Origin of the sequence: Streptosporangium oxazolinicum (assembly GCF_039537505.1) — a bacterium.
Taxonomy (GTDB): Bacteria; Actinomycetota; Actinomycetes; order Streptosporangiales; family Streptosporangiaceae; genus Streptosporangium; species Streptosporangium oxazolinicum.
In genome coordinates, this window is the sequence record NZ_BAABAQ010000001.1 from 850,259 (window position 1) to 906,786 (window position 56,528).

General features: G+C 67.8%; 51 protein-coding genes, 1 tRNA gene and 1 pseudogene. 33 read left to right on the plus strand and 20 right to left on the minus strand.

Annotation, left to right across the window (positions count from 1 at the left end):
* Nucleotides 1-128 precede the first annotated feature (128 nt).
* Nucleotides 129-764, plus strand: a complete 636-nt coding sequence (locus tag ABD817_RS03975; RefSeq protein ID WP_344915033.1) for a response regulator — start codon at nucleotides 129-131, stop codon at nucleotides 762-764.
* A gap of 10 nt (nucleotides 765-774) precedes the next feature.
* Here the strand turns inward: ABD817_RS03975 and ABD817_RS03980 are convergent, their stop codons facing one another.
* The gene (locus ABD817_RS03980) at nucleotides 775-1,239 is read right to left on the minus strand and encodes a MaoC family dehydratase (RefSeq protein ID WP_344915035.1); all 465 of its coding nucleotides are present in this window, start codon (nucleotides 1,237-1,239) and stop codon (nucleotides 775-777) included.
* Nucleotides 1,240-1,561: 322 nt separating this feature from the next.
* On the opposite strand from ABD817_RS03980, the gene ABD817_RS03985 reads away from it, so the two are divergent.
* The 3 genes from ABD817_RS03985 (at nucleotide 1,562) to ABD817_RS03995 (ending at nucleotide 6,404) form a co-directional block, all read left to right on the plus strand.
* On the plus strand, nucleotides 1,562-2,854 hold the full coding sequence (locus ABD817_RS03985; protein WP_344915037.1) for an esterase-like activity of phytase family protein: 1,293 nt from the start codon (nucleotides 1,562-1,564) through the stop codon (nucleotides 2,852-2,854).
* A gap of 374 nt (nucleotides 2,855-3,228) precedes the next feature.
* Nucleotides 3,229-3,654: a hypothetical protein gene (locus ABD817_RS03990; RefSeq protein ID WP_344915039.1), complete on the plus strand. Its 426-nt coding sequence runs from the start codon at nucleotides 3,229-3,231 to the stop codon at nucleotides 3,652-3,654.
* Between the two features lie 2,120 nt (nucleotides 3,655-5,774).
* On the plus strand, nucleotides 5,775-6,404 hold the full coding sequence (locus ABD817_RS03995; RefSeq protein ID WP_344915040.1) for a hemerythrin domain-containing protein: 630 nt from the start codon (nucleotides 5,775-5,777) through the stop codon (nucleotides 6,402-6,404).
* Nucleotides 6,405-6,425: 21 nt separating this feature from the next.
* Here ABD817_RS03995 and ABD817_RS04000 read toward each other — a convergent pair whose 3' ends face one another.
* Nucleotides 6,426-7,631: a sensor histidine kinase gene (locus ABD817_RS04000; protein ID WP_344915042.1), complete on the minus strand. Its 1,206-nt coding sequence runs from the start codon at nucleotides 7,629-7,631 to the stop codon at nucleotides 6,426-6,428.
* Nucleotides 7,628-8,284, minus strand: coding sequence for a response regulator transcription factor (locus tag ABD817_RS04005; protein WP_344915044.1), 657 nt, complete (start codon nucleotides 8,282-8,284; stop codon nucleotides 7,628-7,630). The genes ABD817_RS04000 and ABD817_RS04005 overlap by 4 nt, the downstream gene beginning before the upstream one ends.
* 218 nt (nucleotides 8,285-8,502) lie before the next feature.
* On the opposite strand from ABD817_RS04005, the gene ABD817_RS04010 reads away from it, so the two are divergent.
* From ABD817_RS04010 to ABD817_RS04030, 5 genes are all read left to right on the plus strand, one after another.
* Nucleotides 8,503-9,018: a hypothetical protein gene (locus tag ABD817_RS04010; protein WP_344915046.1), complete on the plus strand. Its 516-nt coding sequence runs from the start codon at nucleotides 8,503-8,505 to the stop codon at nucleotides 9,016-9,018.
* 124 nt (nucleotides 9,019-9,142) lie between these two features.
* Nucleotides 9,143-10,279, plus strand: coding sequence for an efflux RND transporter periplasmic adaptor subunit (locus ABD817_RS04015; protein ID WP_344915048.1), 1,137 nt, complete (start codon nucleotides 9,143-9,145; stop codon nucleotides 10,277-10,279).
* Entirely contained in the window at nucleotides 10,276-11,199 is a 924-nt protein-coding gene (locus ABD817_RS04020; protein WP_344915050.1) for an ABC transporter ATP-binding protein, read from the plus strand. The genes ABD817_RS04015 and ABD817_RS04020 overlap by 4 nt, the downstream gene beginning before the upstream one ends.
* On the plus strand, nucleotides 11,199-12,422 hold the full coding sequence (locus tag ABD817_RS04025) for an ABC transporter permease (protein ID WP_344915051.1): 1,224 nt from the start codon (nucleotides 11,199-11,201) through the stop codon (nucleotides 12,420-12,422). Before ABD817_RS04020 ends, ABD817_RS04025 begins: the two co-directional genes overlap by 1 nt.
* A 266-nt stretch (nucleotides 12,423-12,688) precedes the next feature.
* A complete protein-coding gene (locus ABD817_RS04030) occupies nucleotides 12,689-15,610 on the plus strand; it encodes an AfsR/SARP family transcriptional regulator (protein ID WP_344915053.1) in 2,922 nt (973 codons plus the stop codon).
* A gap of 532 nt (nucleotides 15,611-16,142) precedes the next feature.
* Here ABD817_RS04030 and ABD817_RS04035 read toward each other — a convergent pair.
* Nucleotides 16,143-16,712: a hypothetical protein gene (locus ABD817_RS04035; protein ID WP_344915055.1), complete on the minus strand. Its 570-nt coding sequence runs from the start codon at nucleotides 16,710-16,712 to the stop codon at nucleotides 16,143-16,145.
* Between the two features lie 534 nt (nucleotides 16,713-17,246).
* Here ABD817_RS04035 and ABD817_RS04040 point away from each other — a divergent pair.
* Nucleotides 17,247-17,555 carry a MiAMP1 family antimicrobial peptide gene (locus tag ABD817_RS04040; protein WP_344915057.1) on the plus strand — a complete coding sequence of 103 codons (309 nt, stop codon included), beginning with the start codon at nucleotides 17,247-17,249 and terminating at the stop codon, nucleotides 17,553-17,555.
* A gap of 138 nt (nucleotides 17,556-17,693) precedes the next feature.
* Here ABD817_RS04040 and ABD817_RS04045 read toward each other — a convergent pair whose 3' ends face one another.
* Together ABD817_RS04045 and ABD817_RS04050 are read right to left on the minus strand one after the other, a co-directional pair.
* On the minus strand, nucleotides 17,694-18,890 hold the full coding sequence (locus ABD817_RS04045; protein WP_344915059.1) for a hypothetical protein: 1,197 nt from the start codon (nucleotides 18,888-18,890) through the stop codon (nucleotides 17,694-17,696).
* A complete protein-coding gene (locus ABD817_RS04050; protein ID WP_344915061.1) occupies nucleotides 18,887-19,408 on the minus strand; it encodes a SigE family RNA polymerase sigma factor in 522 nt (173 codons plus the stop codon). The genes ABD817_RS04045 and ABD817_RS04050 overlap by 4 nt, the downstream gene beginning before the upstream one ends.
* A 707-nt stretch (nucleotides 19,409-20,115) precedes the next feature.
* Here ABD817_RS04050 and ABD817_RS04055 point away from each other — a divergent pair.
* The 3 genes and pseudogenes from ABD817_RS04055 to ABD817_RS39540 all read left to right on the plus strand — a co-directional run.
* A complete protein-coding gene (locus ABD817_RS04055; protein ID WP_344915063.1) occupies nucleotides 20,116-20,679 on the plus strand; it encodes a GNAT family N-acetyltransferase in 564 nt (187 codons plus the stop codon).
* 1,417 nt (nucleotides 20,680-22,096) lie between these two features.
* Nucleotides 22,097-22,618, plus strand: a complete 522-nt coding sequence (locus ABD817_RS04060) for a hypothetical protein (RefSeq protein ID WP_344915065.1) — start codon at nucleotides 22,097-22,099, stop codon at nucleotides 22,616-22,618.
* 36 nt (nucleotides 22,619-22,654) lie between these two features.
* Nucleotides 22,655-23,008, plus strand: a pseudogene (locus tag ABD817_RS39540) (tyrosine-type recombinase/integrase); the annotation flags it as partial.
* A 279-nt stretch (nucleotides 23,009-23,287) separates the two neighbouring features.
* Here ABD817_RS39540 and ABD817_RS04065 read toward each other — a convergent pair.
* Together ABD817_RS04065 and ABD817_RS04070 are read right to left on the minus strand one after the other, a co-directional pair.
* The gene (locus ABD817_RS04065; protein WP_344915067.1) at nucleotides 23,288-23,905 is read right to left on the minus strand and encodes a hypothetical protein; all 618 of its coding nucleotides are present in this window, start codon (nucleotides 23,903-23,905) and stop codon (nucleotides 23,288-23,290) included.
* A 545-nt stretch (nucleotides 23,906-24,450) separates the two neighbouring features.
* Nucleotides 24,451-25,146: a DUF6461 domain-containing protein gene (locus tag ABD817_RS04070; protein WP_344915069.1), complete on the minus strand. Its 696-nt coding sequence runs from the start codon at nucleotides 25,144-25,146 to the stop codon at nucleotides 24,451-24,453.
* A gap of 648 nt (nucleotides 25,147-25,794) precedes the next feature.
* Between ABD817_RS04070 and ABD817_RS04075 the strand changes: the two genes are divergently transcribed.
* The 3 genes from ABD817_RS04075 to ABD817_RS04085 all read left to right on the plus strand — a co-directional run bounded on the left by ABD817_RS04075 (nucleotide 25,795) and on the right by ABD817_RS04085 (nucleotide 32,134).
* Nucleotides 25,795-26,082 (plus strand): hypothetical protein, encoded by a 288-nt coding sequence (locus tag ABD817_RS04075; protein ID WP_344915070.1) that lies wholly within the window; start codon nucleotides 25,795-25,797, stop codon nucleotides 26,080-26,082.
* A gap of 984 nt (nucleotides 26,083-27,066) precedes the next feature.
* A complete protein-coding gene (locus ABD817_RS04080) occupies nucleotides 27,067-28,644 on the plus strand; it encodes a hypothetical protein (protein WP_344915072.1) in 1,578 nt (525 codons plus the stop codon).
* Between the two features lie 1,315 nt (nucleotides 28,645-29,959).
* Nucleotides 29,960-32,134 carry a tetratricopeptide repeat protein gene (locus ABD817_RS04085; protein ID WP_344915074.1) on the plus strand — a complete coding sequence of 725 codons (2,175 nt, stop codon included), beginning with the start codon at nucleotides 29,960-29,962 and terminating at the stop codon, nucleotides 32,132-32,134.
* A 293-nt stretch (nucleotides 32,135-32,427) separates the two neighbouring features.
* Here ABD817_RS04085 and ABD817_RS04090 read toward each other — a convergent pair whose 3' ends face one another.
* A complete protein-coding gene (locus tag ABD817_RS04090) occupies nucleotides 32,428-33,141 on the minus strand; it encodes a creatininase family protein (RefSeq protein ID WP_344915076.1) in 714 nt (237 codons plus the stop codon).
* On the minus strand, nucleotides 33,138-34,472 hold the full coding sequence (locus ABD817_RS04095) for a helix-turn-helix domain-containing protein (RefSeq protein ID WP_344915078.1): 1,335 nt from the start codon (nucleotides 34,470-34,472) through the stop codon (nucleotides 33,138-33,140). The genes ABD817_RS04090 and ABD817_RS04095 overlap by 4 nt, the downstream gene beginning before the upstream one ends.
* 167 nt (nucleotides 34,473-34,639) lie before the next feature.
* On the opposite strand from ABD817_RS04095, the gene ABD817_RS04100 reads away from it, so the two are divergent.
* A complete protein-coding gene (locus tag ABD817_RS04100; protein ID WP_344915080.1) occupies nucleotides 34,640-35,071 on the plus strand; it encodes a hypothetical protein in 432 nt (143 codons plus the stop codon).
* A gap of 429 nt (nucleotides 35,072-35,500) precedes the next feature.
* On the opposite strand, the gene ABD817_RS04105 is transcribed toward ABD817_RS04100, so the two are convergent.
* Together ABD817_RS04105 and ABD817_RS04110 are read right to left on the minus strand one after the other, a co-directional pair.
* Nucleotides 35,501-35,590 (minus strand) — tRNA-Ser (locus ABD817_RS04105).
* 272 nt (nucleotides 35,591-35,862) lie between these two features.
* Nucleotides 35,863-36,426, minus strand: coding sequence for a YceI family protein (locus ABD817_RS04110; protein ID WP_344915082.1), 564 nt, complete (start codon nucleotides 36,424-36,426; stop codon nucleotides 35,863-35,865).
* A gap of 102 nt (nucleotides 36,427-36,528) precedes the next feature.
* Here ABD817_RS04110 and ABD817_RS04115 point away from each other — a divergent pair, with 102 nt between their 5' ends.
* Nucleotides 36,529-37,032: a MarR family winged helix-turn-helix transcriptional regulator gene (locus ABD817_RS04115; RefSeq protein WP_344915084.1), complete on the plus strand. Its 504-nt coding sequence runs from the start codon at nucleotides 36,529-36,531 to the stop codon at nucleotides 37,030-37,032.
* A gap of 164 nt (nucleotides 37,033-37,196) precedes the next feature.
* Here ABD817_RS04115 and ABD817_RS04120 read toward each other — a convergent pair whose 3' ends face one another.
* Nucleotides 37,197-37,712, minus strand: a complete 516-nt coding sequence (locus ABD817_RS04120) for a SigE family RNA polymerase sigma factor (RefSeq protein ID WP_425583246.1) — start codon at nucleotides 37,710-37,712, stop codon at nucleotides 37,197-37,199.
* A 296-nt stretch (nucleotides 37,713-38,008) separates the two neighbouring features.
* Between ABD817_RS04120 and ABD817_RS04125 the strand changes: the two genes are divergently transcribed.
* Together ABD817_RS04125 and ABD817_RS04130 are read left to right on the plus strand one after the other, a co-directional pair.
* Nucleotides 38,009-38,959 (plus strand): hypothetical protein, encoded by a 951-nt coding sequence (locus tag ABD817_RS04125; protein WP_344915086.1) that lies wholly within the window; start codon nucleotides 38,009-38,011, stop codon nucleotides 38,957-38,959.
* A 5-nt stretch (nucleotides 38,960-38,964) separates the two neighbouring features.
* On the plus strand, nucleotides 38,965-39,810 hold the full coding sequence (locus ABD817_RS04130; protein WP_344915088.1) for a MauE/DoxX family redox-associated membrane protein: 846 nt from the start codon (nucleotides 38,965-38,967) through the stop codon (nucleotides 39,808-39,810).
* 119 nt (nucleotides 39,811-39,929) lie between these two features.
* Here the strand turns inward: ABD817_RS04130 and ABD817_RS04135 are convergent, their stop codons facing one another.
* Together ABD817_RS04135 and rplK are read right to left on the minus strand one after the other, a co-directional pair.
* On the minus strand, nucleotides 39,930-41,102 hold the full coding sequence (locus ABD817_RS04135) for an AAA family ATPase (protein ID WP_425581868.1): 1,173 nt from the start codon (nucleotides 41,100-41,102) through the stop codon (nucleotides 39,930-39,932).
* Nucleotides 41,103-41,482: 380 nt separating this feature from the next.
* Nucleotides 41,483-41,917: a 50S ribosomal protein L11 gene (gene rplK / locus ABD817_RS04140; protein WP_344915090.1), complete on the minus strand. Its 435-nt coding sequence runs from the start codon at nucleotides 41,915-41,917 to the stop codon at nucleotides 41,483-41,485.
* A 55-nt stretch (nucleotides 41,918-41,972) separates the two neighbouring features.
* On the opposite strand from rplK, the gene ABD817_RS04145 reads away from it, so the two are divergent.
* A complete protein-coding gene (locus tag ABD817_RS04145; protein ID WP_344915092.1) occupies nucleotides 41,973-42,875 on the plus strand; it encodes a helix-turn-helix domain-containing protein in 903 nt (300 codons plus the stop codon).
* Between the two features lie 76 nt (nucleotides 42,876-42,951).
* Nucleotides 42,952-43,737 carry a M15 family metallopeptidase gene (locus ABD817_RS04150; RefSeq protein WP_344915094.1) on the plus strand — a complete coding sequence of 262 codons (786 nt, stop codon included), beginning with the start codon at nucleotides 42,952-42,954 and terminating at the stop codon, nucleotides 43,735-43,737.
* Between the two features lie 200 nt (nucleotides 43,738-43,937).
* Here the strand turns inward: ABD817_RS04150 and ABD817_RS39545 are convergent, their stop codons facing one another.
* The gene (locus ABD817_RS39545; RefSeq protein ID WP_425583247.1) at nucleotides 43,938-45,044 is read right to left on the minus strand and encodes a DUF4328 domain-containing protein; all 1,107 of its coding nucleotides are present in this window, start codon (nucleotides 45,042-45,044) and stop codon (nucleotides 43,938-43,940) included.
* Between the two features lie 159 nt (nucleotides 45,045-45,203).
* Here ABD817_RS39545 and ABD817_RS04165 point away from each other — a divergent pair, with 159 nt between their 5' ends.
* From ABD817_RS04165 to ABD817_RS04175, 3 genes are all read left to right on the plus strand, one after another.
* A complete protein-coding gene (locus ABD817_RS04165; protein WP_344915096.1) occupies nucleotides 45,204-46,067 on the plus strand; it encodes an NUDIX hydrolase in 864 nt (287 codons plus the stop codon).
* Between the two features lie 34 nt (nucleotides 46,068-46,101).
* Complete coding sequence (locus ABD817_RS04170; protein ID WP_344915098.1) at nucleotides 46,102-47,166, plus strand: permease; 1,065 nt, start codon at nucleotides 46,102-46,104, stop codon at nucleotides 47,164-47,166.
* Between the two features lie 100 nt (nucleotides 47,167-47,266).
* Complete coding sequence (locus tag ABD817_RS04175; protein ID WP_344915100.1) at nucleotides 47,267-48,166, plus strand: TIGR03943 family putative permease subunit; 900 nt, start codon at nucleotides 47,267-47,269, stop codon at nucleotides 48,164-48,166.
* Between the two features lie 53 nt (nucleotides 48,167-48,219).
* Here the strand turns inward: ABD817_RS04175 and ABD817_RS04180 are convergent, their stop codons facing one another.
* Together ABD817_RS04180 and ABD817_RS04185 are read right to left on the minus strand one after the other, a co-directional pair.
* Nucleotides 48,220-49,020 carry a PrsW family glutamic-type intramembrane protease gene (locus ABD817_RS04180; protein ID WP_344915102.1) on the minus strand — a complete coding sequence of 267 codons (801 nt, stop codon included), beginning with the start codon at nucleotides 49,018-49,020 and terminating at the stop codon, nucleotides 48,220-48,222.
* 64 nt (nucleotides 49,021-49,084) lie between these two features.
* Entirely contained in the window at nucleotides 49,085-49,669 is a 585-nt protein-coding gene (locus ABD817_RS04185; protein WP_344915104.1) for a cadmium resistance transporter, read from the minus strand.
* 111 nt (nucleotides 49,670-49,780) lie between these two features.
* Between ABD817_RS04185 and ABD817_RS04190 the strand changes: the two genes are divergently transcribed.
* From ABD817_RS04190 to ABD817_RS04210, 5 genes are all read left to right on the plus strand, one after another.
* Entirely contained in the window at nucleotides 49,781-50,569 is a 789-nt protein-coding gene (locus ABD817_RS04190; RefSeq protein ID WP_344915106.1) for a hypothetical protein, read from the plus strand.
* 57 nt (nucleotides 50,570-50,626) lie between these two features.
* Nucleotides 50,627-51,049: a hypothetical protein gene (locus ABD817_RS04195; protein ID WP_344915108.1), complete on the plus strand. Its 423-nt coding sequence runs from the start codon at nucleotides 50,627-50,629 to the stop codon at nucleotides 51,047-51,049.
* 3 nt (nucleotides 51,050-51,052) lie between these two features.
* Nucleotides 51,053-51,439, plus strand: a complete 387-nt coding sequence (locus ABD817_RS04200) for a hypothetical protein (protein WP_329088464.1) — start codon at nucleotides 51,053-51,055, stop codon at nucleotides 51,437-51,439.
* 315 nt (nucleotides 51,440-51,754) lie between these two features.
* A complete protein-coding gene (locus ABD817_RS04205; RefSeq protein ID WP_344915111.1) occupies nucleotides 51,755-51,991 on the plus strand; it encodes a hypothetical protein in 237 nt (78 codons plus the stop codon).
* A gap of 264 nt (nucleotides 51,992-52,255) precedes the next feature.
* Entirely contained in the window at nucleotides 52,256-53,185 is a 930-nt protein-coding gene (locus ABD817_RS04210) for a protein phosphatase 2C domain-containing protein (protein ID WP_344915113.1), read from the plus strand.
* Between the two features lie 22 nt (nucleotides 53,186-53,207).
* Here ABD817_RS04210 and ABD817_RS04215 read toward each other — a convergent pair whose 3' ends face one another.
* Nucleotides 53,208-53,789, minus strand: a complete 582-nt coding sequence (locus ABD817_RS04215) for a flavoprotein (protein ID WP_344915115.1) — start codon at nucleotides 53,787-53,789, stop codon at nucleotides 53,208-53,210.
* Nucleotides 53,790-53,870: 81 nt separating this feature from the next.
* Between ABD817_RS04215 and ABD817_RS04220 the strand changes: the two genes are divergently transcribed.
* The 3 genes from ABD817_RS04220 (at nucleotide 53,871) to ABD817_RS04230 (ending at nucleotide 55,985) form a co-directional block, all read left to right on the plus strand.
* Nucleotides 53,871-54,119 carry a cell division protein SepF gene (locus ABD817_RS04220; RefSeq protein ID WP_344915117.1) on the plus strand — a complete coding sequence of 83 codons (249 nt, stop codon included), beginning with the start codon at nucleotides 53,871-53,873 and terminating at the stop codon, nucleotides 54,117-54,119.
* A gap of 673 nt (nucleotides 54,120-54,792) precedes the next feature.
* Nucleotides 54,793-55,365 carry an RNA polymerase sigma factor gene (locus ABD817_RS04225; protein WP_344915119.1) on the plus strand — a complete coding sequence of 191 codons (573 nt, stop codon included), beginning with the start codon at nucleotides 54,793-54,795 and terminating at the stop codon, nucleotides 55,363-55,365.
* Between the two features lie 2 nt (nucleotides 55,366-55,367).
* The gene (locus ABD817_RS04230) at nucleotides 55,368-55,985 is read left to right on the plus strand and encodes a hypothetical protein (protein WP_344915121.1); all 618 of its coding nucleotides are present in this window, start codon (nucleotides 55,368-55,370) and stop codon (nucleotides 55,983-55,985) included.
* Between the two features lie 137 nt (nucleotides 55,986-56,122).
* On the opposite strand, the gene ABD817_RS04235 is transcribed toward ABD817_RS04230, so the two are convergent.
* Nucleotides 56,123-56,392 (minus strand): hypothetical protein, encoded by a 270-nt coding sequence (locus tag ABD817_RS04235; RefSeq protein ID WP_344915123.1) that lies wholly within the window; start codon nucleotides 56,390-56,392, stop codon nucleotides 56,123-56,125.
* Nucleotides 56,393-56,528: the final 136 nt, after the last annotated feature.

The following is a 56,528-nucleotide window of genomic DNA, read 5'->3' on the forward strand; positions in this document are numbered from 1 at the left end:
ACGTCCGGTTCAGGGGACCGCACGACAGGCCGCACGACGCGGACGCCCAACCCCGGGAGGCCGGGTGACGACCTGCACGCCCGGCCCGGAGATCATATGACCGCCCGACCCCCCGCCCGGGAGATCGCATGACCATCCGAGTTCTCGTCGCCGACGACCACGCGGCGGTCCGTACCGGCATCGTCCTCATTCTCGACGGCCACGAGGACATCGAGGTCGTCGGCCAGGCCGCCAACGGGGAACAGGCCGTCGCGATGGCCCTCGACCTCCGTCCCGACGTGGTGCTGATGGACATCCGGATGCCGAAACTCGACGGGATCTCCGCGACGCGCGAGCTGAGCGGGATCGCCGACGTGCTGATCCTGACCACGTTCGACATCGACGAGTACGTCTTCGGGGCGCTGCGGGCCGGGGCCGCCGGGTTCCTGCTGAAGAACACCGACGCCGACGCCCTGGTGGACGCGGTGCGGGTGGTGGCCAGGGGGGAGGGACTCATCGCGCCCGCGGTCACCCGGCGGCTGATATCCGCCTTCGGCGCGTCGGTGCCCGAGCGCAGGTCGTACGAGGTCGGCGTCCTCACCCCGCGCGAGCGCGAGGTGCTGGCCTGCATCGGGCGGGGCCTGTCGAACGCGGAGATCTCCGCCGAGCTGGACATGGCGGAGGCGACGACGAAGACCCATGTCAGCCGGTTGCTGAACAAGCTGGGTCTCCGCAGTCGCGTCCAGGCCGCGATCCTGGCCCAGGAGCTCTCCACGGAGAGGTGACCGGGAAAAGTCAGAGGCCCTCCGCCGGGACGTACAGGGAGAGGGTCTCCGCGACGCAGGCGGGCCTCTTCTCGCCCTCGATCTCCACGGTCATGCGCACGTTCGACAGGTAGCCCGAGGGGGTGCCCTTGAGGTCGACGAGCTCGGCCCCCGCGCGGATCCGCGCGCCGACCGGGACCGGCGCGGGGAAGCGGACCTTGTTGAGCCCGTAGTTGATGCCCATGGCCAGGCCGCCCACCTGGAGCAGTTCCGATGTCAGGGAGGGCAGCAGTGACAGGCTCAGGTATCCGTGGGCGATGGTGGCGCCGAACGGCCCTCGCTTCGCCCGCTCCACGTCCACGTGGATCCACTGGTGGTCGCCGGTCGCGTCGGCGAACAGGTTGACCTGCTCCTGGGTGATCTCGCGCCACTCGGTGTGGCCGAGGTGTTCCCCGACGGTGGCCTTGAGCTCGGTGATGTTGGCGAAAATCCTCATGTCCGGAACTTTATTTCGCTGGGGGCGCGGCGAGAAGGTTCACGGCCCCGCGCTCCCCGTTGTCGCGCGCCCACCCCGGCACGCCGCACCCCAGCACGGCCCACCCCGGCACAGCGCGCCCCGCCCCGCGCGGCGACGAGATCGGGGGACGTCGCAGGGGCGCGTTCCGGTGCGTCCTCTTTCAGGTATCCCCGGCGTACCGATTTCCGGCTGGCTTCTGGCGGCTTTTCGTACGGTCCGCATCTTGTTTTCGCTGTACGGCCCGCGACGCAACACCGCCCGTTCACGCGGGTTCCCTAGCGTGCCCGCCATGAGACGACGCATGACGATCACCATTGGCGCGGCTGTGCTGGCACTGGCGGTGTCCGCACCGGCGGTGGCCGACCCCGGGCAGCCCGGCTCCGGCCTTCCCGCCGCCGACAACGCCGGGACCCAGCAGGCGGATTCGCAGCGGACGGAATCCGGTCACCCCGGGTCCGGTCACCCGGGTTCCGGTCACTCCGGTTCGGGTCACTCCGGATTCGGGCGCGCCACGCTGACCGGGTTCGCATCCCTGCCCGCGCTGACCTTCGTCCCCGGCAGCGAGCCGTCGGGGTCCAAGCTCGGCACGGCTCCCATCAACGGGGTGACCCCGCCGTTCGCCGGGCAGCCGGTGCAGGGCTTCAGCGGCATCGTGCGGCGGCACGACGGCACCTTCGACGTACTGTCCGACAACGGTTTCGGCGCCAAGGACAACAGCGCCGACTTCCTGCTGCGGGTGCACCGGGTGAAGCCCGACTTCCGCCGCGAGAAGGTGACGGTGCTGGGCGGATTCAACCTGAGCGACCCCGACAGGCGCGTCAGCTGGCCGCTGACCCGGCCGGACCGGAAGCTGACCGGCGCCGACTTCGACGTGGAGTCGATCGTACGGACCGTCGACGGCACCTACTGGATCGGGGACGAGTTCGGCCCGTTCCTGCTGCACTTCTCCGCCTTGGGCAGGCTGCTCGAGGCTCCGATCCCGCTGCCCGGCGTGAAGGCCCCGGAGAACCCCTTCCTCAACGGCGAGCAGCCGAACCTGGGGCGGAGCAAGGGCTTCGAGGGCATGGCGCGCTCGGTCGACGGCCGCACGCTGTACCCGCTGCTCGAAGGCACCGTGACCGGCGACGCCGCCGGGACGCTGCGGATGAACGAGTTCGACCTGCGCAGGCGGTCCTACACCGGCAGGCGCTGGACCTACCGGCTGGAGGGCCCCGACAACGCGATCGGCGACATGATCGCGGTGGACCGGTACCGGTTCCTCGTCATCGAGCGTGACAACCTCCAGGGGGACGCGGCCAAGACCAAGCGGATCTACATGGTGGACACCCGCCACGCGGACCTGCGCAAGACCCTGGTCGCCGACCTGCTCGACCTGGCCAACCCGCGTGGTCTGGGCGGGTTCGGGGAGACCTTCCGCTTCCCGTTCCAGACCATCGAGGACGTCGTGATCCTCGACGACCGGACCCTGGGGGTGCTGGACGACAACAACTTCCCGTCCTCCGCCGGCCGTACCCCGGGCAAGCCCGACAACAACGAGTTCATCACCGTGCGCCTGTCGCGTCCGCTCCAGGCCGACATCCGCGTCTACCGGTAACGGCTCGCTCGCGAGCCCTCCCTCCCCTTCCGGAGCCGTTCCGGACCCCCTCCGGGGAGGGAGGGCTCCGTCTTTTCCCCGCCTTCCGGGGAGGGGCCCCACTTTCCGGGGAGGAGCCGCCGCGTCGCCGCCGCGACCCGGTCCGGTGAATTGCGGGCGGCACTGCTTCCCCTACCGCACGAACAACTATGACAAAATCGTAAATAGCAATAGATAAACTCCCATCAGCATTCACAGTGCCATTTATTTGCTCTACCTCAACCGTTTCAATACGCTATTTCATGGTCCGAGGGGTATCTCCTAGCTGCTGCCACTTATGGGGCAGTGAGGGATATCAGATGTTTTCGGAACCAGAAACGAGATGGGGAAATATCGTGCTTCCTCGAAAGAGCGGACGGGCACCGGGGCCGAACTCCGGCAGGCAGGTGGGCGTCCTCGCCATCGCGGCAGTCGCCGGCATCCTCATGACGTCGACCCAGGTACCGGCCAACGCCACCATCGGGCAGGCCCAGACGCTCGGCTCGATCTCACAGCCGAACGCCGACAGCAATCCCGGCGGCCAGTTCACCCGCCGCCCCGACCCCTCCCGCAACCAGCATCGCGGACGCGAGATGAGGCCCTCCGACAGGTGGCGAGGAAGGTGGCAGCGCCACCAGGACCGCCCCAACGACCGTTACCGCGGGCGCAGGGGTGACAACGCGGCACCCGCCGGGCGCGAGCGCCTTTCCCGCTCCGAGAGGATGATGAGGGACCTCCAGGAGGACCCGTCGTTCCCGGAAATCATCGTCCGCGAGAAATAAGCCCGAAGGGCCACTCCCCCCGGCCCGCCGCGACGGAACACGAGACGCGGCGCGCGGCGCGGGAACCCACCGGGTGACCGGTACGGCACGACGAGGAAAACGGCCGGTCGGCCACCCCCGCCCCCGCCCCGATCGAGCCGTGTGTGCCGTACCGGTGCGCACCGGTACGGCACACGGCAACCCCTCCCCCCTCCCCGCGGCGCCGTTCCCGCTCACGACCGCTCCCGTCGTCCGGGATCCCGCACGTCGGGAGCACGTCGGAACGAGCGGAACGAGGGGGCCGGAACGGAGTCGAGGCCCCATATGGCGCGGGCCGCTCCCCCTTCCCACCGGCAATCCTGAAATCAGCCATTGAACACTATGAACGAATAATCATTATAAATGTAACTAAATCGTAGATGAGGCGCAGGTTTTCCTTCACAACACTGTTTATTTGCTCTTCCCGAACTATGGCGGAGCGTTGTCCACATAAGCCTCGGGTATCTCCTGTTCGTCGTCACTTCCGTGGCCGCGTGACAGGTCCGAATAAATTCGGAATTAGTAATGATATGGGGAAATAACGTGCTTCCTCGTAATAGCAGATGGACGTCAGCCCTTTCCGGTAAACGCGTCGGCGCTCTGGCCGTCGCAGCGATGGCCAGCATCCTCGTGATGTTGTCGAATCAGGTGCCGGCGAACGCCACCGGGGAGACGAACCTTCTCAATTTCGCATCCCACAGCGACAACGGGGACACCGGGGGCTCCGGCCGTAAATCCCGTCCTCATTCCGTGAACCATACGGAGAAGCCCATTCTTCGCCCGTGCCGACCCTGCCGATGCGCAAAGGGAGCCCGTAACTGCGAATGCCCTACGGGCGGTCGCGGGAACAGGTGTGACAGGGAACACCGGAACCGGCGCTGGGTAGGGAAGCTGAATGACAACAGCGACAACAACAACGACGTCGACAACGACGGCAGGGTGAGCGCCACCCCCATCAGGCCCGCCATCCCTGGCGCGCCCCCTGCCACCGGCCTTCCCACCGCCACCAGCTCCACCAGCGCAGTGGCCGGACCCGCGGGACCACCCGGACCCGCAGGGCCACCCGGACCCGCGGGACCACCTGGACCCGCGGGTCCACCCGGACCGGCAGGACCACCCGGACCCGCGGGAGCGAACGGCCTCGCGGGAGCGGACGGACTGCCCGGACCCACCGGCCCAGCGGGACCAGCGGGACCGCCCGGACCGGCGGGACCATCCGGACCCGCGGGAGCGGACGGGCTGGCAGGACCTCCGGGAGCGGACGGATCGGCAGGACCCACCGGCCCGGCGGGGCCGACAGGACCGACAGGACCGGCGGGACCTCGCGGACCCGCGGGAGCGACAACGTTCGCGACACCATCCAAGCCCACAGCGGCAGGGTGCGCCGTGGCCAGTCCCATGGTCGCTCTCCAACCTGTGTGCGCCGTGGCTCCTGTCAGCGTCGCTGTGGCTCCCGTCAGCGTCTCCGTGGCCTCTGTCGGTGTCTCCGTGGCTCCCGTCAGCGTTCCCGTAGCCGCTGTCGGCGTTCCCGTGGCTCCCGTCGGCGTTCCCGTGGCCGCTGTCGGCGTTCCCGTGGCTCCTGCCGGCTTCTCCGGGCCTCTCTGTCTGCCCAGTGACTCCACCACCGTCGGCCTTCTCAGCACCTCGGAAATCGTCGGTTGCCGGTAGCCCGCGGCGAGGCCGCGTGCCGCGCTGAGAAGCGCGCGGGACAGGACGCGAGCCGCTTCGGCACGGGTACGACCTCGCGAAATCCGTACGGCACCGGATCGCACCGTCGCACGGCGCGGACGTAGCCGACCGGCACGGCCACCGCGTGATCCACCGGGTAGGGGAAACCGGAGATCACGCGGTGGCCGTGCCGACGCGGAGTCGTCGGCACGGCGATCGAACGTCGGCGTCCCAAGAGAACGTCGGTGTCTCCACGAGGGCATTGACACCTCCACGAGAGCATCGACGTCTCCAGGAAAGCCTCAGAGCGTCAGCGTCTCCAAGAGCATGACAAGTTGGTTCCAAGATGGTTCTCGCAGACTTTGTCCGCCGACCCCGGCACAGGACGAAAGATGCTCACGATGAATGCCACAGACCGCCCGTACACCCATGAGATGGTGATAGTCCACCGCGTCTTCCGGCGAGAATCCGGTTTGATGCCGCGGTTCGTCCGGGCGGTGCCCGAAGGCGACACGGCTCGCGCGGCCGAGATCGCCGAGCACTACCTCGACTACGCCGAGGGCCTGCACCATCACCACGCGGCCGAGGACGAGCTGGTGTGGCCGCTGCTGCTGTCGCGGGTCCGGCTGGAGACCGACATGGTGGTGCGGATGGAGGACCAGCACCAGCGGATCGACGAGACCCTGACCCGGATCGCCGGGATACTGCCCGAGTGGCGGCTCACGGCCGCGAAGGGGACCGGCGAGAAACTCGCGATCGCGATGGAGGAGCACCGCGCCGCCCTGATCGAGCACCTGGACGACGAGGAGCGGCATGTGCTCGCACTCATCGCCGAACACATGTCGGTCCCGGAGTGGGAGGCCGTCGGCGCCCGCGCGGTGGAGCAGATCGCCAAGGAGAAACTGCTGCTCTCGATGGGCGCGATCCTGGAGGAGGCCACCCCGGAGGAGCGCCGGTTCTTCCTCGGCAAGTTACCGGCCGTCGCCCGGCTGCTGTGGAGAACCGTCGGCCGCCGCCAGTACGCCAAGCGGGTGCGGAGCCTCCGAGGACCGCTGCCGGCGTAAGCCCCTCACGGGACGCGCGGCTCACTCCTGGGCGCGGGGAAGAACGGCCGTCATGACCAGGCCGCCACCCCCGCGCGGGCGGGCCGTGACGTCGCCACCGTGAGCCCGAGCCACCGAGCGCACGATGGACAGGCCCAGGCCCGCGCTCTTCGCCGTGACGAGGCGGTCGGCACCCAGGCGGCGGAAGGGCTTGAAGAGTTCCGGGACGTCGTAGGGCGGTACGGCGGGCCCGGTGTTGCTGACCTCCACCTCGACGCGTCCGTCAGGCGTGGTACGGCTGACGACCCGCACCCAGCCGGTGCCGTCCCCGGTGTTGTGCCGGATCCCGTTCTCGACCAGATTGTGCACCAGGCGTTCGAGCAGGAGCGCGTCCCCGCTGGTGGGCGCGTGACCCGCCGCCTCGTGCACGGTGATCTTCGCCTCCTCCGCCTGCCAGGCGGTCTGCCCGATCACGTGGGACACCACGTCGGCCATGTCCACCGGTGACCGGTCGGCGATCTCGTGCTCGGCACGGGCCAGCAGCAGCAGTCCCGAGATGAGCTGCTCGTGCCGGGCGTTGATCTCCAACAGGCTCTCGCCGAGCTGCTTGACGTCGGACGACGCCGCCCTGCGGTGCATGGCCAGCTCGACCAGCGCCCGGTTGAGCGTCAGCGGGGTGCGAAGTTCGTGCGAGGCGTTGGCGACGAACCTGCGCTGACCGTCGAAGGAGTGGTCGAGCCGCTCGACCATGGTGTCGAAGGCGTCGGCGAGCTCCTTCACCTCGTCCTCCGGCCCGCGCAGCGCGATCCTCGCGCGCAGACCGTGGTCGGCGACCGTGGTGACCGCGATCCGCCGCGCCGTGTCGGTCACCCGGCGCAGCGGGGCGAGCACCCGCCCCGCGACCACCCACCCGAGACCCGCGGCGGCGGCACCGACCACGGCCAGCGCGACCGCCCCCTGGGTGAGCAGCGAAGTGGTCGCGGCGGTGCGCAGTTCCTCCTCCTGCCGCTGCAGCCATTGGATCGCCTCGGGGCCGGTGAGCATGTGGCCGTTCATGTTGATGAGGATCCTTTCCCTCGGCCCGCCCCTGACTCCCCCGTACCTGTCGACGAAGGACTCGGCCAGCTGCTGGTCGAACAGCAGGTAGGTCACGCCGAGCAGGGTCAGGCCCGCGGCGAGGAACAGGGCGCCGTACACGAGGGTGAGCCGGGTCCTCAGCGTGAGGCGCGGCAACCTGTCGATGATCACGCGATCCGGTATCCCTCCCCCGGCATCGTCTCGATGACCGGCGGTTCCCCGAGTTTGCGCCGAAGCTTGAGGATGGTGAGGCGCACCACCCCGGTGAACGGGTCGGCGTGCTCGTCCCACGCCTTCTCCAGCAGTCGCTCGGCGGAGACGAGCGCCCCGTCGGCGCGCAGCAGTTCGGTCAGCACGGCGAACTCCTTCTTCGACAGCGGCACGTACCGTTCGTTCCTGAACACCTCCCGGCGGGCGGGGTCGAGGGTGATCCCGGCCCGCCGCAGCACCGGCGGCGCGGCCGGTCGCGAGCGCCGTCCCAGCGCCTGGACGCGGGCGGCGAGTTCGGCGAAGGCGAACGGTTTGGCCAGGTAGTCGTCGGCCCCCAGGGACAGCCCGGCCACCCGGTCACCGATCTCCGCAGCGGCTGTGAGCATCAGCACCCGTGCGGTCGACTCCGACTCGACCAGTTCCCGGCAGACGTCGTCGCCGTGCACGAGGGGCAGGTCGCGGTCGAGAACGACCACGTCGTAGTCGTTGACCGCGATGCGTTCCAGCGCCGCCTCGCCGTCGTGCGCGGTGTCGACCGCGTGCGTCTCGCCGCGCAGCCACTCGGCTATCGCGTCGGCCAGCATGCGCTCGTCCTCCACCACCAGCACTCGCATCGCGTTCTCGCGCCCCCTCGTCGTGTACGGCGTCGTGTACGGACGAGGTGATGGTGACGTACGCGGTGTTTGCTCGCCGTTAGCGCCGATGGAAACGCGACCGAAACGCGCTCCCCTGTTGCATCACCTCTCGAACGGCCGGCGGAGAACCGGCCGTCGGGACACCGTCGGGACACCATCGGAAGACCGTCGGAACACCGTCGGAAGAGGAGAGAATCATGAGAGTCCTTGGCGCGCTGGCGCTCGCCCTGCTCCTGGTGGGGTGCGGTACGGCCGGCACCGGCGCGGACGTGGCGTCCACGGGCGGCGGTGGCGGCAAACCCGCCGCGAGCAGTGCCGCGCCGAGCCTGGACCAGCACGAGAGGGGCATCAAGTTCGCCCAGTGCATGCGGGAGAACGGCGTCGACATGGCGGACCCCGAACCCGGCAAGGGCGTCACCATCCGGGCCGACAGGAGCGTCGGCAAGGAGGCGATGGACAAGGCCATGGCGGCCTGCAAGGAGTTCTCCCCGATGGGCGGTTCCGGACCGAACGGGCCGGACCCGCAGCGGGCGGAGTCGATGCGCAAGTTCGCGCAGTGCATGCGGGACAACGGCGTGGAGGACTTCCCGGACCCCGAGAGCGGCGGCGGGCTGCGCGTGACCGGGGCCGTCGGAGAGGACCCGGACTTCCAGGCCGCGCAGGAGAAGTGCTCGAAGGAGTTCCTGCCCGAAGCGGGTCAGGGAGGCTCCTGATGGACACGACCACGCTCCCCCCGAGATGCGCCCACCCCCCGGGAAAGCTCCCGACGAACACGAACACGAACACGGTGACGCTGAGACGTGCCCGCCCTCGTCCACCCCGTCAGGAGGGCTTCTGATGGGCACGGCCACCCTCGACGACGGGACGGACATGGACGCGTCCCCTCCCCGCTCGCGGCGACGCGACCGCCTCGGCCGTGGCAAGAAGATCGCCGGACTGGCCGTCGCGGTCGTCATCCTCGGAACGGCCGCCGCGGCCACGAGCGGCATGGTCGGTCCGGGCGGCACCGGAACGGACAGGACGGCGGGCCTCCTGCCTCCGGCCACCACCCCGGTGAAGCGGCAGACGCTCGCCGACACGCGGGACGCCGACGGCGAGCTCGGCTACGGCCCGGCCTCCACCGCGGTGAGCCGACAGCCCGGCACGGTCACCTGGCTTCCGGACAGCGGCGCCCAGGTCACCCGTGGCAAGCCGCTCTACAAGGTGGACAACGAACCGGTGGTGCTGATGTACGGCTCGACGCCGGCCTATCGCGACATGCGGATCGGCACCGAGGGGCCGGACGTCAGGCGCCTGGAGCGCAACCTCCGCACGCTGGGCTACACCGGCTTCACCGTGGACGACGAGTACACCGACGCCACCGCCTCGGCGGTCATGCGGTGGCAGGACGACCGGGGCCTGGAGGAGACCGGCGTCGTCGAGCTCGGCCGGGTCGTCTTCGCCGACGGCAAGGTCCGCGTGGACAGCCTGGAGGCCGAGGCGGGCCAGCCCGTCGCCCCCGGCCAGAAGGTGCTGACCTACACCGGGACCACCAAGGTGGTCACCGTCCAGTTGCGGGCGGAAGATCGGCGAATGGCGAAGAAGGGGGCCAAGGTGTCGGTCACCATGCCCGACGGCGGGAGGGTGGCCGGCGAGGTCACCGATGTCGCCACGATCATCGAGCCCGGGGAGGGACCGAACGCGGACCCGGAGACGAGACTTGAGGCGCTCGTCTCCCTCAGCCGCCAGAAGGCGGCGAGCGGCCTCGACCAGGCCGCGGTGGACGTGACCTTCACGGCGTCCAGGCGCGAGGACGTGCTGACCGTACCGGTCTCCGCGCTCGTGGCGCTGAGGGAGGGCGGATTCGGCGTCGAGGTCGTCGAGGGCACCGGGTCCCGCTACCTCACGGTGAGGACGGGCCTGTTCTCCGGCGGCCGGGTCGAGATCTCCGGGGACGGCCTCGCCGAGGGCATGACCGTGGGGATACCGAAATGATCTCGTTGTCGGATGTGACCAGGGTCTACCCCGGCGGGGTCACCGCGCTGGCCGCGGTCTCCCTGGAGATCGGACGCGGCGAACTCGTCGCCATCGCCGGCCCCTCCGGCTCGGGCAAGTCGACGATGCTCAACGTCGTCGGCACGCTCGACCACCCCTCCTCCGGAACCGTGCGCATCGACGGGTACGACATCTCGAAGCTGTCGGACAGCGGGCTCTCCGCGTTGCGGGCGACGCGGATCGGCTTCGTCTTCCAGCACTTCCACCTCGCCGCCAGGGTCCCGGCGCTGGACAACGTGGCCGACGGTCTCCTCTACACCGGCCTCGGCCTGCCCGAACGGCGCCGCCGCGCCTCGGCCGCGCTGGAACGGGTCGGGCTCGGCCATCGCCTCGACCACGAGCCGCACGAGCTGTCCGGCGGTGAGCGGCAGCGCGTCGCCATCGCCAGGGCCGTGGCCGGGGACCCCCCGCTGCTCCTCGCCGACGAGCCCACCGGCGCCCTGGACTCCGTCTCCGGAGCCGGGGTGATGGAACTGCTGCGCGATCTGAACGCCTCGGGCACCACCATCGTGATCATCACGCACGACCGGGAGATCGCCGCGAGCCTGCCCCGGCAGGTGCGGATGCGCGACGGCCGGATCATCTCCGACTCCGCGGACGGCCGGATCGTCGTCGACTCCACGACCGTCACCGACTCCGCGACCGATTCCGGTCCGGTGACCGGTTCCAGTCCAGTGATCAGCTCAAGCCCGGTGATCGGCTCCGGCCCGGTGATCGGCTCAGGCTTCACAGCCGTCCCCGACTCCTCGACCTCCTCGACCTCCCCGAGCCCCCCGGCCTCCGCGACGTCGAGAACCCCGGGGCCTCCGGGAACCCCGGCGGCCGGGTCACCGCGGCGTGCCGGATCCGGGGTGGCGTGATGACCGTGATCGATCGGGCGGACCCGCCGAGGCTGGTCCCGGCCAGGATGCGGCCGCGCGACGTGATGCGGGTCGGCGCGGTCGGCCTGCGCACCCGCCCGCTGCGGGCGTTCCTGTCCGCGCTCGGAGTGGCCATCGGCATCGCCGCGATGGTCGGCGTGGTCGGCATCTCGTCCTCGTCGGGCGCCGAACTCGACCGTACGCTCTCGGCACTGGGCACGAACCTGCTCACCGTCTCGTCCGGCCGGACACTGCTGGGCGAGGCGGCCAAGATGCCGGTGGACGCCGAGGCGATGATCGAGCGGATCGGTCCCGTGGAGTCCGTCTCCGCGGCCGGACGCGTCGATGACGCCAAGGTCTACCGGTCCGAGGAGATCTCCGAGGCGCAGACCGGGGGTATCTCCACCCATGCCGCCCGCCTCGACCTCCTGTCCACGGTGAGCGCGACGGTGCGCAGCGGCACCTGGCTCAACGGGGCCACCGAGCGCTATCCGGCCGTGGTGCTCGGATCACGGGCGGCGGAGCGGCTCGGGGTGGGCGCGGCGGCACCCGACGCCCAGGTGGTCGTCGGCGACGTACGGTTCACCGTCGTCGGAGTCCTCGCCCCGGTGCCGCTCGCCACCGAACTGGACGACGCGGCGCTGGTCGGCTGGCCGGTCGCGGAGACGGCACTCGACTTCGACGGGCACCCCACGACCCTCTACACCCGCTCCGACGAGTCGCGGCTGGAGTCCGTCCGCTCGGTCCTGGCCGGTACGGCGAACCCGCAGGCGCCCAACGAGGTCGATGTCTCGCGCCCGTCCGACGCCCTCGCCGCCAAGCAGGCCACCAACCAGGCGTTCACCGGGCTCCTCCTCGGGGTCGGCGCGGTCGCGCTGCTCGTCGGCGGCGTCGGGGTGGCCAACACCATGGTCATCTCGGTGCTGGAACGACGTCCGGAGATCGGCCTGCGCCGCTCGCTCGGTGCGACGCGCGGGCAGATCCGCACGCAGTTCCTCGCGGAGTCGCTGCTGCTCTCGGCCCTGGGCGGGGCGGGCGGGATCCTCCTCGGCACCGGCGTCACCGCCGGATACGCGCTCTACCAGGGCTGGCCGGTGGTGCTCCCCGCCTGGGCGACGATCGGCGGCCTCGCGACGACCCTGTTCATCGGTGCCCTCGCCGGCCTCTACCCGGCCGTCCGCGCCTCCCGGCTCTCCCCGACAGAGGCACTCGCCACACCGTAGAACGCGCTCGTCCCCACCGCGAGGAGACCTCCCGTCCCCGTCTCCACCTCCCGGAAAGTCCGCCGCGGCCCGTGATCGGCGCCCCGGCCCCACGGGACGACCCGCCGGCCGGTGTGGTTTGGTCTACGCTTTGGTCCATGATCACCGCCTGAGTTCGGTCGCCGGAACAGCACTCGCCGATGGCGCGGTAGCCGTACCCACGTGACCCCGAGCCGTGGCGGCCGGGTACGGCGGTGCCGTACCCGGCGCGCGGAAGGAGCGTGATTGTGCAGTTCAAGGTTCTGGGTCCGTTGCACGTCCGATCCGGCGACGCCACCCCGGCGCTGGGGCCGCCCAAGCAGCGGCTCCTCCTCGCGGTGCTGCTCGGCCACCCGCACGGCTTCGTCTCCGTCGACCACCTGGTCGACGCGCTGTGGGGAGCCGCGCCCCCGCCCTCCGCGGAGGCCAACATACGGCTCTACGCGCGCGGCCTGCGCCTGGTCCTGGGAACCCAGCGGATCCTGCGCGAGGGCCGCGCCGGCTACCGGCTCGACGTCGAGTGCGGCGAGGTCGACGCCTGCCGTTTCGTCGGGCTCGTCCAGGACGGGCAGGCGGCCCTGGCGACGGGCGACGCCACCGGGGCCCGGCGGTCGCTCGGCGAGGCGCTGAAGCTGTGGCAGGGGCCGCCGTTCTGCGACCTCCCCGCCGAGGCCGCCCTGCGCGAGGAGCGGTCCCGCCTGGAGGAGTGGCACATGGTGGCCCTTGAGCGACGGATAGAGGCGGACCTGCGCCTGGGACAGGACGCCTCCCTGGTGGCCGAGCTGACGGCGCTGGTGGACCGGAACGCCTTCCGCGAGCGGCTGTGGTCGCACCTGATGCTCGCGCTCTACCGGTCCGGCCGCCAGGCGGAGGCCCTGGAGACCTACCGGCGGGCACGCGGGATCCTCGCGGACGAGCTGGGCCTGGAGCCCAGCCGGGAGCTGCGCTCGATGGAGAAAGCCATCCTCACCGCCGACCCGTGGCTCTGGAACGCGGCCGAGAACCGGCCGCTCCGGGTGGACACCCGCACCGCTTCGGCACGTCCGCCCGCGTCCGGCCATCGGGAGGTGCCCGCCCAGCTGCCGGCGAGGCCCCTCGGATTCGTGGGGCGCGACGGTGAGCTCGCGCGCCTGAACGAGATCGCGTCGGGCGCCGACGAGGAAGCCAGGGTCGTCGCCGTCGTGGGACCGCCGGGGGTGGGGAAGACGGCCCTGGTGGTCCGGTGGGCTCACACCGCGCGTCACCTGTTCGGCGACGGGCAGTTCTTCGTGGACCTGAGCGGGTTCGGGGTCGGCAGACCGCTGGACCCGGGCCTGGTGCTGGAGCGTTTCCTGCGCGTCCTGGACGTACCGCTGTGGAGGATCCCCGCCGACACGGAGGAGCGGGCCGCCGTGTTCCGGTCGCTGGTGGCCGACCGGCGGATGCTGGTCGTACTCGACAACGCCGCCTCGGCCGCGCAGGTGCGCGCGCTGCTTCCCGGGGCCGCGCCGAGCCTGACACTGATCACCAGCAGGCTCCGCCTGGACGGGCTCGCCACCACGCACGGCGTCCCGAGGATCCCGCTCGGACCGCTGCCGGTGGCCGACGCCGTCGCCCTGCTCCGGGACCGGCTCACCCAGGCGAGGCGCGACACGGGCGATGTCACGGGCAGCGTCACAGGCGGCGACACGGGCGACGTCACGGGCAGCGACACAGGCGGCGACACGGGCAGCGTCACAAGCGCCGACTCGAACGGCGACACGGGCGCGGAGGAGCTCGCCGAGCTGTGCGACCGGATCCCCCTCGCCCTGCGGATCGCGGCCTCCCGCCTGGAGATGTCGGCGTACGATTCGGCCCTGCCCGCGCTGGTGGCGGAGATGACCGACGAGCGCGTGCGCCTGGACAGGCTCGCCGTCGACGAGAACGAGATATCGATCCGAGCGGTTCTGCGCGCCTCGCTCCGCTCGCTGAGCGAGCCGGTCCGCGGGATGTTCCGGCTGCTCGGGCTGCATCCCGGCCCCGAGCCGTCCCTCGCCGTCGCCGCGGTCCTGGCGGGTACGGCGGCCGACGAGACGCGAGATCTGCTCGACCGGCTCGTGTCCGTCCACCTGCTCGCCCCCGTGTCCGGCGGCCACTACGCGATGCACGACCTGGTGAGGATCTACGCCCGTGAGCGTTTCCTGGCCGAGGAGAGCGCGAGTGAGCGGGAGCGGCGCATGACCGCGCTGCTGACCTGGTACCGGGACGCCGCCAACGCGGCCGACCGGGTGCTCCGGCCGAAGGAACGGCCCAACTTCACCTCCCCGACCCGGCCCGTGGGGTTCGCCGACGCCGCCTCCGCCCTGGCCTGGTTCGACGCCGAAGCCGCGAACCTCGACGCCGCGGTACGGCGCGCGGCGGAATCACATCCGGCGCTCGCCTGGCAGATCGCGGCGGCCATGTTCGGGTGGCTGAACCGGCGCCACCACGCGAGGCAGTGGGCCGACCTCTACACCGTCGCGGCGGACGCCGCCGCGACGGCCGGAGATCCCGCGGGCGAGGCGATGATCACGGGCCGGCTCGCCATCGTGCACAGCCTGCTGGGCGACACGGAGCGCGCCGTCTCCGCGTGCCACCGCGCGCACCGGCTCCGGCTCGGGCTCGGAGACACCCTGGGAGCGGCCACGGCCCTGCTGAACCTCGCCGCCGCGTACATCAACGCCCACCGCCCGGAGGAGGCGATCCGGTGGCTGGAGGAGGCCGGATCCCTGGGAGCGCGACTGCCGGACGCCCACCACTTCACCGCCCTGCTGCACAGCAACCTGGGCGAGGCCCACCATCTCGCCGGACGCCTCACCCAGGCCATGAGCCACTACCGGATCTCCCTGGAGATCAGCGAGACGGGCTGCGGCGACCGGGACATCGCCCAGATCCTGGTCAGCATGAGCGCGCTCCATCGCGACATGGGCGCCCATGAGGAGCCGATATCGTGCGGGGAGCGCGCCCTCTCACTCGCCACCCGGACCGGTGACACCCTGCTGCGGGCGGAGGCGCACGAGGCGCTCGGCCTCGCCCACGCCTCGCGGGAGCGTACCGGCGCCGCCGTGACCCACCTTGAGGCCGCCCTCGCCCTCTTCGAGGACCTCAGGCACCGCAGGGCCGGAGTGGTACGCGACCACCTCGACCGGCTCGGCGTCGCTCCGGCCGGTTGAAGGGTGTCTCACGGACAGCCGTATATACATGACATATACGGCGCGTATCCGACCCGATGACACGATCTCGATAGCCGGTCTCCCGATCAGCTCCTCGGGAGAAATCATGATCACTATATCCCGGCCGCGGTCGGACGCTCAGCCCTCTCCCGGCTGAGACCTCGGCCGCGGCGCCGTGACGGGGCGCGACCATCGGGGCGCCGCGCACCGTTGACGTACGAAACCGTGATCACCAACCGACGGCGACCACCCGCAGCGGTCGCCGTCGGTCCGACCACCGCCTTGGTGCCGTGCCGCTTCAGGGTCGGCGACGCCTCTCCATCGAACGCGCCGCCGTGCCCCCGCTGTCACCGAACCGACACAGCGGCACAGCGGCACTCCGGCACTCCGGCATCCCCGGGTACGGCGGACGCCTCGTACGGCGGGCGACCGGCGACGGGCGGTGGGCGACGGGCGGTGGGCGACCCGCCGCTGACCGCCCACCGTCGAACCCACCCCTCGGAGCGCGCGCCTGGGCGTCACCACTCGGCGGCTAGAAGCCCCTGCACTGGTCCTCCTTGTTGCCCCCGACGGCGTTGGCCTTCCCGGTCGGCGCCGGCCGGTTCTCCTTGCACTGGAGGTTGCCCTTGATCTTGTTCCCGTTGATCTGCGCGCCACCCCGGTTGCCGACCACCTGGACGCTGCCACCGACCCGGTTGCCGTTGGCCCTGAGGTAGCGGCTGTTGGCGTCGTACTGGATGTCGGCGTTGATCCGCGACGACTCGACGGTGGCCGCGCCGCCCTGCTTCACCTGGACACTGCCGACGACGACCGACCCGCCGACGACCGAGACACTGGCGGCTCCCTCGGCCTGGACGTTGCCGACGACGTGAACTCCTCGGGCGACAAGGGTCGCGTTCCTCTCGACCTTGAGGGTGCCCTTGACCCGGGTTCCCTTGAGCGTGCAGGTGGCGCCCTGCGGCACGCGCACGTTGTCGAGGGTCACCGCGCCGAGGGTGCCACGGCAGGCGCGCTCCTCCGCCAACGCCGGGGTGGCGACGGCCACCGCTCCGACGGCGGTACCAAGGACGGCTCCGGCCAGCGCCATTCTGATCCTGCTCATGTCGTTCCTCCGTCAGTTTCGGCCCGAGCGGCTACCCGGCCCACCACGAAGCATCACGACCGGCGGTGAGGCGACCCTGAGGCCGACGTGAGAGTCCTCTCATCGAAAAGCACGCCGAATCGCCGGTGTCAGCCCTCGGGACGCTCCCGGTGGACGGGACGAGACCGGCCCCGACTCAGGCTGGAAATTTCATGAGCGTCGCGAGCGCCTGTGACAGGCACAGGCGAGCACGGTGCCCGGCTGACATGTGTCCCGGTGCGCCACCCACCGCCAACGCCCCCGCCCTCGACGCCGACCAGAGGACACGCACCACGCCCTACGACGTCGGGACCGCCAAGCAACACTTTGGACTTGACCGTACGGAGATCGGCCCGCGGAACGGGCGCGGACGCACACCGGCTCACCACCTGTTCGAACACATTGCCCCGGCGATGCTTTCGGCGAGCGGTCCAGACCACGCGCAGCACGTTTCGTTCACTCACAGTAATGGTAGGCATACGCGGAGTAGATCGCTGGACCGTCGAGAGGATCATCGTGAAGCGAATCGCCCTCGTCCCCGTCATCTCCGCCGCCATGGTCGCGGTCATGGGCAGTGCCGCCTACGCCTCGCAGTATGTGGCCTACGAAGGGCGGGGCTTCACCGGCCGGTCGGTGGTCATCGACCGGTGCGGCCCGTCCAACATCCCCTTCCACGGGTCGTACAAGTGGTACGGCGACGGTCAGAGCGGCCGTATGTACAACCAGCCCAACACGCAGGGGGTGACGCACTTCGAGCTGCCGTCCAACCGCAACGCGGAGCAGAGGACGCCCGTCGGCTGGAAGAGCATCTTCATCGTGTGCTGACACCCGTGAGGCGGACGGTCCGTAGCCCGTCCGCCTCACGCTCCCGCGCTCACCGAGACACGGCACGAGGGAGAGCCGGTGGCGTGGACGTTCGGGGTCGGCGAGGGCGACGTACTTCCCGCGGCGTGAGAGGTGAGGTCACAGCGCCCCGGGAGGGCCGGGCAGGACGATCTCGAAGAAGCCCTGCGCTCTGTACGTGGCGAGCTTCCTGGCCTTGCCGGTCCTGACGTTCACCGCGTAGGCGGTCATGGTCTGGTATGGCAGGTCGATTATCGCGGGCTCGTCGTCTGACGCCGTGGACGCCGGCCTGCACCGCACGGACATGGTGAGAGCCGTGACCTCCTCGGCGCTGAGCCAGGTGCGCAGCGAGATCCGGGAAACATCGGAGGGCAGCCCGCTGATGGCGGTCGTCTTCCGCTTCTTGCCGGTGAGCGTGTCCATCAGGGCGAGGTTGCCCTGACGGCACGGCTTCTCGGCGGTGCTGTGGTTCTCGATCACCGCGACGGTCTTCCCGTCGGGGGCGAGCGGGCTGAAGAAGTAGTCCACCGGCAGGATGACCGACGTGGAGTCGCCCTTCGAGGAGCTCGGCCACAGGTTCGAGATCGTCCGCAGCTGTGATCTGGGCGAGTATTCCGCGAGCGTGATGGTGGCGCCGTCCCGTGACAGGCCGATGGGGACCCAACGGGTCGGCAACTCGCGGACGACCCCGTCGCGCATATCGATGAGCAGCGCGGGGTCCTTGAACTCCGGGACCTTGCTGAAGGCCACGAATCGCCCGTCGTCCGACAGCATCAAACGCGAGACGCTTCCCAGCCAGGCCTGCGGCACCTTGTTCGCAGCCGTCGTCTTCTGGCCCGATGCCAGGTCGCGGACCTGAAAGGTGCCCTCCTTGGCGCTGTAGTAGGCGATCTTCCGGCCGTCCCGGCTAATCGCCAGCGGGCTGTCTCGCAGGCCGGTGCGGCCGGGGGCGAGGCTGGGCAGCGCCTCCGGCACGTGGTAGGTCCTGCCGCTCCGGGTGACCACCCGCCAGCCTCCGTCCCGGCAATCCGACGGCGCCTTCCCGCTGTACGGCTCGCAGAAGGTCTTGTACGCGTGACTCAGCGGCCCCACCCCGCGCGTTGGCAGGTCGCCTCGGGAAGCGGCCTCCCGCGACCCGTCCGGCAGCAGCCGGATGGTGAACGTCGTACCAAGAGCGACGACCGCGACCATGGCCGCCGCGAGGAGCGAGATCACGGTACGCCGCCTGCGATCACGCGTCGCGATCGTGCGTTCGGCCAGGTCCACCTGTGGGGACTCGTCGGCCAGGTCGACGAGCGCGTTCCGTAGCCAAGTCATCGGTGAGCCTCCTCGGTTTCCAGGTCGGCGAGCTTCGGCGCCAGTTCGGGAGCCAGTTCGCGTAAGCGGGCCAGCGCGTAGTGGGCCTGGCTCTTCACCGTTCCGATCGAGCAGCTCAGCAACTCGGCCGTCTCGCGTTCGGTCCTGTCCTCGTAGTAGCGCAGTACGATCACCGCCCGCTGCCGGGGCGGCAGCCGCATGAGAGCCTGGCGCACGACGAGCCGCACGATGGTGGAGTCCTCGCCCGAATACGGCCGGTCGGGCGGGTCGGCGGTCGGGAGCTCGGCCCTGCCCCGGTGCCGCCGCCACGAGATGTACTGATTCAGCAGCGCCTTACGCGCGTACGCCTCGGGGTGCTCGACGCGCGACAGCCTGGACCAGCGTCCGAGCACCTTGAGCAGAACACTCTGCAGCAGGTCCTCGGCCTGGTGGGCGTCTCCCGTGAGCAGGTAGGCGGTGCGCATCAGCGCCTGCTGATGACCGGCGACGAACCCGCGGAAGCTGTCATTGCGATCCAAGGCGACTCCTCTCAACCGTTACTGACGCCGGTGACATGTCGAAAGGTTCGGTCCCGTCCGGCTGAAACTTCGGGTCGCGTTCGAATACGTCACCGGCTGCGGAGGCTCGGGATTCGACCCCCGGATGCGCGGTGAACCCAAATCACATTGGCAGCTCGGATCTCGGCCGTCGGGTGCTGCCGGTCTCTCTGGAAAGAGGTTGAACGGGGCTGAATCGCACCTAGAACCGCAACCAGGAACCGGCTGTCACCGGCAGGCTGATCCCGGTGCTGCGCGCGGTCCCGATAGGCGCTCGGATTTCGTGCACGGTGATCACATCGCCTGGCTTGAGGTGCCGTCAGTGCTCGAAGGTCAGGGGAGGCAATCTCACCGGCCCGTACCTGCCCGGCTTCAAGAGTCGGGCGATGCCGAGCAGGGGTTCGTTCTCGGGCGTGACCGCGTGCGAAGGCCGATGTCTCACATGGGCCGGAGCACTCCGCGGAGAGGTACAAGACTCGTGCGGCTTTCCCCTTCAGTGCTCGTGAGGCACAGGCCGGCACGAACGGCACCGTTGCGGGCCTCACCACATCGCTGTTCGCACCGGTCGGCGTCCTCCTCAATCCGCACCAGGCGATCGTGGGGCTGTACCGGCTGCGGCCCTTCCTCGCCGGCCCGTGAAATGTCCATGATCTTGATCACAAGATGCGTTCTCAAGCAGAATCGACTTCATGACGGCGCTGGACGGTACCGAAGGCCGCTTTCCTCTCGATGTCCAACTGTCGGGCCTCGGGATTCACCTGCGTGAATGGACCGATGAGGACCTTCCTGTCATGGTCGCCCTTTTCGATGAACCACGGGTCGCTCGCTGGACTCCGCTACGTTCGCCGTTCGACTTCGACGCCGCTCAGGAGTACCTGTCTCAGTCGCGGAAAGCACGTGCCGCTGATCGCGGCATGCAACTCGCCATCACCGGGGACGGTGGTGAGGCACGAGGAGAGGTGTTGCTCTTCCGTACGGCCGATGAGCCCGGTGTGGCCGAACTTGCTTACGCGATCGGTGCTCAACACCGGGGAGAGCGGTTGGCGGCTCGCGCCGTTGAGTTAATGGCCGACTACGCCCGCACCTCGCTCGGGATGCGCAGCCTGCTTCTACGGATTGATCCAGCAAACGCGGCAAGCGTCGCGGTAGCGCGGGCCACCGGCTTTCACCTGGCCGACGATGAGCCGGTCACCTTCGAACGCAAGGGCCACGACATCACCCTGTACAGGTGGCGCCGTGATCTCGCCCTGTAAGTGACCACCGCTCGGTGAAAACGGCACGACCTGCGGAACGCCACAGATACCCGTAAGCGAATGTGAAAGGTTCTGTGATGACTTCAAAGCCCTGACTTCATCGGGTGGAGGCTCCAGCCGGGAGTGCAAACGGCCTTGACCAAGCTCGTCCGGGCGAACACTGTAGAAGCCAGTGATCTCGCCTGGAAGGGACGTGCATGTTTGGTCTGGGCTGGCTCGAAATTTTATTTTTTGTGGTCGTGGCCGTCGCTGTTTTCTTAGTGATGCGAGCTCGACGGCGATAGATGGGGCGGCGGGCCAGACCCGCTCCACAGCCAGCAGGCGTGCGGCCTCCGTCTCGGTCGCGTCCCTGACCGTCAGCAGTTCGCCGTCCTCGTCGAGCACGGTGACGATCGCGGAGACCAGCACCTCGTCGCGGGAGCCGTCCTCACTCTCGATCCGCCGGTCGACGCCGAGCTCGTTCTTCCTCACCGATCGCCAGAGCCGAGCCCGGCAGGTCGCGCCGGTGTTGGCTCTCAAGGGGCTCCGAGGATCTTCCGCGTGCCGCCTGAGGATCGTGAAGGTGGGTGCGGTGTCGGGATTGAGCTGCCTGGCGATCCGGGCACGGGTCCTCCTGAGAGCGGCCTCCCCGTCCTCGCTGTCGGGATCGTCGGCCGTGTCGGGCTCTGGCAGGTCGGGCTGACGGCGCAGGGCCGGCCAGTCTGTGGCGGAAACGTATGCGGACGGCCGGGGCACCGCCGTCGTCCTCTCCGGTCGGGCATGCAGGACGGGGTCGAAGACGTCCCGGATCGGCCAGAACCGTAGCAGCACATGCTCGGTCTGCGGATCCTCATAGAACTCGTGACCTTTGCCCCAGGCGGACGGGACCCGGTAGGTGCGCAGGCCGTACAGGAAGTACGAAGGCCCCAATCGTGGAATCGTCCAGATGCGGCCCAAGGCCTCCCACATAGAAGTGTCCGTACTCGATGTCGTCCTCATAGGTGATCCTCCGCAGCACCTCTGCCACCGGTCGTCCTCCTGACAAGTGCGAGTCCATAGGAGGACCGACGGTAATACTCAGGACCGACAGACTGAGAGACTTTCGGGACCGAAGCATGACTACCACTTCAGCCGCACATCGGGATATCCGCTGAGGTGGACGGGAGACGTCTGGGGTGTAGCCGACAGGACGTGAGTGACCATTCAGGGGTGATGGAACTGAAGATCGTACGGTGGCCGCGTTGGTCAGGGTAGAACACCTCGACGCGACTCGCCTACAGGCCGGGGAGATGACGCGTTCACCCAAGTGGCAGCCCCCTCATTTTTACTGCCAACTGGCCACCTAAAACAGCCTCGGGCTTGCGGTCCGCAGTAGGATCACGCGCGTTTCCTGGCACCGACCATGAAATGTCAGTTCATGATCGTAGGCTTGCCGCTCATGACCGATTTTCGCAGCGTGTCGTTCGATCTGCGCGTTTCCTACCGGCAGGCGTACCTCGTCGACGACACCGATGACGCCATGGGCCCGGACGACCTACTTCGTGATCATCCCACGCATCCTGTCGGGATCATACGGGTGGCAGACGGCTGCGCCTTTCTGATCACAGGCTTGCACACAGGCACGGTCGGCTTCTCGGTGACAGTGGCCGACCACGACCTCGGAGCGGACATCGACGGCTACGAGGACATCGTGGAGATCAGCTTCGAGTCCGAGGCCGGGCGGGTCTCCGTACACGAGTGGGGCTGCGAAAAGTTCCATGAACTTCCCGAACTGTCCGCAGGACCGGGGTGGTACCGGTTGCGCTACCACGCCAAGAACATGGACGAGGCCGCGGAGGTGGACACTTCTAACGAGATCATCGACCACTACCTGCTGCAGATCTGGCCTGAGAGCGAGTCCGTCCCGCGTGTGGTCAAGAGCACAAGCGGGACGCTCGCCCACTGGCGCCGACCGCGCTGACAGTCGGTCACACCGATCGCTGCCCCAGGCGCACGGGTGACGGCATGCTCTTTCGTCAGCACAAGGGCCGGAGCAAGCTCACCCTTCACGTCCTCCCGAATCGCCGCCTTTCCTGCGGGCTCATCGCGACGCACACGCGGCCGAACGGGAAAAGGCGGGGATCTGTGGGATAGGCACGATCTCGTGTTCACCACCCGGCACGGCAGGCCGATGGAACGGAGCGAGGACCACAAGGCGTGGAAAGCGCTCCTGAAGCGGGCGGGCGTTCGTGACGCACGACTCCACGACGCTCGCCACACAACCGGAACACTCCTTGTGGAACAAGGTGTGCATATCCGCGTCGTACAGGAAATCCTCGGCCACGCGCGGGTGGCCACCACCGAGCGCTACACCCACGTGGCCGGCGCGTTGACGCAGGACGCGAGCACCCGCATGGGAGCCGCAATCCTGACAAGGGGTCAGAGATCAAAAAGGCCCTCTCCCCGTGTCTCGGGAGAGGGCCTCTGTGCTGCGGAGGCTCGGGGATTTGAACCCCGGATGGGCGGTAAACCCAAACCGCATCAGCAGCTCGGATCTCGGCCGTCCCGATCGGTTCCACCTGGACCAACGGGCGCGGGCGGTCCTTCCGGAACGAGGTTGAACGGGGCTGGATTGCAACTAGAACTGCAACTAGGAACCGGCTGTCACAGGCAGGCTGACCCCGGTGATGCGCGCGGCCCCGATAGGGGCTCGGATCTCGTGCATGGTGATCACATCGCCTGGCTTGAGGTGCCGCCAGTGCTCGAAGGTCAGGGGAAGTAATCTCACCGACCCGCACCCGCCCGGCTCCAATGGATCACGGCCTTCGACCCAGAGGCGGGCGATGCCGAGCAGGGGTTCACCCTCGGGCGTGAGAAGACCGACGTCCCACATGGGTCGGAGCACTCCGCGGAGAGGTACGGGTCTCATGCGGCCTCCGTCCTCGGCGCTCGTGAGGCAGAGATCGGCACGAACGGCACCGTTGCGGGCCTCGCTGCATCGCCATTCGCACCAGTCGGCGTCCCACTGAAGCCACATCAGGCGAGCGGCGTCGGCCAGCAGGCTCCAGAACTCGGGTAACTGAGGATGCGCGTCGCCGAGCTCTTCGAGAAGCAGAAGGGCCGTCTCCCATTCGCCGTATTCCAGGTACTCCAGCACGTCGGCCACACTGATGCCGGCCACCTCGGTCCGGACGTCGACGAGACAGAGTCGAGCAGCTTTCAGAAGCGGGGAATCCTGGAAGTCCACGATCTGATTGTTCCTGGCCACGGTGGTAATCCTCAAATCAGGCACCTCATAATCCGCAAATCGCCGAACGGCTTCCACCTACCCGATTTCTCTGACTGTGGTTGCTCGAACATCTACTACTGCTCACAATCTGGTGGGGTCAAATGCCTCCGGCGCATCTGCTTCGACGTCTCCTGCGACGCGCTTGATCAGCAAATCCCGCTCCACGCATGACTACTAGTTTGGAAGATCTCGGTACGCACCCCTCTGACCTGCTGTGTTCCAGGTCAAAGGCATTTTCGCCTTGCCCGTGAGTCCCCGTTCCTCCCCCTTGGCGACCCTCCTGACGGGCACGCGACGGGCACGGCACTGACGTCCCAATCAAACTGCATTAGCAGCTCGGGAGGCCATCGTTCAAGACAGTCCCACCTTGACCAACGCCTCCTCCTGATCTGCTTGGAATGCGCTGGTACGGCGGTGAACTGCAACCCAAATTGCACCCCGAACGGGCTCATGACCTGCGTGAAGCGTGCGTACTCTCCCATCGGGTCTTCCTATCGCCGGGTTGAACACAAATCAATTTGGTGTCAAGCCAGCTCTGGAAATCTGCCTTCAGAGCTTTCGTAGTAGCGGGCGATGGAGGCACGGTATAGTAAGGCGCCGGGCTGGAGGTGGCGGGGTTCCAGCCGGACGCCAGTGCGTCGTTCAGCGAGCGCCAAAGCGCCCTTGATGTAAGGTGGGAAGACCTCGGGTTCCGGGTCGAAATCCCAGAGCATGCCCAACTCTTCGAGGTCCTGCTTCAGTCGTTCAGGATCGGTGCTGTCGCTCCAGTGGGCAAACATCGGGACCAGGCGCGCGACGATGTCGCCGTCTACGGCATGGACGAAGTGGGAGTGGTAGTTGACATTGCGCTCCACACTGGCGATCGACGTACCTTGCGATAGGGCGTGCACCACGTCGCGCAAGATCCCGGCATAGCCGTATTCCACCATGATCGATCCACCGGGAGCGTGGCCGACTTCGATCGTGGCGAAGCCTTCCTGTTCAGGGTCCTCGGTCAGTCCCAGCCGGCGTAGCACCTCTTCAGGCGCGAGATCGGCTATGAAGGTGAAGCAGAACGCCGCCGATGCCCATCCAGACTGACTCCACCATGCGTAAACGTCCGTGGTCGCTCCGCGGTCGCCAGTGACAATCACTGTGCCCTCAGAATGACGGATCGTTCCATCGGTGACCGGATCGACAGGGATTCGGTGACCGCAGCCTTCTTCCGTCTCGTCGTACAAGGCCAGGTGCGTGGGACACGGCCATGTACGACAGGTAGGACACGTTTTTACGCTATCGAATGTGCAGTCATTGCAGCCGCGGGGCGTTCGCCTGCGCGTGACATGACGAGAGCAAGGGTGCCACTGGGCGATGATGCCCAACTGGTGGAGGGCATCGACCCGAGCCACCGCTTGCACGGCCTTTTCTGAGAATTCCGGCACAGGAACCTCTCGATAGTTCTGAAGGGGCGTAAGACGAGGCTGCCTGATTATCCAGGGCCGCACGTGAGAACCGCATATCTTCAGCCGTTCGCGCTCACGACCTCGTGCGACTCGGCCTGTCCTTGGCCCCGAGCTTCATCGCGCCAAATGCACGCAGACAAGCCCCGATGCCCGGTGAGCCAGGGTGAGGAACGAACCCTGAATCTTCGATCACCCCCGATCAAGACGGACCTCGGCCACCCCGTGGCGATCGTCGTGCTGCATCGGGGCGGCGGCGCGACCAAAGGCCGGCGAGGGCGTAGGTACAGTGCGGTGCGCGTGCGGCGACGGCTCGGAGTACTGCCCGCGCGTCGGGACCGGCCCCCAGGCCGCATGCCCGGCGTGCGCAGCAGGCGCAGGGCCGGGCGACGGCGCATAGCTTCCCGGCCCGAACGGGTGTGCTCCGCAGTGATCGAGCTGACGGGCTGCCTGAGTCCCCACGTGTCCACACCGCAGCGTGATCACACGCGGCTGGTCTGGTTGAGCCCTGACCGGGGGACGGCGCGCCTGCGGGTGATCACGTGGACCTGCCAGTGCCGGGCCACCCTGTACGAGCTGTGTCAGGCCGGAGGGCAGGGCTTCATCCGGCGCACGCTCCAGCTGGACGGCAGTCCGGAAGTTCACGAGACCTATCGGTGGCCGATCAAGCAGGCCGACGATATATGGCGGGCGTTGCTCTCCGGGGAGGCCCGATAGGCGGATGCGTCGGCATGGTCAATCTCGGTCTTCCGTGTCGCCGCATCACGGATCGGCGCCCAACTGCAACTCGAACCGCAACTATGACGCCCTCAGAGATCAAAAAGGCCCTCTCCCCGTATCTCGGGAGAGGGCCTCTGTGCTGCGGAGGCTCGGGGATTTGAACCCCGGATGGGCGGTAAACCCAAACCGCATTAGCAGCTCGGGGCATGACAGTTCAGAACAGTTCCACCTGGACCAACGCTCCTCTGTGGTCCTCCTGGAACGGCCTGGTACGGCGGTGAACTGCAACCCAAACTGCAACCCGTGCATGGTCCGAGCTGCATGCCACGCATGCCTTCATCAGGCTGATCATCCCGTCTGCCTCGACTCACCACGAAGTGGCAGCGGGTCGGCGACGGAGGGACAAGATCGTCTTCGTGTGTCCGTTTACCGACCGCCGTCCCTCGACCACGCAACCGTCGCAGATGAGCTTGAGACGAAGGAGTTGACCTGCTGGGCTTGCCTGGGTCGCGGCAGACGGGACGATCAGGCCCACCTCAGCCACATATGGCCTTGCGGTCGCGTACTGACGATCATCCCGGGAGCCAAGCGTTCCGCCGGATCACGCAGCTTGAACTGGAGAACGCTGACCTTTGACACATGTCGACCGGGTGGCCATAAGTCACCACGACTCCCCGCCGATCACCTTCAGATCGAACAAGCGTTTGCCTACACCCGGGCTACGCTTGGGCCCAGAGGGTGCAAGCATCGCGTAGCGACCCAAGCGTAGCCCGGGTGTCAAGGGTCAAGGTCTGGGTTCTGCTAGAGATCGGGTCACAGTTAACTTCTGGCCGCAGCGCCAGCCGGCCATCGTTCGACAGTCCGCCGATAACCGTAAAAAGCTCACAAGGGGCAACCAAGACATGGCATACTGCAATATGTAAAAGGGAGGAAGCGGCCGAAGCGACTTCCTCCCGTATGACAAGGAGACTACCTCTTCCGATGCTCGATGACAACCAGCAGCATCACTACACCGCAAGACGGATGCTTGACTTCGCAGCTGCTGCGACTCCCTGGCATCGCAGGTTGTGGCGACTGGGAACCATGCTGGAGTTGTCTGAGCTTCTTGAGGCAGTAGGCGCAAGGGCTCTAGGAGCGCTCGCCGAGTCTTCTGTGAAATATCTAGGCGATGGGCTGGCGAAGAGGATTCAGCGCGACCCTGGAATGGGCTCTCCCGCTGAACGCGGTCAACTGATCAAGCATGTTAACAGAACCATGCAGGTAGATGGCCATGACTGGGTCGCGCTAAATCTTCTGCTGCAGGAGAATAGACCCAAATATCTATCTCGATGGGCAAGTCATCTTAGAAACGAAGAAGCAAACTGCGAGCCAGTCGCACGGGCAGTAACTAGCTACATATTGGATGAAGGCTACAGTTCAGAAGCAACACACAAATGGCTCACTTATCACATAAAATATGGCCAGACGAAGCTAACTCTTAGCGACTTGTTCGAGGAAGCACAAGCCCTCGTCAATCGCCCTAAGATAAGATTCGATATCCTAGTTCCACTGATGGCTTGTCCGCCTCTTCCCGAAGAAAGACCGGAGTGTTGGCTGGACTCATCGGAGACTGCAGAATGGCTCGCATATTGGTTTCCACACTCCCCGAGTATTAGGCAATCAGGCGGTCTCGTCCTAGAGATTGATGCCAAAGATAAGTATTCAGCGCTTAAGGAAGTAAACAGCGAGGTTGAAAGGTTAACTGCCAGGTTCCAGGTGGGAGCTCGCCAACGACTGCAGTTTAATCCAACACTTTACATGCTTGGCGAGCAAGAGCCCTTGGATTACATAGGGGGCCCGCGTCGAGTAGAGGTGCACGCACTTGAACGCACGAAAGAAGTCTTCCGTCTTCGCCTTGATCCCCAAATCGATGCAGCCCTTGAACTCCTGCAGCCACTGGACCGTGGCACGCCTGCGGCAGCAATAGCAGGGAGCTGGGCCGCACTAGAGGCGCTTCTTATAGGGCCCGGAGATACCTCTAATCGGGCGGTCGCCGCAACACGGATGGCACGCATCGTGACTTGTAGTTACGTCACTAGTGAGCTAACTTCGCTTGCGCAAGCGCATGCCAGTACCAGCGATGACGCGATTGCCAAAGAACTGCGGTCAGTCAGCGACGACCAAGAAAGAGCCGTCTTAATCGAGAAGGCTATAAAAAGCGGGGTTGTAGACGATTTCGAGAGCGTCGGTGTCCAAATCGCACTTACGCGCATTCGTGCATTGATATCTAATCCGAATGCGATCTTGCCTCGCATTGTCAGTCAGCTGGAAGACTCTTTTCGCCGACTGTATCGGCAAAGGAATTTGATTGTTCATGCAGGACAGACTGGGTCAGTAGCACTCAACGGGACGCTACGTACCGTGTCACCCCTTGTGGGAGCGGGGGCAGATCGTGTTGTCCAAGCTAGCGCACTGCACGGCATTCCAGCTCTCATGTTTGCAGCTGCAACGGAAGTTCGACTAGCACAGAGCACTTTCAGCGAAAAATGCTTATCTGAATTGTTCAGCAATCGAATATAACTCTGAATATTTGCCGTTCGAGATAGAAATCGAACTGTCAGCTTGGGAAGTGCGTCGATCATGCCTTGTGGGGTGGCTGGCCTGGGCATTGGGCTGGCCGTGAGTGACCGTGGTTGACCCCTCGTCACCCTGGTTAATGGCCCGCTAATGGCCCGGCGGTCGCTCCGGCTCTACCTCGCAACATGGGATCTTCAGCACATGTCCACGATCATGAACAGTCTTCCCGATCCTCTGCCCGAGTTCTTTGATTGCGGCTGCTCGGACATCTACTACTGTCCGCGATCCAGGGAGGTCGAATGCTCCCGGCACAGCGGCTTCGATGTCTGCTGCGACGCACTCGATCACCACATCCTGCTCCATGCGTGATCACCAGTTTGGAAGATTGCGGCGCGCGGCCCTCCGGCCTGCCGCGTCCCAGGTTAGTGATGGTCTCGCCTTACCCGTGAATCCCCGCGGTTTCCCCTTTCTCACTCTTCTGACGGGCACGCAACGGGCACGGCTGGAAGGGGTGTTTCATGATCGTCGCATGCATAGTGCGCGGCGGTCGTTGGGTAAGCCTCCTGCGCCTAAAACCGGAACCTGCGGATTAAAAGTGGATTGTTCTTTTTGCCCCTCATGGCGCTCTGACTTGACGCTTCGGATGTTGCCTCGCGCTAGTCCGGGCAAGGCAATCCGCGCATATGCCGGATCTTGGAATCCTGCTCGACCATTATGGTCTTCGGCAATTCCCGGTGCAGTAGACGTTTGGATGCTGACAGTCATGGCTCGGTGACGAGGGGTCGCGGTTTGGTTGCATTGTGCGTTTTCCCAGTCGTTCGGTGCTGAACAGGGTTATCTGGTGGGTATGAGGATGGGGCGGGGTGTCGGCTGGGTTCTGGCGAGTGTGGGGCCGGTGGTGTCGGTCGCTGCTGGGGTGGCGACCAACCGGGTGGAGGGTCCCTGGTGGGCACAGGCAGGGTGGTTCGGTGGGGCGGTGGTGCTGGGTTGGCTGGGCCAGTGGATGGCGCGGCGTACCCCTCAAAACGGCAAACCGGTTCGGGGGTCGGCGCAAATTCCTGCTGTCACGGTCGTTACCTCCAGCGATGCTGTCGAGAGTGGGGCAGGCAGCGTAGCCCGTGTGGTGGGGGAAATTCCTCGCGAGCCGACGGCCTTTCAGTCACGTGCGGAGTTGGTGGCGTCGTTGCGGGATGCTGCGGGTTCGGGTCGGGCGGTGGTGGTCTGTGCGCTGACCGGCAGGAGGGGGGTCGGTAAGACACAGGTAGCGGCGGCTTATGCCCGGTGGTGTGCCGAGCAGGGATGGCCGTTGGTGGCGTGGGTGAATGCCGAGACCTCTGACCAGGCGCTGGCAGGGTTGGAGGCCATCGGGGCGGCGGTGGGTGTGGGAGAGGCAGGTGAGGACTCGTCGGTGGTTGCGGGGCGGGTTCGTGATTGGTTGAGCGGCCAGGCGGATCGGTGTCTGGTGGTGTTTGACAATGTGGCCGATCCGGATGTGGTGGCGCCGTGGTTGCCGGCAATCGGACGGACGCAGGTGGTGATCTCCAGTAACCATCGAAGCGTGCTGGCGCTGGGGGTGGCGGTACCGGTAGAGGTGTTCACCAATGCTGAGGCTCTGGCGTTTTTGGCTGAGCGGACTGGCCGGGATGATGAGTTGGGGGCGCGAGGACTGGCCGATGAGATGGGTCATCTGCCCTTGGCGTTGGCTCAGGCGGCGTGGGTGATCGGTCAAGAGGGTGTGTCCTACGGGGACTATCTGCGGCGGTTGCGCAGGGTGGCGGTGGCTGAGGAGTTGCGGCCGGTGCGGGGTGAGGGGTATCCGCATGGCGCGGCCGAGGCGGTGCTGTTGTCCTTGGCGCGGATCGGTCGTGGCCGTGCGGTGCGGTTGGAGCGGGGCTTGCTCGATCTGCTGGCGGTGCTGTCTCCAGGCGGGGTGCCTCGCGGTTGGTTGCATGAGGCTGCGCGGTTGGGCTTGGTGGGCAAGGTGAGTGGGGATGTCGGGCGAGGGGTGGATGCCGCGATCGGGCGGTTGGCTGAACCCTCGCTGGTGACGGTGAGCGTGGACGGCTCGACGGTGACTATGCACAGGTTCGTGCAGCGGGTTGTGCGCGATGCTGCCCGCGCTAAGGAGGATCTGGGCGCAATTCTCGTCAGCGCAGGCCAGTTGGTGGAGCACGGGTCTGTGGACTCTGCCCGGATATCGCTGGATCGGCCGCAGATGGAGACGTTCGTCCAGCAGTCGGCCGCGCTTTGGCTCAATGTCAGCCATCCGGCTTCCGATAGCCCACAGGTGGTAATCGACAAGGCTCTTAGCCTGCAAAACCAGGCTGGTCAGTATTTGGAAGCGGTCGGCGATCTATCTCGTGCCATCCCGCTATTCGAGCAGACTCTCACCGACTTTCGGCGGGTGCTGGGTGAAGACCACCCCGAGACCCTGGCCAGCCGCAACAACCTCGCCTACACCTACAAGTTGGCCGGACAGCTCGACAAAGCCGTCCTTCTGTACGAGCAGACCCTTACTGGCTTTCGGCGGGTGCTGGGTGAAGACCACCCCAGCACCCTGACCAGCCGCAGCAACCTCGCCGGCGCCTACGAGTCGGCCGGACAGCTCGACAAAGCCGTCCCTTTGTACGAGCAGACCCTTACCGACCGTCGGCGGGTGCTGGGTGAAGACCACCCCGACACCCTGACCAGCCGCAACAACCTCGCCTACACCTACATGTCGGCCGGACAGCTCGACAAAGCCGTCCCTTTGTACGAGCAGACCCTTACCGACTTTCGGCGGGTGCTGGGTGAAGACCACCCCAGCACCCTGGGCAGCCGCAACAACCTCGCCGGCGCCTACGAGTCGGCCGGACAGCTCGACAAAGCCGTCCCGCTGTTCGAGCAGACCCTTACCGACTTTCGGCGGGTGCTGGGTGAAGACCACCCCGACACCCTGACCAGCCGCAACAACCTCGCCGGCGCCTACATGTCGGCCGGACAGCTCGACAAAGCCGTCCCGCTGTTCGAGCAGACCCTTACCGACTTTCGGCGGGTGCTGGGTGAAGACCACCCCGACACCCTGACCAGCCGCAACAACCTCGCCGGCGCCTATAAGTCGGCCGGACAGCTCGACAAAGCCGTCCCGCTGTTCGAGCAGACCCTTACCGACCGTCGGCGGGTGCTGGGTGAAGACCACCCCGACACCCTGACCAGCCACAGCAACCTCGCCTACACCTATAAGTCGGCCGGACAGCTCGACAAAGCCGTCCCTTTGTACGAGCAGACCCTTACCGACCGTCGGCGGGTGCTGGGTGAAGACCACCCCGACACCCTGACCAGCCGCAACAACCTCGCCAGCGCCTACAAGTCGGCCGGACAGCTCGACAAAGCCGTCCCCCTGTACGAGCAGACCCTCTCAGATTGCTTGCGTGTGCTGGGCACCGATCACCCGATTACCACAGCGGTACGCGGCAATCTGGTTAAAGCGCGGGATTCGGTGGGCCAGGACTGAGGAACGAAGTCCTGGCCCTTCGATCGCCCCCAACCTGGTACGGAGTACAACCATAGTCAGGCGATCGTCGTGCTGTATTGGTGTGGCGGCAGGGCGGCACCCGGTACAGCGGTGCGGGTTCGTGCGGCGGGTGCTGGGTGCGGAGAGCGGCCCTGAGTCCCGCCGCCGTTCGGGACCGGCGCCCACGCCGCACGCCCGGACGGCGGGCGGGCGGCGGGCCGTGCGACGGCGCGGAGCGCTGCCGCCTTGATACCTACGAGAACAATTCGGCAGTGCCTGGTGTCTCGCTCAGCTCAGGGTTTCGTGAAGAGGTTGAGCACCTCGCCGAAGCCGTTGGTGAGGCTGTCGAGGAGGGCTTCCCCTTTTTCGGCAGTGGCCAGAGACGGTCGGCCGATGACGCCGCTGCCCGTGTAAGCCTGCATGCCCCTCGTCAGAAGATGGCGGCGGTCGTCGGCGATCCAGTCAGCGGACTGGTAGCCAGGGCGGATCACCTCGGGGCAGGCATGCAGCAGCAAGGAGGTCTCCAGCTCTCCGGCGTGCATGTCCTCGTGCATGGAACTGGTGAGCCCAGCGGCGGCTCGGGCTTCGTTCCAGTCCTCGCGTGAAGGAAACAGCGCCATGCGGCGACCTTCGGCGTTGGCCTCCTGGACGACGTTGCTCAGGACGTAGTTGCCTCCGTGACCGTTGACGACGACGAGGGCCGTGGGGCCGGAGCGGGTGACGGAGGTGTAGACGTCGGTGACGATCGCGTGCAGGGTCCGCGCGGAGATGCTGACGGTTCCCGGCCAGGCGCTGTGCTCGTGCGAGCAGGAGATCGTCACGGGCGGGAGCAGCAGAACGGGATGAGCATCGGCGATCCGGCGGGCGATCAGAGTGGCCACGATGGTGTCGGTGCTGAGGGGCAGATGGTCACCGTGCTGTTCGAAGCTGCCGATGGGGAGAATCGCGACCTGGGCGTCGCGGTCTCGTTCCTCGGTGGTGGTCGCGGTGGGCAGCAGGGTGGTCACCGGTCTCCTTGTGGCTGGGGTGCTGGCAGGGAGAAGGACTCCGAGAGGATGTCGAGCCTGGTGAGCAAGTCTGCCACGGAGGGGTCTACCGTCCATCGGGCCAGATGATCGCGCAGTGCTGTGAGTTGGTCGGCGACCCGGCTGGATCGGAGGGCCTGCATGCGGGAGAGGGCCTCTTCGGTCACCGCGCAGGCGTGCTCTCGTTCGCCCGCTATGGCGTAGGCGGTCGCCATACGAGTTAGGAACAGGACATGATCGCGCGTCTGGCTGGACTCGGGCCACTGGGAGCGACTCGCCTCGAATATCGGGATGGCCGCAGTGGCCTGGCCCAACAGGACGCGGGTCGCGCCGGTCTCCATGGCGATATAGGCGGGAGTGCAGTACGAGGCACGATCGCTCTCGCTCTGTGCCATCCCCGCGGCGGCTTCGAGGAGGGCCCTCTCCGAATCGCGGGCGGAGTCTGTGGCCTCTCCGAGGTGGGCGTTCGCTGTCGCGCGAGTTCTCAGGATGACCGCTCTGAGCCGAGGCGTGAGGGCATCGGAGTTGGCCAGAGCCGCGTTCGCCAGTCCAAGGCCGTGGCCGTAGTCGCCGGACTCGGTGGCGATGGCGCTTTTGCGCATGAGGATGTAGGAGATGACACGCTGGTCGCCCAATTCCATGGCGTAGTCCAGGGCCTTGTTGGTCCACATCGTGGCGCGGGTGAAATCGCCCAGGTCCTGGTGGAGCCAGCCGCAGAATTCCAGCAGTTCGCTGGCGAAATTCAGGGCTTCGGTGCGGTCGGCTCCTCGGGCTACCTGGCAGACCTGCCCGACTATCGGAATCTGGCCCTGAACGGAGCTGATCAAGAGGAGTGGCCCCATGATGGCCTCGGCCTGGATCTGGCCGGTGAGGACGTGCCGGAGTCCGGAGATGACGGAACGGCTGGACGCACTGGTCAGGCTAGTCAGGTATCGAGTCGGCAGGCTCGCCCTCGACGCCGGCTGATCAGACGGTGACGGGGTTGGCGTGTGCTGTGGTTGTGGGCTGGCTACAGGGAGCCGTCGCGGTGCCAGTCCGAGAGTGAGCCGGGCGGGGTCGGGCATGGCCAGACCGTCGGCGATGCGCTCGATCACGTCGAATGAGGTGACCTGAACGGCTCCGTTCATGATCTCGCTGATCTTGCCCTGGCTGAGATTGACCGCGACGCCGATGCGGGTCTGGCTGAAGCCGGTGTGCTGACGGATCAGCCGGAAGAGTTGCCCGATATCGCGGGCGCGGAGAGCGGTCAGCGTTTCCGGACGCTGCCATAGCTCCAGTGGGATAACGACTGGTTCAGTCGCATCTGCGGGCATATGGCCTCCCCTCTTTCGCGACTCGGCTTCTGGATATCCAACGCTTGTCACCGAGGGTTATCCCGTCAAGGGATATCGGTTATCCGGACGGAGTATTGCGGCTCGGGATGGGACGCGTGAGGCCGGATAGCGACCCTTGATCCATGAGTGAGCCGACGATTAGGGCCATGGAACCCGCCACGGTCGCGGTGGATGCTGGTGGATCTACCGAAGTCGCGGCGCTGTCGAGTTCCATCGGAGGCGGCGTGATGAGCGGAGATGAGATTCCGGCCATCGGCCGACAGAAAGCGATCACGCCGGTGCGGGCGGCGCGGCGGCTGCGCGAGGAGTTGGCCGCGTTGAACATCGCCTCGGATGTTCACGACGGGTACGGGCTGGCGCTGGTGTCGGTCTGGTTCGGACTGGTCGTGTGGACCGATGGCCAGGTGTTTCGTTGGTGGGCCGGACAGGAGATGGGGCGGGCTCGTCTTCGGCGCTATGCCTTCTGTCCTGCGGGTGATCCGGTGATGGCCGCTCGTCGGGTGGCCGATCGTTGTGTTGAGCTTCGCGAACGGGGGCCGGTTCCGGTTCCCGGCCCGAACGGGTGTGCTCCGCAATGATCGAGCTGACGGGCTGCCTGAGTCCCCACGTGTCCACACCGCAGCGTGATCACACGCGGCTGGTCTGGTTGAGCCCTGACCGGGGGACGGCGCGCCTGCGGGTGATCACATGGACCTGCCAGTGCCGGGCCACCCTGTACAAGCTGTGTCAGGCCGGAGGGCAGGGATTCATCCGGCGCACGCTCCAACTGGACGGCAGTCCGGAAGTTCATGAGACCTATCGGTGGCCGATCCGGCAGGCCAGCGATATATGGAGGGCGTTGCTCTCCGGGGAGGCCCGATAGGCGGACGCGGCGGCACGGTCGATCTCGGTCTTCCGTGTCGCCGCATCACGGATCGGCGCCCAACTGCAACTCGAACTGCAACTATGACGCCCTCAGAGATCAAAAAGGCCCTCTCCCCGTGTCTCGGGAGAGGGCCTCTGTGCTGCGGAGGCTCGGGGATTTGAACCCCGGATGGGCGGTAAACCCAAACCGCATTAGCAGTGCGGCGCCATAGACCTGACTAGGCGAAGCCTCCTGGTTGCCGTTCGGCTCAGCACAGAGTACCGGCCATCAGGCGAGGCGGCAAAGCGGTTGACGATCGCGTCTCGGGCAAGAGTTGGGGGAGAGTTATCCACAAGCGGTGGATAACTCTCCCCGTCCCTGTGGACAAACTGGGGAATCTGCAGCTGAGCACGGCGGAAATCCTGTGGATTCCCAGTTTGCGAGACGCTACATCTCACCAAGTGAACACCATTGAGGCCCCTTGCCGCCTGGCGAGATGGGAGGGGCCTCGGGTGGTCACGGAGATCAGGCGGCCGGGTTGGCCTCGCCCTCGATCTCAATCTTGATCTTCTTGCCGACGAGGACGCCGCCGGTCTCCAGTGCCTGGTTCCAGGTCAGGCCGAACTCCTCGCGGTCGATCTCGGCCTTGATCGAGAAGCCCCAGACGTCCTGGCCCCACGGGTTGGTGCCCGCGCCGCCATACTCGACGGTGAGCTCGACCGGCTTGGTGACGTCACGGATGGTGAGGTCGCCGACGAGGGTGAACTCGTCACCGGAGTGGCCGAGAACGCGGGTGCTGCGGAAGGTCAGCTCGGGGAACTTCTCAGCGGAGAGGAAGTCGTCGCTGCGCAGGTGGCCGTCGCGGTCGGGAGCGCCGGTGGTGATGCTCGCGGTCTTGATCGAGAGCTGCGCGGAGGAGTCCAGCGGGTTCTCGGCGATGGTGACGGTGCCGGCGAACTCGTTGAAGTGACCGCGAACCTTGCTCACCATCATGTGCTTGACGACGAAGCCGATCTGGGTGTGGGCGACGTCCAGGGCGTAGGTGCCCGGGGCGGGGATCTGAAGGTTCTCCCAGGTCCGAGTGGTCATTTTCTGCTCCCGAAGAGATGCTTGCTGAGTGGATGCTTGCGTCAACAGATTTCTACACGAGGAATATTCCGCTCGTCAACTACTGTCGGATAGGGTGGGAGCGTGAACCACTTTGACGACTCCCGGCTGACGGCGATGGGCCTCCTCGCCGAGGCCTACACCGGTATCGCAGCGAAGGCACATGAGTCCTTCGCGGCCGCGGGGCTCTCAGAGATCGACTTCGAGACGTTGATCAGGCTGGCGCGCTCACCGCAGGGACGGCTGCGCATGAGCGACCTGGCGGCGCAGACCGGCCTGTCCACGAGCGGGACGACCCGGGTCGTCGACCGGCTGGAGCGCGAGGGGCTGGTCACGAGACAGGCGTGTCCTACCGACCGGCGGGCCTCCTACGCGGCCATCACCGAGGCCGGCACCGACCGGCTCGGCGGCGTCCTCCCTCAGCACCTGATCGACATCGAGACCTGGTTCACCGGGCTCCTTCCCCCCGCCGAGCTCAGCGCCTTCCTCGGCACCCTCAGGACCATCCGCGACGCCGTACGACCGTGCGCCACCGCGGGGGCGGAGGACTTCCGGCCGGAGGAGGCCGCGCTCATCCCGTCCGAGTGACGCGTCCATCCCAATCTCCCGTACGGAGAAGGCCCCCTGTACGGAGGAGGCCGCGTTCATCACGGGGACCGTGGAGGGGCCGACGTTCCCCGTGGGTCCCCCGGAAAGCCCGGCGGGGTCCGTACGGAGTGACAGGAAGCCGGAGAAAAGAGCCGGTAGAGGGGTCAGACCTGCGGTTCCAGGTGTCGCGCCTCGGAGGGGGTGAGGTCACCGCGGAGTTTGGCCATCCCCCGGGAGACCGTGCTCTTGACCGTCCCGACGCTGATGCCCAGCGCCTTCGCGATCTCCGGCTCGGTCATGTCCTCGTAGTAGCGCAGCACGACGGCGGTCCGCATCCGGGTGGGCAGCCGGTCGAGGGCCTGCTCGACACTCTCGGGCAGGTGCTGGCGGCTCGCGACGACCGGCTCGGGGAGTTCGCCCGACGGGTACTCCTCCAGCTTGCGCCGCCGCCACCAGGAGATGTTGATATTGACCATCGCCCGGCGTACATAACCGTCCAGGGCGGTACGGTCCTGGATGCGGTCCCAGGCGAGGTAGGTCTTGACCAGTGCCGCCTGCAGCAGGTCCTCGGCGTCGCTCGGGTGCCCGGTGAGCCGGTGGGCGGCACGCAGCAGCGCCGGGCCGCGAGCAAGGACATACTCGCGGAACTCCTCGTCGGTCCCGCCGGCCACCGCGATCACCAGCCTGTGCTCCAGGTGCGTATGGTGGCCAGAATCGCAGTCAGAACCCATACTGCGGCTGAACCGAAATCTATATTTCATCCCATCAACGGTAAAGATCGGCTTCGATGGGCGATGGAGCACGCAAGAACTATTAGATAGCGGTTTGTCATCGGGTGGACACCAATGCGTTCTACCAGGGAGGGGAACTTTAGTACCTGGTTGGACACCTGCCGTGATTATTCGTGGAGCGGACAGCGGGATTCCGCGAAGCGTGTGACGCTGGCTGCGACACCTCGCAGAATTGGGGAGCGACGATGCCCTATCGCAGCGCCGATCGCCGCCGTACGCTGGCGGCCGCCGCGCTTGGCCGGACCGTCCAGGAGCCGGGCCCCCTCCCCACCGACGGTGAGTCCTTCCACGCGGTCAGCGGCACGATCCTCGACGTCAGCCCGCATCTGATCGTCGTCGACACCCCGGAGGGCGACGAGGAGCGGCTCGTCATCGCCCCGTGGGCGACCGCCTGGCGCGGCGAGGCCGTCAGCCCCGCCGACCTCTCCCCCGGTTCCAATGTGATCATCAGGGCGCTGCGGGCCGGCCGGGTCGTGGACCGGATCTGGGCGGACATCACCAGGATCACCGGGGTGATCCAGTCGATCGGCACCGAGGGCAAGGACCACACCGTGGAGCTGTACTGCGGGCCGCACCGCGGGAGGCGCACGATCGTCATCCCCTACCGCTCCTCCGGGCGGCTGCGGGTCAGGCATCCGCGGTTCGAACCCGGCTACCTGTTCGACGCCATCGGGGTCCGCGAGGACGGTACGGCGCGGGCCCGGCTGCCCGCGACCTCGCAGCCGCCCTACCGGTGGACGGCCGTGCCGCCGCCGCCCCCCGGCTACATCGGCGTGCAGTCACGGATCTCGGGCACGGCCACCTGGTCGGACACCTTCGACGACGGGGAGCAGGGGGTGGCCTACCCCATGCTGGAGCGGGCCGACACGGCGTGCGACGACACCGGGGTGTCCTGCGCCGGGCTGCCGTACCTGGCGCTGGGGTCGATGCTCAACGTGCGCAACGTGTGCGCCGGACGCACCTCGGTCCTGCCGATCGTGGCGTGCGGCTGCCTGGCCGGCCGGTTCTGCGACCGGTGCCTGGAGTGCGGCACCTCTCCGCGCGGCCGGATTCTGGAACTGTCACCGAGCTCCTTCGTGGAACTCGGCGGAGACCTGACCACCGGGTGCTTCAACGCCCGGCTCGGAATGGGGTGACACAGATGCTGACGACGATCGCCGCCGCGCAGTTGCCGATCGTGTTCCTGCTGCTGGCGGCGGGCACGGTCGCGAAGATCGGAACGGTCACGCGCGAGGTCGAGCCGGGCATGCTGAGCAGGCTGGGACCGGCCGTGCTGGTGCCCGAGCGCTGGCGCGCGCCCGCGATGCTGGGCTGCGCGCTCGGGGAGTTGTTCCTGGCGAGCGGGCTGCTGCTGACCGGCCATCCGTTCTTCCGGTGGGGAACCGCCGGGTTCTTCGCGATCTCCACCTACGTCCTGTGGGAGCTGCGGCGCCGCCGCCCGGACGCGGGCTGCGGCTGCTTCGGCGAGGTGAGCGCGGTCCCGGTGGGACGGCGGTCGCTGGGCCGCACCATGGTGCTGACGGCCATGGCCGTGGGACTGGTCTGGACTCCGGCGATCCCCGGCTGGGAGTCGATGGCGGGTCTGACGTGGACACACGTGCCGTCCGCGCTCGCGGGGCTGCTGCTGCTCGCCGCGCTCTCGCCGGAGATCGAGGAGACGATCGCCAGGCTGCGCTATCGGGCGCCCTGCGAGCAGCGCCGCCTCGACCCGGCCACCGCGCTCGGACGGCTGCGGTCGAGCACGGCCTGGCGCTCGCACGCGGGCCTGCTGTCGAGCAAGGACCCGGTCGACAGCTGGCGGGAGCTGTGCTGGCGGTTCTTCGTCTATCCGGGGACCAGCCACGCGGGCGCCCCCGTCGACGTGGTCTTCGCGGTCTATCTGAGCGGACGGCACCCGGCGGTGCGGGTCGCCATGGTCGGCTCGGACGGGCAGCCGGTGCAGACGGAGTCTCTGCCGGAATCTCTGCCGATATCGGCTGGACGCTAGAGAGCCCTAGATTTTTCTAGGGCAGCACGATTGAGCTCTATATGGCTCTCTAGCTTCCCCACTAGAGAGCCATATAGAGGGCTAGGGGCTCCTCCACACTATATCGAACAAGTGTTCAGTCAGACCGGTTGTGACCGCAGGAATTTTCCGAAGTGCGGGACGGTGAACGCGATCAGCCCGCGTTCCGCGCTGTAGATCAGGCCCTTCTTGATGAGGCTGTCGCGGGCCGGGGAGAGACTCGACGGCTTGCGGCCGAGCCCCTCGGCCACCTCGGCGGTGGCGACGGGCTCGTCACCGATGGCGGCCATGGCGTGCATGTAGTCGCGCTCGGCGGGGGTGGCCCGCTCGTAGCGGCTGCCGAAGAAGCCGACCGCGAGCTCCTCCTCGGCCTCCGGCGCGGAGACCCTGATGTCGTCGGCGGTGATCGGGCTGCGCAGCGCCAGGTCCCAGGCGACCTTGCCGTACGCCTGGACGAAGTAGGGGTAGCCGTCGGCGGCGACGTAGAGGGCGTCGAGGGCGTCCTGGGTGAACTCCACGCCCTCGCTCTCGGCCGGGGCGATGAGCGCCAGGTCGGCAGCCTCACGGTCGAGGCGGTCGATCCTGGCGTAGCGGAAGAGCCGCTCGGAGTAGCTCTTGCTCGCCGACAGCACGCTGGGCAGGTGCGGCAGCCCGGCGCCGACCACGATCAGCGGGCCGCCGCTCTGGGAGAGCTCGTGGCAGGCCGCGCAGAGCGCCGAGACGTCGGGGGCCTGCACGTCCTGCATCTCGTCGATGAACAGCGCGATGCCGACACCCAGGTCGGTGGCGACCGCGGCGGCGTCGACGAACAGTTCGGTGAGGTCGATCTCCAGGTCTCCGGAGTCGGCGCGCCCCCGGCCGGCGGGCACGTCGATCGCGGGCGACCAGTGCGAGGTGCCCTTGGCCGCGGACGGGTCGCGCATCGCGAACGCCTTGAGCACACCGAGGAACTCCTCGATGCGCTCGGGCGCCCGATGCCTCGGGGCCAGCTCCCTGACCGCCATGTGCAGGGCGGCGGCCACCGGGCGCCGGATCGACTGGTCGGGCCTGGCCTCGATCTTGCCGGTGCCCCACAGCCGCTGCATGGCCATCGACTTGAAGGTGTTGAGCAGAACGGTCTTGCCCACGCCGCGCAGCCCGGTGACCACCATGCTGCGCTCGGGGCGCCCTCGGGCCACCCGTTCCAGGACGATCTCGAACTGCTGTAGCTCGCGGTCACGACCGGCGAGCTCCGGGGGGCGCTGTCCGGCACCGGGAGCGTAGGGATTGCGCACGGGGTCCACGCTCTCGGACTTTATGACGGGATATAGCGGCCGGCTTAGAATTCCGTAGAAAGTGCTACGGCGTGTCGCGCCGCGCTCCACCCGCGGGCGAGGGAGCGGGGGGCACGCCGTCGGCGGCACCGCGAGCATCGTCATGGCACACCCCTTCACCTGCGAGAACGTCAGCCCGAACCCGTGTTCGATCCCGTGCCCACGACTGTAGCGCGGGTTCGAACACAGGCGCGATACGTTTCGATGAAAAGCCTCCCCAAGGAATGTGGGCTCCCACGCCAAGCAACCACGAAACCGGTCGTAAGCCGCACCGGACCCCGCTGACGTGGAGGGCCGTAAAGCGCTTACGTAGAGGGCCGTAAGGCAGGGCCGTACAGGGCTCAGTCCCGGACGGTCAGGCCCATCGAGCGCGCGGTGCCTGCGACGATCTTCTCGGCCTGGTCGAGGTCGGCGGTGTTGAGGTCGGGCAGCTTGGTCCTCGCGACCTCTCGCAGCTGCGCACGGGTGACCGTGCCCGCCACCTGGTGCCCGGGGCGGGGGCTGCCCCCGTCCAGGCCGATCACCCGGCGGATCAGCGAGGCCGTGGTGGGCATCTTGATCGCCAGCTCGAACGAGCGGTCCTCGAACACGGTGACGACGACGGGGACGACGAACCCCCGCCGGTCCTGGGTGGCCGCGTTGTACTGGCGGCAGAACTCCATGAGGTTCAGGCCCAGCGGGCCCAGGTCCTTGCCCACGGTGGCGGGACCGGCCTCACCCGCAGGGAGCTGGAGTTTGGCGATCCGGCTGACCTTCTTCTTCGACACGTTCGACATGCCCGTCAAGCTAAAGTCTCCCGTTACTGGAGACTCAAACGGAATAATCACCGCCATGAGCTACACGATCGGACAGCTCGCCAGACTCTCCGGGCTGCCGGTGAAGACGATCCGGTTCTACTCCGACATCGGGGTGCTCCCCGAGCGCGGCCGCACCCGGAGCGGCTACCGCCTCTACGGCGACGAGGACCGGGGGCGGCTGGAGCTCGTCAGGACGCTGCGCGAGATCGGCGTCGACCTGGCGACCATCAGATCTCTCGGCGACCGCGACCTGGGCGAGGTGCTCTCCCTGCACCTTCGTACGGTGGAGACGCAGATCAGGGCGCTGCAGCGGACCCGGGCGGTGCTCAGGGCCACGCTGGAGCGGGACGAACCGGCCGACGACGACCTGCGCCGGCTCAACGCCCTCGGGCGGCTCGGCGCGGCGGAGACGGCCGCGCTGGTGAACGAGTTCGTCGACGACGTCGCCGGGGAGAACGCCGCCAGGCAGGAGTGGCTCGGCGGCCTGCGCGCGGCCATGGTGCCCGACCTGCCCGACGAGCCGGGCATCGAGCAGCTCGACGCCTGGCTGGAGCTGACCGAGTTGCTCGCCGACGACGACTTCCGCGCCTCCCTGCGCGAGATGGGCGGCGACTTCTGGGCGAACGCCGACGGGATCGACCTGGCGGCCTGGCACGAGGCCAACACCCTGGCCACGGAGACGGCGCTGGCCGCGACGCGGGACGGCGTGGCCCCGGAGTCGGAGGCCGCCGCGCCCATCGCGGCCGGGATCGTCGCGCTCCTGGCCGGGGCCCAGCGGCGCACTCCGGAGTCGATCGTCCGGGACTACGCGGAACACGACCCGCGCGCCGGGCGATACTGGGAGCTGGTGGCCGTGATCAACGGCACCCCCTGGCCACCGGAACCCGTGATCGCCCACGAGTGGATCGCCGCCGCGACCGCCTCTCACCTCGGGTAATCAATCATCTACACTAGCTTTTTGTCGCTTTTGTCCGTTTTTTCTGAGGGGGCGACTCGTGTCAGGCTTCAAAATCATGACCCGTACTCGGGCCGCGCTCGCGACAGCCGCCGGCTGCCTGGCGGCGGCCTCGTGCGGTACGGCCACCCCCGGGCCCGCCCCGGCCGCGCCTCCGGTCACCTCGGCGCCGATCTCGGCGTCCTCGCCCGTCACCGAGGTGGCCGCCCCGGAGCCGACCGTCGTGACGCCGCCGACCAGCCCGCCCACCACGGCGTCGCCGACCCCGACGGGGCCGCCGAAGTTCTCCGCGAAGGTCTCCCGGGTCGCCCGTGAACGGCTCGAATACTCGTGGCGGCCCGGATGCCCGGTCCCGGTCGGCGACCTGCGGCTGATCACGATGACCTACTGGGGCTTCGACGACAAGCCGCACACCGGCGAGCTGGTCGTGAACAAGACCGCGACCGACGACATCGTCTCCGTCTTCCACCGCCTGTACGACTGGCGCTGGCCGATCTACAAGATGCGGCTCGTCGACGCCTACAAGGCCGACGACTTCGCCTCGATCGACGCCGACAACACCTCGGCCTTCAACTGCCGCCCCGCGGAGGGGTCGAGCAGCTGGTCCAAGCACGCCTACGGCCTGGCCGTCGACATCAACCCGCGCGAGAACCCGTACATATACGCCAACGGCACGGGGTCCCACAAGAACGCCCGCGAGTTCTTCAAGCGCCCCGTACGGGCTCCCGGAGTGATCAACCCGGGCGATCGCGTGGTCAAGGCCTTCCAGCAGCGAGGCTGGGAGTGGGGCGGCTACTGGTCCGGCATCAAGGACTACCAGCACTTCTCCAAGGGCGGGAACTGAGCCCCGGGGAGGCGCTCGTCCGGTGACGGGGCCGTTCTGGGCAGCGGGGCAGCAGGGACACCGGCGGGCCGGGCCCGCGCTCAGCCGTACACCGACGAGACCCCGACGCCGATCCTGGTTCAGCCGTACACCGACGAGACCCCGACGGGGCGGCCCCGGCTCGGCCATGCACCGTCGAGATCCCGGCGGGTCTGTCCGGGTCAGCCGTACGCCGGTGAGACGTCGGCGGGCTGGAGCAGGTCCCAGCGATTGCCGTACAGGTCCAGGAAGACGACGACCCGGCCGTAGGGCTCGCTCCGCGGGGCCTCCTCGAAGACGACGCCCGCCGACAGCAGATGCTCGTAGTCGCGGGCGAAGTCGTCGGTGTGGAGGAAGAGGCCGACCCTGCCACCGGTCTGGTCGCCGACCCGGGCCTCCTGCTCCGAACCGTCGGCGCGTGCGAGCAGCAGCGCCGTCTCCCGGGCACCGCGCGGGCGGACGGTGACCCAGCGCTTGCCGTCACCCAGCGGCGTGTCCTCCAGGAGCTCGAAGCCGAGGACGTGGAGGTAGAAGCCGAGGGCTTCGTCGTAGTCACGCACGACGAGGGTGGTGAGGCCGAGATAGGACCCCACGGGCGGCCCGAGCCTTCCCCGGGGCCCTGCCCCCGCCGTCAGATCGGCACGGACGGTCTCCTGAAGATTGGTGATCGTCAGGATGACCCGGGCGGCGAGCAGGCCCGCGACGATCGGCAGCGGGACGCAGACGACCAGGGCGACGGTCTCCAGAACGGTGAGGTCCGCGTTCCCCAGCGCCATGGACGCCGTCTCCAGCACCGTCCACAGCAGCCACGCCAGCCACCACGCCCAGACCAGCCCCGAGCGGCGTCCCCGGTAGAGGTCGGTTCCCGGCCGCAGCCCGCCGGGCCGGGAGGTGGTCAGGATGTCGTCGACGACCCCCTTGGGGACGAACAGGTTGGCGATGGGAGCGATCCACCCGAACACCAGGTACGGCGCGGCGTACCTGTGGAAGACCCCGGGGGAGATCGCGTGCGCGTTGTTCCGGGCGCGGAACAGCCAGCACACGAAGGCGATGCCCGTCAGCAGGTGAAGGACCCAGAAAAGAAGGATGACCGGGGAGAGGAGCAGCGCGTACACGGCGTTCCACTCGTAGACCGTCCGCCACGACCAGCTCTCCCGGTAGAGGAGCCGCATCGCCGAGGTGCCGGCGGAGGCGACGGAGGTCAGCGCGATCAGGGTGAGGGCGACGGTCGCGAACGCGCGGACCGGCCGCAGGAAGCGAACAGGCGCGAAAAGCGCGTTCGGGTACATGGGAGTCCTTCAACGAGGATCAAAACGGCCAGTATGCCGGATCAGGGCATAGCACCATGAACGTTTTTCTACCTGCTGGTTGTCCCCTCCATCACCGGCATCTTCCCGGTGGCCGGGGGACGGGGAGTGCGTGACCGGGCCCTGAGGCATCATTGGTCCATGACGGCCGGGGACGGGGACGGGTGGGCTCGGTGCGATCTCGGGCACCGGCACTGGGGGGTGTACGGCGCGGCCGGTTTGCTCGCCGTCCACCACGACGCCGAGGACGGGCCCCGCGTCCTGATGCAGAAGCGTTCCGCGTGGAGCCACCACGGCGGCACCTGGGGCCTGCCGGGCGGCGCCCGCGACAGCCACGAGGACGCGGTCGCGACCGCCCTGCGCGAGGCTTTCGAGGAGGCCGCGCTGGACGGCACCGGCCTGCGGGTCCAGGGCGTCTACCTCGACGACCACGGCGGCTGGTCCTTCGACACCGTGATCGCCGAGGCCTCCGAGCTGCTGCGCGCGATCCCCGCCAACGCCGAGAGCGACGACCTGCGCTGGGTCCCCGCCGAGGAGATCGCCACCAAGAACCTCCACCCCGGCTTCGCCGCGACCTGGCCGGTCGTCGGCCTCGCGCTCACCCCCTCCCTCGTCGTCCTCGACGTCGCCAACATCGTGGGCGCCCGCGCCGAGCACGGCTGGTGGAGGGATCGTGCGGGGGCGGCGGCCAAGCTGCTCGCCGAGGTCGGCGCGCGTGCCGCCGACGGCCGGTGGGCCGCGCCCGACCGCGTCCCGGCGCTGGCACGCTGGTTCCCCCGGCTGACCGCGGTCGTCGAGGGCGCCGCCCGCGGCACCGCCTCCGTGCCCGGAGTCTCCGTGATCGCCGCGCCGGGGAGCGGGGACGACGCCATCGTCCAGGCCGTACGGGACACCCGCCCCTGGGAGCGCGTCCTGGTCGTCACCGCCGACCGGGGGCTGCGCGAGCGGGTCACGCGACTGGGTGCCGAGACCGCCGGACCCCGGTGGCTGCTGGCGCAGTTGTGATGTTCCATGTGAAACATCGGAGCGATATGGCACGATGAGGCGCGTGTCCGAGCTTCGAACCGGCCCGCGGAGTCCCTGGACCGATGACGAGAGCCAGGTCCCCCCGGATTCCTGGGGACGTACGGGTTCCGCTTCCCAGGGACGTACGGGTTCCGCGAACCGTGCCCTGCCGTGGGGGTTCGCGCTCGTCGTCGTCCTGCTGGTGGTGGGGCGTTTCGCGCTCGCGCCGCACCTGACGGCGCCCGCGCTCCAGACGTGGGCGACGATCTTCGTGGCGATCTGCGTGCAGGCGCTGCCGTTCCTGGTGTTCGGGGTGGCGCTGTCGGCGGCGATCACGGCGTTCGTCCCGGCGTCGTTCTGGACCAGGGCGCTGCCGAGAAGCCCGGCCGCCGCCGTACCGGTCGCCGGGATGGCGGGGGCGGTGCTGCCGGGGTGCGAGTGCGCGTCCGTCCCGGTCGCGTCGGGGCTGATGGCCAGGGGGGTGACCCCCGCCGCCGCGCTGGCGTTCCTGCTCGCCTCCCCCGCGATCAACCCGATCGTGCTGGTCGCGACCGCCGTCGCCTTCCCCGGGCAGCCGATGATGGTGCTGGCCCGCTTCGGCGCGTCCATAACCGTGGCGGTGCTGGTCGGCTGGCTTTGGCTGAGGTTCGGCCGCGCCGACTGGCTGCGGATCCCTTCCCGGCCGCAGGGCGACGGCCCGAAATGGGTGCAGTTCGGGGAGGCGATGCGGCACGACCTGCTGCACGCGGGCGGGTTCCTCATCGTCGGCGGGCTCGCCGCGGCCACGCTGAACGTCACGGTCCCCCGCGAGTGGCTGACCGCGATCGCCGAGGTGCCGTGGCTCGCCATCCTGGTCATGGCGCTGCTGGCGGTGCTGCTGTCGATCTGCTCGGAGGCCGACGCGTTCGTGGCCGCCTCGATGACCGCGTTCTCACCGACCGCGAAGCTGGCCTTCCTGGTGGTCGGGCCGATGGTCGACCTGAAGCTGATCGCGCTGCAGGCCGGTACGTTCGGCAGGGCCTTCGCGGTCAGGTTCGTCCCGGTGACCTTCGCCCTCGCCGTCCTGGTGAGCACCGTGTTCGGCTGGCTGCTGCTGTGAGACACCCCTTCGTCCCGTTCTCCCCCTCGCTCCCTGCCACCGGGTACGCCGACCGACCGGCACCGGGATCCACCACGGCGGAAGGAACCCGCGTCCCCCGATGAACCGTGTGACCCAGAACCTCGTCCTGACCCTGCTGGGCTGCGCCGTGCTCCGGATCTCGGCGTTCTCCACGACCTATCTCAACTACGTCAAACCCGGCTTCCGGCCGTTCCTGATCGGCGCCGGGGCGGTGCTGGTGATCCTCGGGCTCATCGGGCTGTTCCAGGCGGGCCGGACGAAGGAGACCTCGGCGGAGGAGCACCACGGCTCGCACGAGGACGGGCACTCACATGGGGACGGGCATCCGCACGCGGAGGGGCATTCGTACGCGGAGGAGCATCCGCCGGAGAACGGGAGTTCCCGGGAGAGCGGGCATCCGCCGGAGGACGGGGACTCCCAGGAGAGCGGGAACTCACCCGAAGACGGGCACGCGCGGGAGAGCGGGCACGACCACGCGCACGGTGGGCCTCGGGTCGCGTGGCTGCTGTGCCTGCCGGTGTTCGCGATCTTCCTGATCGCGCCGCCCGCGCTGGGCTCGTTCGCCGCCTCCCGGGACGACACCCCGCCGCCCCGCGACCAGACCCTGAGCTCCTTCGCCCCACTCACCGGCACCGGCGCCGTCGAGATGACCATCGGCGACTTCATCGGCCGGGCCTGGGACGACGACAAGAAATCCCTCACCGGCCGCGAGGTCAGGGTCACCGGCTTCGTCACACCGGCGAAGAAGAAGGGGCAGTGGTACGTCACGCGCATGCAGATCGCCTGCTGCGCCGCGGACGCGTTCCCCTTGAAGATCGCGGTCAGGGGGCTCCAGGCACCACCGGCGGACACCTGGGTCGAGGTCACCGGCACCTGGATCCCGCAGACCTTCGGCACGATGCCCAACGGGGTCATCTACCCGCAGATGACCGGCAAGAGCCTCACGAGGGTCGATCCCCCCGACGAGCAGTACGAGTAGGCCGGGTATACCGAGGCCCAGATCGCTCCCGCCCGCCCGTACGGCCGAAGGAGTCAGGCGCGGGCCGGCTCCGGTTGCGGAATCGGCACCGGTTTCAGATTCCGGGTGGCCCGGTGGAACAGCCAGTAACTCGTCACCGCGACGACGATGAAGAGCAGCCTGGCCGGTCGGGGGATGTCCAGGATGAGCAACCCGTCGCTGAGCGAGTGGAGCATGGCCGCCGTGACGAAGGCGACGACGATGGGGAGGGTGAGGACGGCGCGGCCCCGGACCTGCCAGACGCCGAAGGCCACCGCGCAGACCAGGCCGGTCCAGACGAGGTGGCTGAAGGGGGTGCTGAGGCCGCGCAGGAGGAGGACCGTGCCCGCGCCCAGGGCGCCGTCGTGGTTGGCGATGCTCTTCCAGGCGTAGGCCATCGACTCCATGATCGCGAATCCGGTCGCGCAGGCCAGGCCGAGGGCGACCCCCGCGGCCTTGGTGAGGTGGCGGCCGGTGAGCGCGACCGCGAGGGGCGGGACGAGTTTCGCGGGTTCCTCGATCCATCCGACCCGCAGGATCGAGTTGCTGTTCTTCTCGGAGATGAGGAGCGCGTCGAAGTAGCCGCCGAGCAGGAGCGCGACACCGCCGCCGAACAGGAACATGCCCGCCAGCGTCATGGCCGGCACGCTGGTGGCGATGTGGATACGGTCGTGGACGGCGAGCAGGAGCGCGATGGGCCCGGCCGAGGCCCCGTAGAAGAAGGCTGCAGGGAGGACGGCCTGGTTACCGGCCACCTGCATCATGGCGATGAGCGAGAAGGACAGAGCGATCAGGGCGATCCACGCCTTGAACCATCGATGCCGATAGAAGCGCATATGGTCTCGCATGGTAAGTAATTCCCCAGCACATATGCCCTGGATTCGGGGGAAATGTCCATATTTATCTAAACATCGACTCCGCGACGATCACAGCACCGATGACCACGAACACCACGGGCACCAGCCACGCGCCCGTCCGCTCCACCAGGGCGATGACCTTCTTGTGCGACCCGAGCCAGGAGGCCGCCACGCACCAGACCGCGACGAGCACCGCGAACACGGCCACCGTGACGGCACTGGACGCCGGTCCGATCGTGCGGAACAGCGGGGTGTAGACGGAGATGTTGTCGGCCCCGTTCGCGATGGTCACCCCCGCGATCGAGAGCACCCCCGAGGCGACCCGGGGCGCCTCGCCGTCACCGTCCCTCCCGGCCCTCCTAGCTTTGACCAGACCCCACACCCCCAGGCCGAACGGCACCAGGCCGAGCAGCCCCACCCAGCGGTCCGGTATCACGGCGAGCCCGAGGGCCGCCGCGGCCGAGACGGCCACCAGCGCGGCGATGCCCGCGTACTGGCCCGTGACGATCTGCCAGGGGCGGGGAACGCCACCCGCCCTGCACGCCAGGAAGAGCACCGTCAGAATGATGATGTCGTCCACGTTGGTACCGGCGAAGACGGCGGCGGCCGTACCGATCGTTTGAATCACGCGCGCATTATGTCGGCTCTCCCTCCTGGTGCGCGACGAGCGTGGTCAGCCGAGAGCTACGGGCGTTATGATCACTTTCATCCGCTCTTGCCAGTCCCTCGGAGACCGCACGTGGGCTATCCGCCGCAGTACGGCCAGCCGTCGCGGGGTGAGACGGGACGGGGGCTGGTCGTGATGGTCGTCATGGCCGTCGGCCTGGCCATCGGGACCGTCATCACCGTCTTCATGGTGTTCAACCCACCCTCGTCACCGCCGAGCACGTCCTCGACGCCCGGCGGCGAGCACTCGGAGACCTCGGTCCGCCAGGCCGTCCAACCGGCACTCGACGCCTACAGCAGCGGGTCGTACGGCGACTTCTGGGACCTGTGGACCACCGAGGCGCAGGGGCTGATCGCGCGGGAGGAGTACGTGAGGCTGTTCGAGATCTGCCCGCCGATCCTGCCGAACTCCCCGCTCACCATCGCCGGTGTCACGATCACCGGCGACAACGCCCGGGTCGAGGCGACCCGGCTCGACGACGCGACGGACTTCGACTTCGCCTTCGAGAGCGGTACGTGGCGGTACGAGCCGTCGGCCGAGGAGCGGCTCACCTACCAGGCGCCGGTCGACCGGATAGCCGAGCAGCGGCGGGCCATGGGATTCTGCGGCGCGGTCACCCCCACCCCTGGCGCGCCCACCCCCACCGGTCCTGCCAATCCCATCGATCCCACTGTTCCCGGCAATCCCACTGTCCCCAGCAGTCCCGCGGACCCCTCGGTTCCCGGTGTTCCCACCGTTCCGACGAACCCCGCCGATCCCTCTGTTCCCGGTGCTCCCACCGCGCCCGCGAACCCCGGTGACCCCTTGGTTCCCACCGTTCCGACGAATCCCACCACTCAGCCGCCGGGGTTCCTGGAGTGATGACCTTTGGTCCGGAAGTGCTGCCATAATCCACAATTCACGGCTACTGTCGAACGCATGGCCCACTCCATGCCGGCATGGCGAGACGGCACAGGATCGGAAAAACCATCATCGAACGATCACGATGGTGCCAGACAAGAATCGGATTCGGTTCCGCTGTGGCTGGCACACCTCCAGCTCAGAGAAGGACAAAGGACAATCAGCGCACCGGCTTCTGACACAACTATCACCATAGAGCTGGATAAAGCGGATTATGAGGCGCTTTCCCGTAAGGCGCGACTGACCGGAAACCGCGTCGCCGATGTGATCCACGCGGCCGTCCAGCGAGAGATAGGCAACAAGCCCCACGTGATCACCCTGATGCACCGCTGGAACCTGCATCGCGAAGACCTCGACACGGCGGCCGACTCCCTCGGGGTCGACCAGCTCTCCGAGGCGGAGTGGGGCCAGATCGGCATTCGCCGTTTCCGGAGGCGTTGAACCATGCTTCCCGGTCGAGTACTCGACGTGAGCGCGCTCGTCGACATCGCGGTGGCGAAGACCGAATACTCCCGGAGCGTCGCCGCCATGTGTCTCTTCCGTGGTGGCGGGATATGCGTCCCGGCGACCAGCCTCGCGGCCGTCCTGTCCATCTCCCCGATCTCGACCCAGGTGGAGCTGTTCGAGCTCGTCACGACACCCGGTGTGAAGATCGACGACTTCACCCACGGAAAGGTGGGGGACATCGCGGAGATCCTCGACGGATCGCGCGACATCACGGCCGGACACGTCATCTGGTGTGCCCGCGCCACCAAATGGCCCATCCTCACCGATCGCGGGGCGGAGCTCATCCAGTACGACCAGAACATCGGGATCGATCCCCTGCCGTAGCGAGACCCGGCCGGGAGGCGTGCCGACGTGGCGGCTCCCGGTTCGGCCGCTCGCCCGGTGCGCTCCGCCGCCCGGTTCGAGCGGTCACCCCGGCTCGGCCGGTCACCTTGGCTCGGCCCGTCGGCCTGGCCCGGTCGACGGCCCCGACTCGGCCGGTCGGCCGTGGGCGAGGGTGGGCGCCCCCTGCCCGATCCCTGTCCAGGCGGTCGGCGACGGGTGGGATTCCCATCACCCATACTTTTTCAGCGAAAAACGATGCCAAATATCGTCGTACACACGATCGATTTTCGGGGCTGCGGCTTTCACACTGGGAGGGTGACGTTCGAGACGAGGCGCATCAAGCTAGACATTCCTGACGGACCAGAATACGACCAGGTGCGCGATATGCATGGTCACACGGTCACGGTGTTCGCGTCCACGGAGATCAACGGCGAACGTTCCCTGAAAATCGGCAGCCGGACTTTGCTGCTGAGGAAGGTGGGCGTGGACGAGGACGAAGAGGGGCCGATGGACATCTACCGGGCCGAATCAATTTCAGAACCCTCGTACTGAGGATCCGTCCAGGTGTCCCGTGCCCCGCTTGTCCCCGCGTCCCGGTGTCCCCGCGCCGGTGCGCCCGCCTCCGGGCCAACCGTGCCCGGTCCCGGATCCGCGGCCCGCCGTGGGGGACGTCCCGGAGGTACGCCACCGAGGTAAACCACGGGGGTATCCCGCGCGGGGTACGCGTGGGAATACGCCGTTCGTACCGGGGAACTCGTGAGGGAAACGTGCACGCCCGTCCGGCGCAAGCCCGTCCAGTACGAGGAGCTCCGACCGATGCGCATCACCTTCGCCACCGAAGCGGCACCCGGCAGGCAGAACACGGACGTTAAGGAAACCGCGGGCACCGCAGAAGCCACAGATCCCGTGGACAGCGCGGACGGAACGGACAGAACGGATATCACAGATAGCACGGACGGCGACGACAACGAGGACTTCTTCGGGGCGACCCCGGACGCCTTCGTCCTCCTCGACGGCGCGGGCACCCCGGAGGGGGCGGAGACCGGGTGTGTGCACGGCGTCGGCTGGTACGTACGCTCGCTGGGCTCGACCCTCCTCGCGGGCATGACGCAGGACACGGGAACGCTCACGGAGATACTCGCGAACGGCATAAAGGCCGTCGCCTCCCTCCACGACTTCGTCTGCGACCTCACCCATCCCGGATCGCCGTCCGCCACAGTGATCATGGTTCGCCGTACGGCGGGGAACCTGGACTTCCTCGTCCTGGCGGACTCCGTCCTCATCCTGGACATGACCGGTCAGGCGGAGCCGACGGTCGTCTGTGACGACCGGGTGGACCGGGTCGGCAGGGCGCACCGGTCGGCCATGGACGGCCTCGCCCACGGAAGTGCCGAGCACGTCACCGCGCGCCGGGAGTACGTGGAGACCATGCGGGACCACCGCAACCGCGAGGGCGGTTTCTGGATCGCCGCCGTCGACCCGCTCACCGCCGAGCAGTCGCTCACCGGCACGCTCCCCGCCGACCGGGTACGGGCGGTCGCCCTGCTCAGCGACGGAGCCTCCCGGCTCGTCGACCTGTTCGGGCTGGCCACCTGGCGCGAGGTCCTCGACACCCTCGAACGGTCCGGCCCCGGCGAGCTGATCCGCCGGGTTCGCGAGGCCGAGCACACCGATTCCGACGGCTCCCGCTGGCCCCGGACGAAAACCCACGACGACGCGACGGCCGCCTACTGCCTACTCGGCTGATCCACGACAACGCGACAGCCGCTTACCGCCCGTCCGGCGAGCCCGTTCCCTCTTCCCCTGAAGGCTCCTTGAGGGCTTTCCTCGGGAGCTCCTTGAGAGCGAGGGCCCAGGGGTGGTCCCCCCGGCCTCCGTCCTCGGTATCGGCCGGGTCGGACCCGGAAGGGCTGGGCAGGACGCGGACGCCTTCGGCCCGGAGGCTTTCCACGCTCCGGCGGAACGGCGTCCGCGCGGCGAGGGCTTCGTTGACGAAGGGCAGGACGACCACGGGGATGCCGAGTCCGGGGGCTTCGGCGAGGAGGCCGAGGGCGTAGGTGTCGGCGATGCCCTGCGCGAACTTGTTGACGGTGTTGTACGTGGCGGGGGCGACAATGATCGCGTCGGCCCTCGGGGGCTTGGGCTCGTCCGGTCTGCGGTACCGGCTGCGGACGGGTCGCCCGGTGCGCCGTTCCAGGGCGGGGACATCGACGAAGTCCAGCGCGGACGGGGTGGCGACGACCTGGACGATCCAGCCCTCCTCCTGGGCGAGGGCGACGAGACGGCCGACGTCGCGGGCGGCACCGGCCGCGCACACGATGACGTGGAGAAGCCTGCCGGACTCGGTCACGCGATCACTCCCAGGTATGAGATGTCATCCGCGCTTCGGAGGACACCTTGACGAACGTGACAGACGGTGGAGACTTATGCGGTGGTCAAAACCCTACGTCCCCGGAATTACAACGAGGCGATCTACGTCGGGCACTTCTTCCGTACCGGCGTGCCCGTGGTCATGGACCTCAATGGGCTGGCGGACGACGAGGCGAAACAGTTCGTCGACTTCGCCGCCGGACTGGTGTTCGGCAGAGGAGGGGACATGGATCGCCTGTCATCGAAGGTGTTCCTGCTGATGCCTCGCGGACCGGGCAACCGGGTGCCGGTCACCGAAGAGGCACCGTAGCGGGCTGACCGGCGAGCCCCGGATCTCCTCGGATCCCTCGCGCGGTGTTCAAGCGCCGCTGGGAGGTTGGAAGCCGACGTAGCGGCGCTCCGAACGGTGATCCCGGTCAAACCGGCCCGGAGATACCTCGCCTTCGACCGCTCACCCGGGAGCGAGCGGTCGCCGTACACACCTCACCCCGCCCGGGACCGGTCATGCCGTCGAGCAACTGGCCCACGATGCGGTCTCGCGGGTCGTGGCCGACGGCGTGACCGGATGCTTCCATGCCGAAGACACCGGCGAAGCGCGGCAGGAAGACGGGCAGGGCGAATCAGGGCGCACAGCGCCGTCCCGTAGGCCACCTCGAAGAGACAATCCGCGCGACCTGGCCCCTTCTCATGCAGCGACCGGCGAACCACTGAGAGAGGCCCTGGAGCACGCCCTGATCCGCTGGATCGGTGCCGAACCGGCGAACTGAGAAACGCCGACCGCGAGAGGCGACGGATTTGAGGACGCCGTACGACCAGAGCTCTCCGGGACTGTCTCGGCCCGGAGAAACGTGAGCGGAGCGACGAAGAGCAGGAACCGCCGGCGGATTCGGAGCGTGCCGGGTCCTTCCTGATCGTCCGGTGAAGGATTTTGGCCCGTCGCGGTAACTACAGATGACCGCATACGCCAGGAAAGGCCAACATGTATGACAATCCCTCGCGAAGTCATCGAGGTCGATGACGCGACCCTCATCGAGCGGTCGCTGAACGAACCCGAGATCTTCGCCGTCCTGTTCGACCGGCACGCGCCGCTCCTGCACCGCTATGTGACCAGAAGACTGGGTCCCAACGAGGCGGAGGACGTCGTGGCGGACACCTTTCTCGCTGCCTTCCAACGTCGGAGCGACTATGACCGGGGCCGCTCCGACGCCCGCCCGTGGCTGTACGGCATCGCCTCCAACGTGATCGGCAAGCGGCGGCGCACCGAGACGAACCTCTATCGCGCGTACATCCGCAGCGGCGTACACCCAGCGGAGATACCTGGCCTCCAGGTGGAGGACGGGGTCAACACCCTGGCCGTCAACCGGCCACTGGCACGGGCCCTGCTGGGACTGACCCGGGCTGACCGCGACGTACTGCTGCTCGTCGCCTGGGCCGAACTGAGCTACCAGGAGGTCGCCGACGCACTCGCCATCCCGCCGGGCACCGTCGCCTCGCGGCTCAACCGAGCCCGTCTCCAGATCCGCCAAGCCCTGAACCAGGAAGAACGAGGAGAATGACGATGGACGCACTGAAGTCGATGTGGGAGACCATCCCTCCCGCCACCCCGGGGGAACTCTCCGGAGCGCGGCGGCGGCTACTCGACGGTATGCGGCCCCGGCCGCGCCTCGTCACCGCCCCCCGGCTGCTGGTCGCGGCCGGTGTCGCGGTGGCGACCGCCGCCACGGCGCTGGTCATCGGGGACAGCCCCCCCGCCTACGCGCTGGCCAGGAACTCGGACGGCACGCTCACGGTGACCGTCAACGAACTACGCGACCCCGACGGGCTGCGGGCCAAGCTGGGCGCGGCCGGTATCAAGGCGGATGTGACGTTCCTGGCCGCGGGCACGCGGTGTGCGGCCCCTCGGTTCGCCGCCGTGGATTCGACCTACGATGGGCCGCCCACCGCAGGGCCGGATGAGCTGCGTTCACTCGTGAAAGAAGCGCGTTCGCCCAAAGCCGCCGTAGTGACCTCCATACGGACGATCCGGATCTCCCCGGAGCACATCAAGCCGGGCGAGACGCTCGTCATGGAGTTCCGCGACAACTCGAACGCACAGGTGCCCTGGCGACTTGGCAGGTGGCTGGCCCAGGCGGACACCCCCGTGCAACCGTGTACGCCCGTCGAGGACGCCAACTGAGACGACCCTGCGGCACGATGCCTCCTCGTCCTTCCACCAGGTCGAGGAGGAGGGCGAAGGTGCCGATCCCGCCGAAAGAGCGAGGTCATGGACGCGTCCTGACCCGTGGCACAGGAGCACGACCACGCGGCGTGTCCTCAAAGCAGGCCGCTACCCTCATCACCGGTTTCCGGCGCCACCGTCCGCCGCCGGCGCGCGAAGAGGCGACCACCCCACCGCAGCCCGCGAAGGAGGAGCCGGACCACCCCGAAGAGGAATGCGATCTCGAACAACAGGGAGCACATGAGGAGGACTTCGCCGAGCAGTTCCCGGTCGCTCTCGCGCGCCCACTCGACGAGCACCGGCGTGACGGCCATTCCGAGCACGTACCCGAGCATCGCCAACGCCTCGCTGTACCCGGCTCGCACGAGCTGATCTTATGCCTGTACGCGAAAGCCCGTGGTGACGCTCTTCGAACCCGGAACCCGATCTTCGGGACCTGACGGCGCCGGTGGTCGCGGTCTCCCTGAACCGTCGCGGGTCGCGGACGCCGATCTCCCCGGC

What these genes read in the sequence shown, in the direction of transcription:
- ABD817_RS04170 (WP_344915098.1), top strand. Translation starts at nt 46,102, where the DNA reads ATGAGGCGCGTGTCCGAGCTTCGAACCGGCCCGCGGAGTCCCTGGACC.
- ABD817_RS03985 (WP_344915037.1), top strand. Translation starts at nt 1,562, where the DNA reads ATGACGATCACCATTGGCGCGGCTGTGCTGGCACTGGCGGTGTCCGCA.
- ABD817_RS04165 (WP_344915096.1), top strand. Translation starts at nt 45,204, where the DNA reads ATGACGGCCGGGGACGGGGACGGGTGGGCTCGGTGCGATCTCGGGCAC.
- ABD817_RS04060 (WP_344915065.1), top strand. Translation starts at nt 22,097, where the DNA reads ATGACCGATTTTCGCAGCGTGTCGTTCGATCTGCGCGTTTCCTACCGG.
- ABD817_RS04125 (WP_344915086.1), top strand. Translation starts at nt 38,009, where the DNA reads ATGCCCTATCGCAGCGCCGATCGCCGCCGTACGCTGGCGGCCGCCGCG.
- ABD817_RS03995 (WP_344915040.1), top strand. Translation starts at nt 5,775, where the DNA reads ATGGTGATAGTCCACCGCGTCTTCCGGCGAGAATCCGGTTTGATGCCG.
- ABD817_RS04015 (WP_344915048.1), top strand. Translation starts at nt 9,143, where the DNA reads ATGGGCACGGCCACCCTCGACGACGGGACGGACATGGACGCGTCCCCT.
- ABD817_RS04110 (WP_344915082.1), bottom strand. Translation starts at nt 36,426, where the DNA reads ATGACCACTCGGACCTGGGAGAACCTTCAGATCCCCGCCCCGGGCACC.
- ABD817_RS04055 (WP_344915063.1), top strand. Translation starts at nt 20,116, where the DNA reads ATGACGGCGCTGGACGGTACCGAAGGCCGCTTTCCTCTCGATGTCCAA.
- ABD817_RS04230 (WP_344915121.1), top strand. Translation starts at nt 55,368, where the DNA reads ATGGACGCACTGAAGTCGATGTGGGAGACCATCCCTCCCGCCACCCCG.
- ABD817_RS04130 (WP_344915088.1), top strand. Translation starts at nt 38,965, where the DNA reads ATGCTGACGACGATCGCCGCCGCGCAGTTGCCGATCGTGTTCCTGCTG.
- ABD817_RS04210 (WP_344915113.1), top strand. Translation starts at nt 52,256, where the DNA reads ATGCGCATCACCTTCGCCACCGAAGCGGCACCCGGCAGGCAGAACACG.
- ABD817_RS03975 (WP_344915033.1), top strand. Translation starts at nt 129, where the DNA reads ATGACCATCCGAGTTCTCGTCGCCGACGACCACGCGGCGGTCCGTACC.
- rplK (WP_344915090.1), bottom strand. Translation starts at nt 41,917, where the DNA reads ATGTCGAACGTGTCGAAGAAGAAGGTCAGCCGGATCGCCAAACTCCAG.
- ABD817_RS39545 (WP_425583247.1), bottom strand. Translation starts at nt 45,044, where the DNA reads ATGTACCCGAACGCGCTTTTCGCGCCTGTTCGCTTCCTGCGGCCGGTC.
- ABD817_RS04175 (WP_344915100.1), top strand. Translation starts at nt 47,267, where the DNA reads ATGAACCGTGTGACCCAGAACCTCGTCCTGACCCTGCTGGGCTGCGCC.
- ABD817_RS04080 (WP_344915072.1), top strand. Translation starts at nt 27,067, where the DNA reads ATGCTCGATGACAACCAGCAGCATCACTACACCGCAAGACGGATGCTT.
- ABD817_RS04095 (WP_344915078.1), bottom strand. Translation starts at nt 34,472, where the DNA reads ATGCCCGCAGATGCGACTGAACCAGTCGTTATCCCACTGGAGCTATGG.
- ABD817_RS04020 (WP_344915050.1), top strand. Translation starts at nt 10,276, where the DNA reads ATGATCTCGTTGTCGGATGTGACCAGGGTCTACCCCGGCGGGGTCACC.
- ABD817_RS04005 (WP_344915044.1), bottom strand. Translation starts at nt 8,284, where the DNA reads ATGCGAGTGCTGGTGGTGGAGGACGAGCGCATGCTGGCCGACGCGATA.
- ABD817_RS04225 (WP_344915119.1), top strand. Translation starts at nt 54,793, where the DNA reads ATGACAATCCCTCGCGAAGTCATCGAGGTCGATGACGCGACCCTCATC.
- ABD817_RS04200 (WP_329088464.1), top strand. Translation starts at nt 51,053, where the DNA reads ATGCTTCCCGGTCGAGTACTCGACGTGAGCGCGCTCGTCGACATCGCG.
- ABD817_RS04035 (WP_344915055.1), bottom strand. Translation starts at nt 16,712, where the DNA reads ATGAGCAGGATCAGAATGGCGCTGGCCGGAGCCGTCCTTGGTACCGCC.
- ABD817_RS03980 (WP_344915035.1), bottom strand. Translation starts at nt 1,239, where the DNA reads ATGAGGATTTTCGCCAACATCACCGAGCTCAAGGCCACCGTCGGGGAA.
- ABD817_RS04010 (WP_344915046.1), top strand. Translation starts at nt 8,503, where the DNA reads ATGAGAGTCCTTGGCGCGCTGGCGCTCGCCCTGCTCCTGGTGGGGTGC.
- ABD817_RS04025 (WP_344915051.1), top strand. Translation starts at nt 11,199, where the DNA reads ATGACCGTGATCGATCGGGCGGACCCGCCGAGGCTGGTCCCGGCCAGG.
- ABD817_RS04180 (WP_344915102.1), bottom strand. Translation starts at nt 49,020, where the DNA reads ATGCGCTTCTATCGGCATCGATGGTTCAAGGCGTGGATCGCCCTGATC.
- ABD817_RS04100 (WP_344915080.1), top strand. Translation starts at nt 34,640, where the DNA reads ATGGAACCCGCCACGGTCGCGGTGGATGCTGGTGGATCTACCGAAGTC.
- ABD817_RS04195 (WP_344915108.1), top strand. Translation starts at nt 50,627, where the DNA reads ATGGCCCACTCCATGCCGGCATGGCGAGACGGCACAGGATCGGAAAAA.
- ABD817_RS04150 (WP_344915094.1), top strand. Translation starts at nt 42,952, where the DNA reads ATGACCCGTACTCGGGCCGCGCTCGCGACAGCCGCCGGCTGCCTGGCG.
- ABD817_RS04145 (WP_344915092.1), top strand. Translation starts at nt 41,973, where the DNA reads ATGAGCTACACGATCGGACAGCTCGCCAGACTCTCCGGGCTGCCGGTG.
- ABD817_RS04045 (WP_344915059.1), bottom strand. Translation starts at nt 18,890, where the DNA reads ATGACTTGGCTACGGAACGCGCTCGTCGACCTGGCCGACGAGTCCCCA.